The sequence below is a fragment of the Streptomyces sp. NPDC055966 genome (genome assembly GCF_042269865.1).
Taxonomy (GTDB): domain Bacteria; phylum Actinomycetota; class Actinomycetes; order Streptomycetales; family Streptomycetaceae; genus Streptomyces.
This window is the reverse complement of sequence record NZ_JBHJYK010000029.1, coordinates 56,549-100,288: the sequence shown is the minus strand read 5'-3', so window position 1 is coordinate 100,288 and position 43,740 is coordinate 56,549. Positions and strand designations below refer to the sequence as shown.

Genomic DNA, 43,740 nt, shown 5'->3' with positions numbered 1-43,740 from the left:
CGCAGGGAGTTGCCGAGGGTGTAGCCGAAGCCCGGCTCCAGCGGCTCGATCACGAACCGGGAGCGGAACTCGTCGACGACCTCTTCGGTCAACGAAGGACGCTGAGCAATCAGCACGAGGTATTGCCTCCAGATTTTGGCGCCCGCTATCTGACGCCGTAGACACCACGAAGGGTACGGGTCGTACGGCCTGATAGTGAAGCCGAACCGCCCGACACCGCCCGTCTGCCGACCGACGAGCAGGCCCCACTCCTGCCGGAGTGGAGCCGAACGATGAGCGAGACAGCCACCAGCGCGGGCGGTAGGCGCATACTAGGGGCAATGACAAAGCCTGCTGCACCGAAGCGACACTTGCCCACCAGCCCCTTCAAGGCCCCCGTCACACCAGCCCCCAAGCACTTCACCGAAGGCGACCAGGTCACACACGACGTGTACGGCCTCGGCCGGGTCATCAGCATCGAGGAGGGAATCGCGGTACTTGTGGACTTCGGCTCAGAACAAGTGCGGATCCTGAGCCCGTACGCCAAGATGACCAAACTGTAGGCCCCCTGTCCCCAAGCGCGGCACGCCGCGCTCCTCAGAGACCTGCAAGGCGCGCCACCAGGATCGTCCCACTGCTGGGAGCCCACCCCACGCTCCGTCACTCGGGCCGTCCATGCGTCTCCCCGGTCCCGCTGCCGGCGCCGGACAGTGACAGTGCACGCCCTGACCGATCCGGTGCCGCTGTGCGGCCTGTCCGGGCGCCCGCTCGCACCGCGGACGAGGTGGCAGTGGACCGCGCCTCTCTCCGCCTCGTCGTCACGGGCGGAGGGGCGGGACCGGCGGACATACGAAGTTGGCGTCGCCAGCCGCCGTGACGGACATGGCCCGGGTGCCGTTCGGCCCACTCCGAGCTCGTCGGGCGACCGACCGGCTCCAGCCCGACGTGGTGCTGGCGACCGGCGGGGATGTGGCCGTTCCGGACGCGGACGTCATCCACCGGTGCAGCCCGGGGTGATGTCGAGGAGTGGGGCGGGGACACAGGCGAAACTGACCGAACTGAGCAAACCCACCTTTTTTGTGTCGCTGGCGTCGTCGGCCGGGAACGAGCAGACGCACAACGCTCGGCACCTGAAGCGGCGGTCGCCCCCACCAGCAAGGTGTCGTCGGCCCGACTGCCGGAATCGGTAGGTCCGCTCCTGGCCGACCCCCGCGTTCGGCGGGGCGTGTCGGAGCGGCCCCCGCATACGGCCGTCCGGACATATTGGACAGGCGCGTGGACGAGATTCCGTCCGTCGCGAGTCAGCCGCTCACCGGTGAGGCCGGCGGACACGCAGAGCCCTTCCCGGCTCGACGAGGACGGCACACACATTGAGCATTGCCTGGTCTTTGCCTATCAGGGTCCGGGATGTCTCGGTCACCGAGGTCCTGGGCGAGCTTGGGCCGATTACTCTCGCCGCAGACTTCGCGGAGGACGTCGAGCGCCGCGACGTCCATCGTGAGGATGATGTCGGCCCGATCCATCATCTCCAGAGTGAGCTGCCGCGCACGGTGGACGGTGAGGCCGAGGCCGAGCGGAGATGGCCGGACAGGTAGTGGACGCCGATGCCGATGCAGCGTGGGCCCATGCACCAATGTCGACAACTCCGACCGCCTGGACCCATCGCCCGGGTGGTCGAGCGAACCATGTCCCGAATCCACAGGTTCCGCCACCTTTGCTGTGGAGTGTTCGAGCGGGTCCGGGCAGCGGAACGGCTCCGGAATTGGGATGCGGCCATGGCGTTGGTGAGTGCCCACACCGAGTGCCACTCCAAAGATCTTTACATGCACGACAACCGTTTGTGGCCTGCGCAGGCGTCACCGTCGTCAACGGCCTGCGGAACAGCTCCGCTCGGCCCCGCGACGTGGTCGCGGTTCTCGGCCTCGGCGACCTCGGCCATCTCGGAGTGCAGTTCGCGGCGGCGACAGGCTTAGGGACCGTGATGATCGTGCGGGGCGTGGAGAAGGCCGACTTCGCCCGGCAACTCGGCGCTCACCACTACGTCGACAGCGCCTACGGCACCCCGGTCGCCAGGTCCCTCGTTCGCGCCGGGGCGTCCTCGCCACCGCCGGAAACTCCGAAGCCATCACCGCCACCGTGCCCGGCCCGCCTCCCCTGCGGGGAACTCGTGGTCATCGGAGCCGACACCATCCTCTTGGGCGTCACCCCCGTCCCAACCGCTCGCCGGCACCTCCATCCTGCACCGCCACCCGGCCGGCACCGCATCGGACGTCGAGGAAGGGCAATGTCCTTCAGCGCCCTGCACGGCATCCGGCCTGTGACCGAGACCGTGCCACTGGACGGCGTGGACACCGACTATCGGAAGACGCCGACCGGCAAGGCGCGCTTCCGGATGGTGATTGTCCCCGGCTCATGACCAGCCATCAGAACGTCAGGTGAGCCCATGTCCACAAGCCCTTCAGCAGTCTCCCCGCCTTGGGAATCCGGTACGGCAGGAGGACTTGCGGACAAACATCACCCAGGCGTCGGTCGGCGGATGCGCGGACGACCGACACAACCCGAGGCCGGACATTCCCGAGCAACCGGACACCCCGGTCCGAACTACAGGAGGCGATCGACATGGGCGCAGGACCCATCCTTGTCACCGGCGTCGGTGGCACAGTCGGCGGAGTCGGAAACATGGTCCTCGATCATGTGCGAGCGAACGGTATGCCGGTGAGGGCTCTGGTGCATCACGACGACGAACGGGCCGCGGTGCTGCGGGCCTTGGACGGCGTGGAGGTGGTGGTCGGCGACCTCACGCACGGCGCCGACGTCGTCGACGCACTCTCGGGCTGCCGCCGCGCCTACTTCGGGATGAGCGTGTCCCCCGTATACCTGGAGGCCGCCACGACAGTTGCGGCGGCCATCCAGGAGGGTGACGGCCTCGATCTGCTGGTGAGCATGTCGCAGATGACGGTGTCGCAGATGAGCCTCACCAGCGCCACCGAATCCCGGCAGCAGCGACTGCACTGGCTGTCCGAGCACGTCCTCGACTGGTCCGGGGCACCGGTCGTACATGTGCGGCCCACGGTCTTCATGGAGAACCCGCTGTTCGCCCGGGTCGCAGCCGCCTCGGTCCAGCGTGACAGTACGATTCGCCTCCCGTTCGGCTCCGCCCGGACCTCTCCGGTCGCCGCGGCCGACGTGGCGGAGGTGATCGCACATCTCCTGCTCGCCCCGACCTCGCCATCCCGCCGGGTCTACGAGCTGACCGGCGCACAGTCCCGTGACATGAATGCCATCGCCGCCGAACTCTCCACAGCCCTGGGCCGCCCCGTGACCTATGTCGACGTGCCGTACGAGGAATGGCTGGAAGACGACCTGAAGAAGGCAGACCTGCCGCCCCACGTCTTCGAGCACATCGCCACCATGGCCCGGCTCCACCGCGAAAACCGCTACGACCGCGCCACGAACGACATCACCGAACTCCTCGGACGCCCCCCGCTCGGGTTCGACCACCTCCTGAGGAACACACCGGCCTCGTAGCCCCAGGGTCGATCGTGATCTGGACGCGTGGGTCACGGCCCTGGCCAGTCCGATGCCGTGCAGGACGCAGGCGACGAACAGCAACTCGGAGGTCGGGCCGCTCGAAGGCGGACAGGTGTGCATCGGTGGTCGCGATGTGTCTCTCTCGTCAGGTGCCCGGGCACGGGGTAGATCGGTACGGTCGCCGGATGGCGCCTTGATCGGTGGATGCGGGCGGGGAACAGGGGCGGCTGTAAGGCACATGGAGCGGTGCCCGGTTACCCCGCGGGAGGGTGATGCGCGGCTGAAGTGCCGTGCTCTGTCTACAGCTGAGCGACGAACGCATCAATGTGCGCGGCCACTTGGTCGGGCACCTCAAGGGGCGAGAGGTGGCCGGTGCCCCTCAGGACAGTCAGTGAGGCGGTCGGGATCAGCGGCAGCAGGTGGTCGGCAAGCACGGTCGGGGGCTCGACCTTGTCGTGGCTGCCTGCGAGAACCAGTACCGGCACCTCGATGGCCGAGACACCGGCCGACACGTCCTGGACCAGGCCCTGGCGCGGCCAGGCGAGACGGGCCTGGTCGCCTCCGCGCAGACTGTCCTCGACCACCTGCCGGCGCAGCTCGGGAGTCAGCCCGCCGTGGGTCAGCATCAGGTCGATGCTCTGAAGAACCGCCTCCTCGTTGTCGTAGGCGTGGGCAATCGTCTCCTGCATGTGCGCGGTCACTCCGACCGGTGCGGGCGGCGCGGGCGCCACGAGGACGACTCCCGTCAGGCCCGCGGGCTTGCGTGCGGCCAGCATCTGGGCCACCTTGCCGCCCATGGAGTGCCCGACGAGCACATGGCGGGAGTCTCCGAGCACGTCGATGACCCGCTGCGCGTCGTCCGCGAGCTGCTCCAGGTCGTAAGGTCCCGGCACGCTCGTGGAGTCGCCCCATCCGCGGTGGTCGTAGGCCACGAAGCCCTGCCCGGGGTCCAGACGCTGCAGCACCGGGATCCAGGTGCGCCGCGATCCTCCCCAGTAGTGGAGGAAGATCAGAGCCGGGCCGTCACCCTCGCGGACGTGGGCGTACACCTGTCCACCCCGCACGTCGAAGAAGCGGCCCACCACATTCTGCGAAGTCACAGTCAACTCCTCGTCCACGGCCGGGACTCTCGGGCCGGTCCACTGGTGTGTGGAGCCGGTTGCCCCGCGTTCGCGTTTCGATCCTGCTCCGGAGCCTCCCATCCACGCCACGGCTCATCTGCCAGCATGCGCATTTTTTGGGCCATGAATGGGGCCAATGCATGGTGCAGATGGGCCACTGCTCTTCGGGCGGATGATCCGGGTCTGAACAGGAGATTTACCCACGTGACGCCCCTTGGTCCGGGAAGGGCGACTGGCTCGCCCCCTCTGGGACATGAGACGGCCGTAATATTGCGGCCATGAACAGGCACCAGGTCATGGTCCTGGCGGTGGACGGCGTGCTGCCCATGGATCTGGGGATCCCCACGCAGATCTTCAACACCCGTCCGAACACCCCTTACGAGCTGACCGTGTGCGGGGACACCCAGGAGGCCGTGAGCACCAGCGCCGGTTTCACCCTCGGACTGACCGCGGGACTCGAAGCGCTCGCCGATGCGGACACGATCATCGTCCCGGGCTTCGAGGACTTCCGGCGCCCTCCGCACCCACGGGTGAGGGCCGCTCTCAAGCTCGCGGGCCGCGCCGGGATACGCATCGCCTCCATCTGCACCGGCGCCTTCGCCGTCGCCTCGGCCGGACTGCTGGACGGCCGTACCGTCACCACGCACTGGGCGAGCGCGGATGCCCTCGAAGAGCTCTACCCTCAGCTGCGCGTCGACCGCAACGTCCTCTACATCGACAACGGCACCGTCCTGACCTCCGCGGGCGTCACGGCCGGCATCGACCTGTGTCTGCACATGGTCCGCAAGGACCTCGGCGCAGCCGTCGCGAACGACATCGCCAGGGAGATCGTCGCCGCCCCGCACCGCGACGGCGGACAGGCCCAGTACATCGCGAGGAGCCTCCCCACCCCCCAGGCCACCACGCTCACCGAAACCCGGACATGGGCCCTGCGCCGCCTCGACGAAGACCTCAGCATCCCCCGCCTCGCCGACCACGCCGGCGTCTCCTTGCGCACCCTGACCCGCCTATGGCGCCAGGAAACAGGTGTAAGCCCCCACCAATGGCTCCTTACCGCCCGCATCAACCGCGCGCGAGAACTCCTGGAGACCACCGACCTCCAGGTGGAACAGATCGCCACCCGGTGCGGCCTCGGCAGCGGCGCCAACATGCGCGCCCGATTCCGTGACACTGTCGGCACCACGCCCACGGCCTATCGCCGCGCCTTCCAGCACCAGGGTGGCTGACGGCGCAGGCAAGCGCGACGGGCGGAGCTGAGCGGGTCGGTGCGGGGCGGGGCGCAGGGCGAGCTGACACGCACCGGGGTCCACGTTGGGAGTCAAGATCGATTGTCAGTGGTGCGTGAGACGGTGGAAGCATCGAGTCGGAACGAGGGGGAGCTGTCTTGTCCGGAAGTCAGAACTACATCAATCACGTTGCTCTTGTGCTGGACGCCAGTTCGTCCATGTCGCATCTGAGTCGCAAGGTCGTCGAGGTCGCAGACCAGCAGATTGCCTATCTTGCCCGCCGGTCGAGGGAGCTGGACCAGGAGACTCGCGTCACCGTGTACGTCTTCGCGGACAAGGTGGAGTGCGTCATCTACGACAAGGACGTGCTGAGGATGCCGTCACTGAAGCAGTTGTACCGGGTCGGTGGCATGACTGCGCTGCTGGCGGCCGCACTGAAGTCGCAGCGGGAGCTCGCGCAGACGGCTCAACTGTACGGCGACCACAGCTTCTTGACGTTCGTGCTCACCGACGGGCAGGAGAACGCAAGTCATCGCTGCCCCGATGCCCCTGCCACGGACCCACGTGAACTGGTCGATGCCGTGGCCAAGATGATGGCGACTCAGGCGGACAACTGGACGCTGGCCGTCCTCGTGCCGGACCAGATGGGCAAGCGCGAGGCCATGCAGTGCGGTTTCCCGAAGGACAACATCGCCGTCTGGGACGCCACGAGCACACAGGGTCTGGAGGAGGCCGGGCAGGTCATCCAGGAGGCCACCGAGAAGTTCATGGTGGGGCGCACCCGGGGCATCCGGGGATCGCGGGCGGTGTTCTCCACGGGTGCCGAGGCGGTCAACAAGGACACCATCAAGGCGGCCGGCCTCACCCCGGTGAATCCGTCGCAGTACCAGCTGATAGCTGTGACTCGCGACGCGGCGATCCGGGACTGGGTCATCGCCTGCGGGCACACATACCGCACCGGCGGTGCGTTCTACCAACTGAGCAAGTCGGAAAAGGTCCAGGCACGAAAGCAGATCGCGGTACTGGAGAAGAAGACGGACCGGGTCTACACGGGGCCCGCGGCCCGGGCTCTGCTCGGCCTGCCGGGCGAGGAAGTTCGCGTCAAGCCGGACCACAACGACGACTTCACCATATTCGTGCAGAGCACCAGCGTGAACCGAAAGCTCGTCCCGAACACACGACTCCTGCTCATGGTCTGACATCCCCGGCCCACGGAACGGCCTACGCACCAGTGCCGACGCCGCTGTGCACCGGCCGGTGGGTCAGTGGCTGTCCGGCCGCCGCCGGCCCGGTGCGCTCGACGTCGACTACACCCTGGATGCCTATCCCGACACCCTGACCCACCTGCGCACCACCACCCGCCACACCCCGCACGCCACCCGACGAACCGGAGCACGCTCCGTACGACGGACCGGAACACGGAGGGTCCCCCTCACACCCCACAGCACAGCCCGTTCACTCGCCGAAGCCCGATGTGGTGCACACGCGCGGAGGCCACAGGACGCCGCACGGTGAGCGCGAGCGCCCTGCCCCGCCACTCCCCCACTTCGCCAGTGCCGGTGGCGAGGGCAGTGGTGGCGGCGAGGGCGGGGGCAGGGTCGGACGGGTGCCCGGTCAGGCGGGGCACATAGCCGGCCGTGCAGCGAGGTGTCCGCCCGGTGGTCCACGGCCACGCCCGAGCGTGGCTCGGACAGTGGGACCTCGGCCGCAGTCGGCCGCCGCGCCCTGCCGGATACGGCCGAGGGGGGGGCAGGCGACCTCATCGGTCGAGCGCGTCCTGCCCGAACCCTGCAAGACGACGGACGCACATGGCACCGCTCTTTTGGAGCTCGGTGTGACCTCCTCCATTGCGGACGGTGTGTCGATGCTGTGAGCCTTCGCGGCAGACCACGCACCGAAGAAGTCGAGCAATTCTCCGAGTAACCGTTATCGGCGCCGCACCCAGCGGTCTCCCAGATATCGGACAGCACCGTTCGGCGTCGAGAACAGGGAAGTTTTGATGAGTACACAGCGCACGGAGGAGACGGCGGCACTGGTGAACGCCGCCCGAGCGGGAGATCCGGCGGCCCAGGACGCCCTGGTCAGCGCATATCTCCCGCTGGTCTACAACATCGTGGGCCGGGCGCTGAACGGCTCCATCGACGTCGACGACGTGGTCCAGGAGACCATGCTCCGCGCCCTCGACGCGCTCGGTGACCTGCGCACCCCCGAGAGCTTCCGCTCCTGGCTCGTGGCCATCGCCATGAACCGCGTGCGGGCATACCGGCACAACCGGCATTTCGCCCCCGCCGACGTCGAGGAAGCCGGCGAACTCGCCGACCCGGGCGCCGACTTCGTGGACCTGACCATCATGCGGCTCCAGCTGTCCGGGCAACGGCAGGAAACCGCCCGCGCGACCCGCTGGCTGGAGCCCGACGATCAGGAAGTGCTGGCGCTGTGGTGGCTGGAGTGTGCCGGTGAACTGACCCGCGCCGAGGTCGCCACGGCCCTGGAACTGTCACCCCAGCACACCGCTGTCCGCGTACAGCGGATGAAGGCACGCCTCGAAGCGGCCCGTGTGGTGGTACGGGCACTCGACACGCGCCCGCCGTGCGAGGACCAGCGCGCCCTGCTGGCCACCTGGGACGGACTGCCCTCGGCACTGTGGCGCAAACGAATAGCGCGCCACGCCCGGGACTGCACGCGCTGCGGCGGTCTGTGGCAGGGCCTGCTGCCCGCCGAGGGTCTGCTGGCCGGGCTGGCCCTGGTCGCGGCGTCGTCGGCGCTGCTCGCCGCCACCCGCTCGGCCGTCGCCACGGCCCCGGTCGCGGCAACCACCCCGTTCCCGGCGCAGCCCGGCCCCGCCCCGGCCGACGGCGGCGCCGGGTACGGCGTCCCTTCCTCTGCCGAGCCGTACGCAGGCGGCGGCCACTCGGCTGCCCGGCCGGGCTTCGGCCCGAGCGGCGCCGCACCGGCCTCCGCCTCCCGCGAAGGCCCGGGTGGGGTCGGGCACCGTGCGGAGCCCAGCCGGCAGGAGTCCCGCAGCAAAGCCCGGCGGCGCCGACGCATACGACGGCGGGCCGCCGGCACAGCCGTCGCGGTGGCGGGCTTGGCGGGCGCCTGCATCTGGTATGCAGGCTCGAACCCCGCACCGCACACCACCGCCGCCGAACGCTCCTCCGACGACCCGGCCGTCGACGCCGCGAAACCCAGCGCAGCACCGGCCTCGTCCTCGCCCTCGGCGTCCCCGTCGCCCTCCCCGACCCACACGAAGAAGAAGAGTCCCGCCAAGAAGAGCCCCCGCCCCGTCCGGACAACCGACACACCCGCTCCCCGGCCGACCGTCACCACCAGCGCTCCCACCGCACCGCAGGCACCGCCGACGGCCTCCGGACAGGTCGCCCAGGTCATCACGCTGGTGAACCAGCAGCGAGCGACCGCCGGATGCTCGCCGGTCAGCGAGAACGCGGACCTGGACAGGGCCGCTCAGGGCCACTCCGACGACATGGCCGCCCGCAACTACTTCGACCACGTCAGCCCGGACGGCACCGACCCCGGACAGCGCATCACCGCGGCGGGCTACCAGTGGTCGACATACGGCGAGAACATCGCCAAGGGCCAGTCGAGCCCGCAGGCCGTGATGGACGCGTGGATGAACAGCCCCGGCCATCGGGCCAACATCCTCAACTGCGCCTTCAAGGAAATAGGCGTGGGCGTCAACCAGGCCTCCGGCGGCCCGCTGTGGACCCAGGACTTCGGTACCAAACTCTGACGGGCCTCTGACCGTGGGTCGGCGCGCGGGCTACGGGACTGCCTCCAAGCTGGTGACGAGCGCGTTGGTCCAACGGCTCACGCTCCGACACCCTGCTGCCTCAAGCACGCTCGGCGCTCTCCCGTGTGGCGGCCTACGGCGGCCTGCTGTCCTGCGTCGCCGTCCCCATCGGCCGGCGCTCCGCCCGTACCGTCACACTGCCTACCGTCGGTCGCGGCGCGGACCGGATCTTCGCGTGGGGCCGGTTGGCCGGCCGCTGGCCTTGGACAGGTTCTCGCCGGGCGCCATAGGAATTGCCTATGCCCCCTGCTGGCATTTCGTCTTTGCCTCTCGCTCTTTTCCGTACGTACCGTGAAGCAGCTCGACGCGGCGACAGGCGCGATTCTTTCGAAGATTCACGCGCTGCACACGTCGACTCTTTTCTGTCGGGCGGACAATTACGCGATCGAGAGGACCAATGGCATGACCACGATCGATAACGGATCGGGAACGCGAGAGCTCAAGGGAAAGCGAGCCCTCGTCACGGGTGGTTCTCGCGGAATCGGAGCGGCCGTCGTGCGCCAACTCCTGGACGCGGGTGCCGAGGTGCTCACGACCGCCAGGTCGGCGACGAGCGCAGTGCCGGAAGGGGCCACCCTGGTGCCGGCCGACGTCCGGACACGTGCTGGATTGGAGACGCTCGCCGCGGCCGCGCAGGAAGTGCTCGGCGGGGTGGACGTCCTGGTCCACAACGCCGGTGGGGCGCGACCGTACAAGGATGCTTCGGCCATTCCCGACGAGGAATGGCAGGACGCGCTGGACTTCAATTACCTGGCATCGGTTCGGCTGGACTCGCTGCTGGTACCGGGGATGCGGGAACGGCGTTCGGGGACGATCGTGCACGTCTCCTCGGCCGTGGTCCCCACCCCGGTAGGCCCGTTCCTGCACTACACGGCGGCGAAGGCGGCGCTGGAGAACTACAGCCGGGGGCTGGCCTCGGAACTGGCCCCGTTCGGGATCCGGGTCAACACAGTGACTCCTGGCAAGGTCGTAACCCCAGGCGGCGAAGCAACGCGGGAGCAGTGGGCGCGCCTGGACCCGACACTGGTCCAGAACACCACCACCGTGCCGCTGGGGCGTGACGGCCAACCGGACGACATCGCCCACGCGGTGCTGTTCCTCGTGTCCGACCGGGCGAGCTGGCTGACCGGGAGCAATCTCGTCGTGGACGGCGGAGAATTCCCCAGGGGTTGACGCCGACGTAATTCCGGGGCACGTTGTGCGGCAAAAGGAATTCAGCGGCACCCGCTTCCCTCCACCAGGCCGTCAGGGCACCGGTGAGAAGAAATCGGAATCGGACCACATCTCCTGACGCAGGAATTCGAGCAGGGCCGTCTCCGCCGGGCCCGCGCCGGCCCGGAGCACGGCGATGACGGGCTGGGACACGACGGGGAACACCGGGCGCACGAGGTGCTCGTGACCATGGGGGACCGCGGAGGCCGGGACGAGCGTCACCCCCAGCCCGTGGGCGGCCCAGCGCACGGCCGTCGCGGTCTGGGACACGCGGGCGACCGTGGTCGGGGTCAGATCGTTCTCCCGCAGCACGTTCAGCAGCACGCCGTCGAGCGCGCTGTCACGGTCGAACCTCACCCACGGCTCCCCCTCCAGCTCGCGTAGATCCACCCGGTCCGCGGCGAGCTGCCGGTGCCCGGCGCCCAGCACCACGACGAACTCCTCGTCGCCGAGGTGGTGGGCGTCGGCGGGGCTCCGCTCGCACGCCGCCATCAGGGCGAGGTCCAGCACACCCCGGCGGCACAGCCGTTCCAGCTCGGCGGAGCTCGGCTCCTCGAAGACGGTGACCTCCAGCCGTGGGAAGCGGCGGCGCAGCGCGCCCAGCGCGCCCGGCAGCTGCCGCGTGCCGAAGCCCAACTGCGCCGCGACCACCAGCTCGCCCACCAGTTCATCGGCACCGGCCCGCGCCGTCGCCCTCGCCCGCCGTGCCGCGCTGACCGCGACCTCCGCCTCCCGCAGAAAGGCGCGGCCGACCACGGTGGGCACCAGTCCGGTCGGGGTGCGGGCGAACAGTTCCACGCCGAGTTCCCGCTCCAGGTTACGGATCTGCTGGGACATCGACGGTTGGGCGACGTGCAGCAGCTCCGCCGCCGCCGTCACCGAGCCCTCCGCGGCGACGGCCAGGGCGTACTCGAACTGACGAAGGCTCATCGGCTCCCGTTCCCTCCCTGCGGTGGACCGCGGTCCCCCCATGTCAACGTCGTCATGGTATGTCCGACCAGCAGGCAGTACCGGGGATCTTGGCTGCGAGGACATCGGTGTACTCGATCGTCGGCGGGTGCGCGAACAACTCCTGGAGCCGGGCCAGGCGGGCACGGCCTGCCTCCAGGTGCTGCGGTGCCCGGTTCCTCCTCGACGTCCGTGAGCGCCGCGGTGATGGCGGCCTGAACCTCTTCCTCGTGTCCCGGCCGGGCCTCGATCCGGACGGACAACCCCAAGTTGACCATGGGCGACGCGGGCACCTGGCTGTTGGACGGTGTCAGGCGGATCTGGTTGTTGTCGTTGCGGGCGGGGCCGATCCCGTCGAGTTGTCCTGGTTCAGCCGCAAAGTGCACCTCTGCATGGCCGTTGAGGTACGTCGGCCGGCCGGTGCGCAGCAGGTTCTCGTCGGCGCGCAGGAGGTCGAGGAGTCCGGGGCGACCCTCTCACCCGACCACGGCTTCGCCACGGGCTTCGACCCGGTTGGCCTGTGTGTCGTGACGGTCGCCGGATTCGTCCGGCCGCCGTCCCAGGTGTCATGGGTCGGAGCCGGTGATCGATCGAGCTCACGCGGCTCAGGGCCCCATCGGTATCCGGCCCCTCTTCAGCAGGCTTCGCTGCCCAAGGACACTTGCGGTCCCGTGATGCTTGGTCCGCCGTTGAGACGGCGGTCGCGCACCACCGATGACTCTTCTGCGCCGCGTCGCCTCCGTCGGCGCGGTCGAGGTGCCCCATCGGGGCTGGGGCACCTCTCCGTCGTACCGATCCGCTCCATGGATGCGTTGCGGACCGCGCTACGGCTGCGCTGGGCCGCCGTTCACGCAGTCGGAGAAATGAGTGCCCCTGCCCACTCCGGTGATCGAAGTGAGTGCGCACAGAAGCGTACGGTCCATATCCCCGGTCGGCGCAGTGGCGACGCTGCCGTTGCCACCGTCGCCGCTGTCGGCATGAGCTGGAGCAGCCACGGCGATGGCGGCCAAGGCGAGCGCTGCGGTCGTGATGATCTTTCGCATACCCCGGCAACGATCACGACAGCCAAGGGACACGCAGCGGTGCCGATCAGCCTGGCGGGGCGGGACCCGTCCGGCACAGCCCGGCACCGTCCGCCCGGGACACTCACGGTGGAGCTCGGCTCGCATCCCGTAGCGCACCCTGGTCAGCGGGACGGCCAGCGGAGCGCCGCATCGATCGTCAATTACAAGTTGACGGCGACCGATCGTCAACTTAAAATTGACGCATGAGCCCACTCGACATCAGCCTCGCCGACCTGATCGCCCGGCTCGACGAGGAACTCCCCGACGCCAACGAACTGGCCCGCATCAGCGAGGCGCGACTTCGCGCCCAGACGCTGTCCGACCTCGGTGACCAGCTCATCGACCACTACGTCAGCAAGGCAAAGCAGACCGGCGCGTCATGGACCGAGATCGGCGACGCCATCGGCGTGTCCAAACAGGCCGCCCAGCAACGCCACACGCCCGCCGCGTTCGAGCGGTTCACCAACCTGAACCGGCACGGCATCGTGCTGGCACAGGAGGCCGCCCGAACGCACAAGCACGACTTCATCGGCACCGAACACATGCTCCTCGGCCTGCTCGGCGAACCGCGGGGCCTGGCGTATGAGGTGCTGGTGGCGAAGACCGGGTCGGAGCAACGCATCCGCGACGCGATCGAGGAAGCGATGCCGCCGGCCGGGGAGAAGGCACTGCGGGGTCACATCGCCTTCCGGCCGGAGAGCAAGGAGGCCATCGTCCAGGCACGCCGCGCGTCGGCCGACCTCGGCCACGACTGGGTCGGCACGGAACACACGCTGCTGGGCCTGATCCGCGTCGAGGAGAGCCCGGCCGCGCGGATCCTGCGCGGCCTCGGCTTCACGGCACAGGAACTGCACGAGACGGTCAAGAACGAGATCGCCGAACGGCTCGCCGCGCGCGGCGAGTAGGAAGGAGACGATCGGCCGCCGCGAAGGACCGGACCGGCACGGCTTTCCCATCCGACGCGGGGCGGTGCGCTGGTGCCACCGCCCCGCCCGACGTCGGCAACCTCGAACGTGGTCGCGGCGCGGCCACGAAGCACTCGGGTGAGGCGGGGCGGGACCCGATGTGCCGGGGCACACGGCTCGGTCAGCCGAGTGAGCTGTCTACCGAGGTCAACGGCACGGAGTACAGGACCCGTTGCGGAATCGCGGTATCGGTTCCCGTCCAGTGCCCCGCGCTGTCGGCCGCCCATTCGGTGAGCGTCCACACCCGGCCCGTACTCCACCAGTAGGACATGCTCTCGGTGTGCTGGCCCCAGCAGGCGTACGTGATGTCCTGCCCGCAGTTGGCGGCCCCCTTGGCCCCGCTGGTGTTCTGCCGCCACAGGATGCCGTGCTGGCCGACGCCGCCGCGCGCATCGTCGACATAGAAGTTCGGTGTGCCGCCGCTGGTGGCGCTGTGCGACAGCACTCCCTGCAGCCCGACGGCCTTCGTCTCGTACGCCGCCGAGGCGTTCACGTGGCCGCTGCTGTCCGTGGCGAGGTAGCCGGGCTCGGAGCTGAAGTCGTACCGCCAGATGCGGGCGGGCTGGGTGCCTCCGGAGGAGAACCACTCGGTGGCGACCAGGCTGTCCGGCACACTGCTGCGGTCCAGCGAGATGGAGCCGAAGCACGGCCGGGAGTCGTCGTTGTCCGCGTTGCAGGCCCCGCCGGCGAGGCTGTAGGAGCCGATGGCCGGCATCACGTACTGATAGCCGTCCGCCGACCAGCCGCCGCTCACCTTGCCGATCGCGGAGCTGTTGACGGTGGCCTGGAGGATCCGCTTCATGTCGAAGACGTACATCACGTTGTTGTCGGCGTCCCCCTCCCACGACGTGACGATCAGCTTGTCCTGGTACCAGACCATGCCGCCGAGGTGGGACTTGAGCGCGCGGTAGTCGGTACCGCCGTTGAGCGGGATGACCGGCAGCACCCAGCGGTACTTGAAGTTGCCCGGATCGTTGGCGTCGATGAAGGCGATACGGCCCATGTGGTCGCTGGTCGTGGCGCCGTTCTGCCCCCACCCGGCCAGGATGACCTTGTTGGTGCCCCACATACCGTCGTTGTCCGCGTCCCCGGAAGAGGTCACGGACTGCGGCAGCCAGTCCTGCGTCACCGCGTCACCGGTGTCCCAGCAGTAGGCGGACTCAGCGGTCGGTTTCACCGGCAGGGCGGCGGTCTCGGTGCTGTGACAGTCCGCCGCGTTCCGCATCGGATGGTTGGCACTGGCGAGCACCTGGTCGACCCCGCGGGACGTGCCCATCTCGCTCGCCAGGTTGTCGAGAGAAGCCGTAGGGACGCGGTGCTCGACCAGTTGGAGCTTGGACAGCTCCGAGGAGGAGGTGATCGTCGTCAGTGCCCCGGGGTTGTCGCCGGGTGCGGCCTGAGCGGTGCCCGCCAGAACAAGCAGCAGGGCCGCCGCCGCATGCACGGCGGCGGCCACAGCGGGCCTCAGGCGATTCTTGAATATTCCATGAGCCTTCATCTGACGGATGTTAAGACGATATTGACCGTGACCCCAGGGAAAACGAACACGGGAACCGGACGAGGCGGGGCTGGGCCCGCTCTCTTCCCGCATCCCGTTCCGAGACGACCACGCGGGGCGGACCGGCCAGGCCCTATGCCTCGGGCAGTGGCTGGACGGTCAGGTGGTAGTCCTGAAGGATCCTGCCGTCGTCGTCGAGGGCGAGGAAGACCCGGGCGGCCCAGGCCACTTGGCCCACCTGGGGGCCCGAGGCGTACGTCAGCTGGACGGTGAGCATGACGATGTCGTCGTGAACAGTGACGTGGTCGTCGTGCGTGACGTGATAGGTGCCGGACGCGACGAACAGCCCGTACGCCTCCGCGACCCGGTCGACCAGTGCGTCGTGGCCGCGGAACTGGGTGCCCTCGACGAACTCGACGCCGTCCGCGGCCCACAGCTCGGCGACAGCGCGCCGGCGTGCGGCGGCGTCCGCCTCGCTCCAGACGGCGACGTAGCGACCGACGACCTGGTCGACATCGACGGCGGTGGTGATGTGTGACATGGAGGTCCGCTCCCTTGCTCGGTGTGATCGGCGGCCCGGTTCCGGCCGTGGGCAGCAGGCTTCCGGCGGCCGTCGCGGGAGAGTCAAGGCAAGGGCTCCGCCGGACTCTCCCCCTACGGGAGGCCGCACAATCGACGGGTGACGAGCCACCTGTCGATCGGGGACTTCTCCCGAGCCACCCACATGACCGTCAAAACCCTGCGCCACTACCACGAGCTCGGGCTGCTCGAACCAGCCGATGTGGATCCGAGGAGCGGATACCGGCGCTACTCGGCCGAGCAGATCCCCACGGCCCAGATCGTGCGCCGTTTCCGCGACCTCGGGATGCCTCTGGAGGAGATCAGAACGGTCCTGGCCGCCTCAGACGTTCCCACCCGCAATCGGCACATCAGCGCGCACCTTCACCGGCTGGAGGAGGAACTGGGCCGCACCCAGCGCGCCGTGGCGGCACTGCGCGACCTCCTGTCGGCGCCCGCCTCCGCCGACTTCCCCGGTATCGAGCTGCGCAGCGTCGGCGCCGTCCAGGCCGCGGCTATCACTGCGACGGTCGAGGGCCAGGACATGGCAGCCTGGTTCCAGGGCGCCCTCGGCGAACTGTTCGCGACGGTAGCGAGCCAGGGGCTGCGGGAGACCGGGCACGCCGGCGGCGTGTACGGGGACGAACTGTTCACCCTGCACCGGGGAGAGGCGACCGTCTTCGTGCCCTGCGACGGCCCCCTCCGCCCGGTCGGAAGGGTCCAACCTCTGCTCGTGCCACCGGCCGAACTCGCCGTGATCGAGCACTGCGGGCCGCCCTCGGAAGTCGACCGCGCCTACGGCACCCTGGCCGCGTACGTCGCACGTCACGCACTCGCCGTCCAGGGCCCGATGCGCGAGTACTACCTGCACAGCCGGCGCCACACCCCCGACAGCACTCAGTGGCGGACCGAAGTCTGCTGGCCCGTCTTCCGCACCAGCATCCCCGACCACACGTAGCCCCGCGGACGCCGATGAAGGCCGGCGTGCGTCTGTAGCGGTGCCGTAGGCGCCCTGCGCCTCGGCGGGGCAGAAGTGGTGATCGCCCACAACTGGCGGGTGGCCAGCGGGGGTTGAGCAACGTACTCAGCCGTCCGCCCGCCCGGATTCCGGATGCCGCGGATCGAAGACGGGTGACAGCGACAGTGACGGCGACAACGTCCGTCGCCCTCGGTGTGCCGCCATGCGGGACCGTACAAGCTCCCGGTCAACGACGCGGCTCCCCGCGCAGGCCCCGGCCCCGGTGTGCGAAGCTCAGCCCAGCCACCGGACACCATGCCCGAGATGTACCTGTTGGTGTCGGGCCGGCGCAGCAGTTCGGTCGTGAAGGTGCGGACCGGCGCGAGTTCCTCGTCCTGGGCCGGTCGACGGTGAGCAGGACCGCGCCGGGCCGCGACGGCGAGTCGGGCCCGGCTCTCCGCGTTGGCGAGCAGCGCCGGACGGCGGCGCACCCCGCGCGGTCCGCCGTCGGCCGCGCGGGTCTTCAGCGGCGCCGGAACCACCGGCAGACCGTTGATGCCCCGGATCAGGGCCCCCGATTCGCCGGAATCGAAGCGCTCGGGCAGGCATACGGTCCGGTTCGGGCACGGAAGTTCACGCTCGACGAGGGTGGCCGGGACCGCTCTCTCGCCGGGGCTGCCCGCGGCGACTCCGATCACGATCTCCTCGACACGGAACGCAGGCGCGGCCAGGCAGGCGCCGTCCGGTACCAGGTGCGGAGCGCCGCCGAGCGGCGTCTTGTCCGTGGCGCCGGCCGGTTCGCCCTCGGCGCCGTTCACCACGATGACCGGCGGCGCGCCGGTGCGGTCGGCGGTGGCGAGCACGGCCTGGGCCGTGCGGGCGGACGGGAAGCCGGCGCCGCCGCGGCCGGACGGGGCGAGGGCTTCGGCCAGGGTGAGCAGAGCGTCCCGGTCCGGTTCGGCCAGTGGCGGGTGCACACGGCTGTGGGCGGCGAGGTCAAGGTGTGCGCTCAGCCGCGCAGAGTTCAGCCAGCGCGCCTCGGGCGGCCTCAACAGGGCGTGTTTCACTCGCTGCTCCCTGGCTGGGCCAGGCGTGGCGACCAGGACCCCGGTCTCGCGGCGTGCTGGGGCTGTCCGGGCGCGCCGGCACTCGGTGCGGAGCTGTGGGTGGCCAGAAAGCCGAGCGCCGCGACGGCGCACGCGAAGTAGTCCAGAAAGGCCATCAACCGCCGGAGAGGCCGGCGCCGGCGGCACGGCACGACAGCGCACATCGTCAGCCCGTGTCCCGGCCGGTGGCAACGGCCCCGGGTGCGGCCCACGGCCGTATCGACAGCCGCCATCGGCGGCGAACCCTCCGGCATCGGTGGGAGTTGCGGTCTGCGACCGCGCGTCGTGGCCACCGAGCGGCGTATGACCAAGCTGTGCACAGCCGTTCGAAGCGACCTGCGATCATGAGGCGTATGCGAAGCAGAGGTCACGTGCGGGCAGCCGCCGGCGCAAGCTGTGGTGTCTTGTTGGTGCTGTCCCTCGCTGCGTGCGGCGCCGGGGGTCATCGGAGCGCCGCCGTGCGTGTCCAGGCGGACGCCGCCCGCCCTCGAAAGGCGACCCTGAAGCGCGTACCCGGCATCGGGGATCGGTGGTGGAAACAGGTGCCGGCCGACTCGCGTCAGGTCGTGGCCGTGTTCGGGGCGGGCGAGAACTCCCCCGACTCCACCGTGGCGGTCTTCACCGAACACGGCTCCGGGTGGCGGCAGGAGCGGTCCTGGCCGGCGCACAACGGGCGGAAGGGCTGGACGACGCATCACCACGAGGGTGATCTGCGCAGCCCCGTGGGAGTGTTCACGCTGAGTGACGCGGGCGGTGTGCTCGCCGCGCCCTGGGCCAAGCTGCCGTACACCCGCTCCGCGGGCTTCCAGGCGCCCCGGTCCTGGAAGAGGTCGTATTGGCACGACTTCGACTACGTCATCGCCATCGACTACAACCGCGTCAAGGGCACCCCGCCCAACGACCCGGCCCGGCCGGAGGGGCAGTCGGAAGGCGGCGGCATCTGGCTGCACATGGACCACGGCAGCGGCACATCGGCGTGCATAAGCCAGTCCAAGTCGTCGATGGAGTACCTGCTGCACACCCTCGACCCCACGCTCCACCCTGTCGTGGTGATGGGAGAACGCACGGTGCTGAACGGCTGACGGAGCAACACCTGCGGTCGAGAATCGCATAGTCGACGGAATGAGAGGTTCCGCACGGTCGTGATCACGCATGTGCATTTTCGGTCAGGAATGAACTGACCACTCCATGTGAGGGGTGCCACTTGAGGCGCCCCTCGCATCCGCGTCGTCGCCCGCCCCCACCGAACCCGTGCGGCTTGGCCGGTGACGGTAATTCATGCGGGAGGAACCTCGTTTATGTGAAACTTTTCCTACCTTGGCGCCAAACAGACGCAAGAATCGACCGAAACTGACCGCGATCCTTTGACTCCGGATCGCAGTTTCGGTGAATGTCGCTCACATGTCCGTCACATCCCGAGCCGCCACCGGTGGCCCGATGCGCATACGCGACTTCCGGCTGCTGCTCGCGGGAGCTGCCACCGGACAGCTCGGCGCCCAGGTCACGCTGGTGGCCCTCCCCCTCGTGGCCGTCCTCGAACTGCACGCGTCCGCCTTCCAGGTGGGCCTGCTGACCGCCGCGGAGACCGCTGCCTTCCTGCTCGTCGGGCTCCCCGCCGGAGCACTGACGGACCGCATGCGCAAGCGCCCCCTGATGATCCGCGCGGACCTGGTGCGCGCCGCGGCGATGGCGACCGTCCCCGCCGCCGCGCTCGCCCACGTCCTGACGATGGCCCAGCTCTACGCCGTCGCGCTCGTCACCGGCGTGGCGACCGTGTTCTTCGACGTCGCCCACCAGAGCTACCTGCCGCAGATCCTCCCCCGCGAGCAGCTCGTGGCCGGCAACGGCGCTCTGGAGACGGTCCGGTCCACCGCCCAGGTGACGGGCCCCGGTGTCGGCGGCGGACTGGTGCAGCTCGCCGGAGCACACCTCGCCGTCATCGCCGACGCCATCGGCTACCTGCTCTCCGCCCTGTTCCTGCTGCGCGTCGAGCAGCCCGAGGAAACGCCCGCGGCGGCGGCCGGCGGGTCGCTGCGCAAGGAGATCGGCGAAGGCGTCCGGTTCGTCGTCGGCCACCCGCTCCTCCGCGTCATCGCCCTCACCACCGCCCTCGCCAACCTCTGCACGGCCGTCCTCATGGCGACACAGACCGTGCATCTCGTCCGCGTCGTCGGGCTGAAGCCGGGCGCGCTCGGGCTGGTGCTCTCCGGATCGGCCGTCGGCGGACTCCTGGGCGCCCTGTGCGCCGGGCGCCTCGCCGCCCGGCTGGGCCAGGCCCGGGTCATCCTCCTGTCCGTCATCGTGACCGGCCCGTTCGCCGTGCTCTGGCCGCTGTCCGGCCACGGAGTCCTCGGCGCGGTCCTCTTCGCCACCGGATCGACGGTCGTCTCCTTCGGCGCCGTCGTCTACAACGTCGCCCAGGTGAGCTTCCGTCAAGGGCTGTGCCCGCCGCGGCTGCTCGGCCGGATGAACGCCACGCTGCGCTTCCTCATGTGGGGCACCCTGCCGCTCGGCGCGCTCCTCGGCGGCGCTCTCGCCGGGTCCTTCGGGTCGCGTACGGCGCTCGCCTGGTGCGCCGCCGGCTTCCTCGCCGTACCGCTGCCGCTGCTGCTCTCCCCGCTGCGCCGGATGCGGGACCTGCCCGGACCCGGCGACCCCCAGGCGGGCGCGGCCCCCGGGAGCCCGCAGGAGACCACCACCGCGGACGGTGCCGAACAGTCCGCTCCCGCGCCCACCCACTGACCGCCCGACCCGAGCGGCACCGCCGGAACAGCTCCGCGCGAGCACCGCCCACCGCCGTACCCGTGCGGCAGGCCGCACGTCGTCCGTACCCGCCACCGCCCCGTGCCGCGCCACCGCGGCCACGACTGAGAGGACCAAGTGCTCAGCATCACCGGCCAGTACCTGGCCCGCTTCCGGCGTCTCACCGCCGACGACCGGTCCGACGCCCTGCTGCCGGTCACCGGGGCACAGCGCCGCTTCGTACTGGTGCGTTCGCTGGACCCGTCGGGACGCCCCGACGTGGTGCCGATGTTCTTCGCCTTCCCGTACGGAGCCGTCGACCCCGAGCGTCTGCGGACAGCGGCCCGCCGGCTCGCCGCGCGGCACACCGTGCTGCGCTCGCGGCCGGCCGTCGTCCGCGGGACCCCCGTGCTGCGCGTCGGGGACCCGGACGTCCACGTGACCCGGCCGACTCCCGCTCCGGGCGAACGGCCCGCGGACACACTGCGCCGTGTGCTGGCCGACTGGGATCCGGACGGCCCACCACTGAGGCTCTTCCTGGTACGCGACACGGATCGCGAGGAGGACATCGTCGCCGTCGTCCTGGACCACGCGGTCTGCGACGGCCGCTCGCTGGCGCGGATCGTCGAGGAACTCGGCGCCGCGTACGCCGAGGACGCCACCGGGCCCCGTCCGCCAGCCGGGGAACGCGAGCGGACAGAAGCCGAACGCGCCGCCTACCGGGAAGCCGTCCTTCTCCAACTCGCCGCCGAGGAACGGTCGGAGACACCCGAGGCGACCGCGTACTGGGCGGACCGGCTGCACGCCCTGCGCGCCCAGGCCCCTGCGGCCCGCACCGCGCGCGTACCCGACGGCGCGCTCCCGAGCGGTGCAGCCCAGGCCCGGCTGCCCGCGCCCGACCACGGCGTACCCTTCCCCGCGCTGCTCGACGCCTGCCGCTCGGCGGCCCGCGCGCTGTACGGGCCGGGCCACGTCGTCCCGCTCGGCTACCCGTGGGGCGGCCGCCCCGCCGGTGCGGACCCGGTCGTCGGCTGCTTCCTCAACACCGTCGTCTTCCCCGCCGACACCCGGGACGAGCCCGCAGCGGGGGCGACGGCCGACGCCTGGTGGGACGACCTCGACCGGGCCGACGTCCCGTTCGACGTGGTCGTGGCCGCGGTGCGGGCGGCCGGCTCGGGCTGGACCGGTGCTCTCGACGGACTGCTGACCGTGGACGACGACAGCCGCCGGCCGCCGCTCAGACTGGCCGGTGTCGAGGGACGGGAGATCCACGTCGACGGCAGACCGGTCCGCGCTCCCTTCGCCGCCTCCGTCACCCAGGGAGCGGAGATCCGGCTGCGGATGGTGTGGGACCGCGCCGTCCTCGACGACGACACCGCACACCGGGCGCTCGACGCGCTCACCGAGGCGCTGCGCCCCGCGGAGCGGATCGTGCGCTGACCGCCTGCACCCGAACGCGGCCGAACCGCTGGGCAGTTCGGCAGGCAGGTCGGTGGGCAGTTCGGTGGGGCAGGCGCCGTTCGTGCACCCCTCCCTGCGCCACCAGCGCACCCGGCACACCGGAACGCACTCGCCGCGCGGAACGCATCGCACGCACCGGATGCGCGCAACCCGAAGCACTCTCACGCACCACCCCCTCTGACACGGCACCGCGCGATCCGCGGAGCCGCCCGCACGACCACCGCCGGCCACGACCGTGACCGGCGCCGGACACCGACCCGACGACCTCAGGGATCGCCCATGCTTCCGCTCTCCTCGTCGCAGGAGATCGTCTGGCTGCACGAACAGCTGCAGCCCGGCAGTCGCGCCTACAACTTCACCGCATCACTCGACCTGTGGGGCACCCTCGACACCGAGGCGCTGCGCCGGGGTCTCGCCGCCACCCTGGCCCGCCACGACGGCCTGCGGCTCGAACTCGTCGCCGCCACGGGATCCGTACCGGGCCAGCGGGTCGCGCCGCGGTGCCTGCCGCGGCTGCGCACCGTCGACCTCGGCGAGGAGGCCGACCCCGAGGCCGAGTTCGCGCGGCTGCTGCGCACCGAGGCCGAGTCGCCGCTCGACACCTTCGAGGCACCGCTGATCCGCTGGACGCTCGTGCGGCTCGCCGCGCGTCATCACCGGCTGGTCCACGTGGAGCACCATCTGATCCACGACGGGCACTCCTTCGCGACCCTGCTCGGCGACGTCTTCCGCGTCTACCGCGCCCATGTCCTCGGCGAGACGCTGGAGCTTCCGCCCGCCCCGTCGTACGCGGACCACGTCCGCTCCCGGGCCGAGGCCGCCCTCGCGCCCGAGTCCCTCGCCTTCTGGCGCGACGAGCTGCGCGACCAGCCCCACGACCTGCCACTGCCCGGCCTCGCCCGCCCCGGCGCCCGCCGCCGGCACCACGGCGGGCAACTGCGGCAGACGATCGGCGCCGATCTCGCCGAGCGGCTGCGCGGGCACGCCCGTTCCCGCGGTCTCACCCCGTTCGCCACGCTGCTCGGTCTGTTCGCGGAGCTTCTGCGCCGGCACAGCGGCCGCTCCCGGATGGTCATCGGCACCGCCGTCGGCAACCGCCCCCTCGGCTACGAGGACGCCGTCGGCATGTTCGTGAACACCATCCCGCTGCCGCTCGTCCTGGACGGCGCCGCTCCCGCCCAGGACACCATGGACGACGTCACGGACACCCTCATCGGTGCCCTGCCGCACCAGGACGTGCCGGTCCAGGAGCTGACCCGGGCGCTCGGCATGCACACCTCGGGCGCGGACAATCCGCTGTTCTCCGTCATGTTCAGCGCCCACGACGCACCGCTGCCCGAGATCGACGTACCCGGCCTCGACATCACCCTCTTCGAGGGGTTCAACACCGGCACCACCCGCTTCGACCTCGACGTGGTGCTGCTGCCGGACGACCGGCGCGGTGTGACCCCGCGTCATGGCGCGCCCGGGATGACCCTGGTCTGGGACTACGACGCCGACCTCTTCGGCGAGGACGTCGCCCGGCTGCTCTCCGGTCGGTTCCTGGACCTGCTGCGCGCCTACATCGACACCCCCGAGGCGCCGCTGGCCGCGCTCGCTCCCGCCGTCGTGGAGCCCGCCGCCCGGCCCGTGCCGGTCGCCGCCGACCGCGATCTGCTCGATCCCGTGGCCGCTCAACACCCTTCCCTGCCCGCCCTGTTGTGCGGCGCGCGCCGTCTCACCTACGGCGAGCTGGACGAGCGCGTCGGCTCCCTCGCGGAGCGTCTGCGCGCCGCGGGTGTGACGCCCGGCCGGCCGGTGGCCGTGGTCCTGCCCCGCGGGGCCGACTCGGTCGTCGCCCTGCTGGCATGCCTGCGGACCGGCGCCGTGTACTGCCCGCTGTCCCCGTCCGACCCGCCCGGCCGGCTCGGACTGCTGCTGGAGCGGCTCGCCCCGGCGCTGGTCCTCACCGGCGAGACCACCCCGGCCCTGCCGGACACGCTGCCGACCGCCCGGATCGACGCACCGGTGCTGCCCCGCGCCCACGAGGCCGGTGTGCTGCCCGGCACCACCTACGTCATCCACACCTCCGGCTCCACCGGAACACCGAAGCCGGTCGCCGTCGGCCGCGCGGCGCTGGAGCACCATCTGACCGCGACCGCGGACCGGTTCGGCCTCACGGCCTCCGACCGGGTCCTGATGTTCGCCCAGCCGTCCTTCGACGTGGCGCTGGAGGAGGTGCTGCCGGCCCTGCACGCCGGTGCGTGTCTGGTCCTGCCCGAGCACGAGGTGCCCACCGGTGCGGAACTCGCCGACCTGCTGGCATCCGCCCGGGTCACCGTCGCCAACCTGCCCACCAGCTACTTCCTCGCCACCCGCGAGGACCTGCGCCCCGCACTGCGCGACGAGAGCTGGGCACCGAGGCTCCTGGTCCTCGGCGGCGAACGCCTTCCCGCGCCGGCACTGCGCGGCATCCTCGCCGACACCGACGCCACCGTCCTCAACGTGTACGGCGTCACGGAGGCGGCCATCAGCTCCACCGTGCACGAGGTCTCCCGTGCGGCGCTCGCCGAGGGCGCCGAGGTTCCGCTCGGCACCGAACTGCCGGGCGAGCGCGTCCATGTACTGGACGACCACCACCGCCCGCTGCCGTCCGGTGCCGTCGGTGAACTCGCCATCGCCGGGCCCGGTCTCGCCGAAGGGTACGCGGGCAACGCGGAGGCGACGGCTGCCCGGTTCGTCGCGGTCGACGCTCTCGGCGGGGAGCGCGTCTACCTCACCGGGGACCTCGGCTACCGCGGTTCGGACGGCCTGCTGTACTTCCTGGGACGGCGTGACAACCAGGTCAAGCTGCGCGGTCACCGCATCGAGCTGGAGGAGATCGAGGCGGCGGCGTCCGCTGCGCTCGGCGGCCGGTCGTGCGCCGTCGTGCTGGACCGTGAGAGCCCCGGCGGGCCCCGCCTCGTCGGCTTCCTCGAAGACGGCGCCGAGCGCGCGGACTTCGACGAGAAGGCGCTCCACGCCGAGCTGAGCCGCCGGCTGCCCGGCCCTCTCGTGCCCGCCCGGTGGGCCGTGCTGGACTCCATGCCGACGCTCTCCGGCGGCAAGCCCGACCGTACGGCCCTGGCCCGTCGTGCGGCCGCGCTCGACCCCGTGACCGCCGCCGAGTCCGGAGTCCAGGCCGGGTCCGGGACCCACTCCGGGTCCGAGGCCGACGCCGGGTCCGCGCACGGGCCGGCGGCCGCCGTGTCCGACGATCCGATGACGGCCCTGCTCACGGAGGGCTGGCGCGAGGTCCTCGGCCACGGCCGCTTCGACGCCGGTTCCCACTTCTTCCGCAGCGGGGGACATTCCCTGCTCGCCGCCGAGCTCGCGGCCTGGCTGGAGCCCCGGCTGGGCACCCGCCCGCCGCTGAAGCTGCTCTTCGGCAACCCCGTACTCGCCGACCAGGCCGACGCCCTCGCGGCCGTCGCCGAACGTTCCTCGGAGTCATGATGAACCACACCCCGCCCGACCCCGGTGCCAGGTCCACGGCACCCGGCACCGGCACCGGCACCGGCACCGGCACCACGCTCAGCATCGCCCACGGCCCCGCCGGCGAACCGACCCGCGTGCTCGCCCGCTTCGAGGAGTGGACCCTGCGCGCGCCGCACACGGCGGCCGTGATCGACGGCGCCCGGACCTGGACGTACCAGGAACTCGACACCGCCGCCACGGACGTGGCCGCCGCCCTGCGCGACCGCGTTCGCCCCGGGGACCTGGTGGGCGTCTGCCTCGACCGCTCCACCGCCCTCGTGGTGACCGCGGTCGCGCTCGCCCGGCTCGGCGCCGTGTACCTGCCGCTCGGCCCTCGCCCCGGCGAGCGGCGCACCCAGGCGGTCACCGAGGACCTCGACGTCGTCTGCCTCGTCGGCGACCCCGGCGTCCTGCCCGAAGGCCACCGGACCGGGGAGAGGTGCCCGCTCCCCCTGCCCACCGACGGCGTGAACGCCCCCGCCACCGTGGTGGCGGCCTTCGCCGCGAGCGGCAGCCGTGGTGCGCGGCGCGCGCCGGAGGGCGCGTTGTACGCCGTCCTCACCTCCGGATCCACCGGCCGGCCCAAGGCGGTCGCCGTGGCCGAGGCCTCGCTGTCCGTCGCCCTCGACTGGTACCGGGCCGAGACCGGACTGGCACCGGGCGACCGTCAGTCGCTGCTCATCGGTGTCGCGTTCGACCCGCACCTGCTGGAGCTGTGGGCCGCGCTGACCTCCGGTGCCGCCCTCGTCCCGGCCCCCGACGACACCCGCTGGGACGCGCAGGTGCTGACCGACTGGTGGCGGGACGCCCAGGTCACGGTCTCGGTGGCGGCCACCCCCACCGTGGAACCGCTCCTGGACCGGCCATGGCCCACGGGCCTGAAGCTGCGCCACCTCGTCGTGGGCGGCGACCGCATGCGCCGCCACCCCGGCCCCGACGTCACCGCGACCGTCCACAACGCCTACGGCCCCGCGGAAGCCACCGTGGTCACCACCGCCCACGCCATGCGGGGCACCGACGCGACGGCGGGCGAGCAGGCCCCGCCGCCCATCGGCACCCCGCTGCCCGGTGTCACCGTCGTCGTCACGGACCACGACGGCAGGCCGGTCGCCCGCGGGCGGGACGGCGAGCTGCGGATCGGCGGCCACTGCCTGGCGCTCGGCTACCTCGACCCCGAGCTCACCGCGCACCGGTTCACGGCCCCGCCGGAGGAACTGGCGCGGCCCGCGGTCGACCGTCTCTACCGCACCGGCGACCGGGTACGGATGAACGCCGACGGCTGCCTGGAGTTCCTGGGGCGGCTCGACGACCAGGTCAAGATCAGTGGGGTTCGGATCGAACCGGCCGAGGTGGAGGCCGCGTTCGAGCAGGATCCCCGAGTGCGCGGTGCCGTCGTCACCGTGCTGCGCGACAGCTCCGGGCACGCCCGCCTAGTCGCCCACGTCCGGCCCGCGGACGGCACCGAACCCGCCGCCGGCGACCTGCTCGCCGCGGTGCGCGCCTGGCTTCCCGAGCAGGCCGTTCCCGCCGCCGTCCGGATCGTCGACCGCTACCCCCTCGACGCCAACGGCAAGGTCGACCGGATCGCCCTGGCGGCCCAGAGCTCCGCTCCCGTGGCGGCCGCCGCCCCGGACGACCTCGCCGACGCCTCACCGACCGAACGGCTCGTCCTGACGGCCGTACGCGACCTCCTCGGCCGCCCCGGGACCGGCCTCGACGACAACTTCACCGACGCCGGCGGCACCTCCGTCGTCGCCGCGCGGCTGCTCGTGGCCGTCGAGCACGCCACCGGAGTACGCCCGCGCGCTCGCGACCTGCTGCGCAGCACCGACCTGCGCGCCTTCGCCGCCCTCCTGGACCAGCGCCGGACCCCGCAACCGGCAGGAGCCTGACATGACACTTCTCAGCCCGAAGCCCGTCCGCACCCCGTCTCACCCGCCCGCGGCGACGGCCCTCCCGGCGCTCGTCGTCCGGCACGCCGAACTCGCCCCGCACGCCCTGGCCGTCGTGGACGGCGACACCACGCTCACCTACGGGGCTCTCCTCCGGTCCGGCCGCGCCCTGGCCGCACGCCTGCGGGAGAACAAGGTGGTCCGCGGCGACCGGGTGGCGCTGCTGACGAACCGGTCGGCCCGCACGGTCGTGGCGCAGCTCGCGCTGTGGCTGGCCGGCGCCGTGTGCGTGCCGCTGGATCCGGCCCAGCCCCGGCCGCGCACCGAGGCGATGATCTCCGACGCGGGGGTGACGCTCACCGTCGGCGACGCGAAGCTGCTGGAGGCGGCCGCGCTCACCGGGCCCGTCCTGGCCCTGCCCGAGGAGCCGCTGCCGGACGGCGGGCCGCTGGACGAGTCCGATCCGGACGGCGCGGCGTTCATCATGTTCACATCCGGTTCCACCGGTCGTCCCAAGGGCGTCGCCGTCCCGCACGGTGCCGTCGCCGAGCTGGTGACCGCGCCGGACTACGTGACCCTCACCGCCCGCGACCGCGTCCTGTTCCACTCGCCCATGACCTTCGACGCCTCGACCTTCGAGGTCTGGGGCGCGCTCGCCAACGGCGCCGCGGTCGTCGTCTGCACGGTGCAGCGGCCCTCTCTGGAGGACCTGGCCCGGCACGTCGAGCGCCACGGCGTGACGGTGGCGTTCTTCACCACGGCCCTGTTCCACCAGCTCGCCGCCCGTCGCTCCCGCGTCTTCGCCCAGCTCCGCTCGGTCGTCGTGGGCGGCGAGGCCCTGGCCGCCGCGCCGGCCCGTGAGGTGCTCACCACGTTCCCCTGGCTGGAGCTCGTCAACGGCTACGGGCCGACGGAGACGACCACCTTCGCCACCGCCCACCGGGTCACCGAGCGCGACTGCGACGCTCCGCCGCCGATCGGCAGGCCGATCGCCGGGGCCACCGCGCACGTCCTGGACGCCGACGGCCGCCCGGTCCCGGTCGGCGAGAGGGGCGAGCTGTGGATCGGCGGCAGCAGGCTCGCCCACGGCTACACGGGTCTGCCGGAGCTCACCGCAGAGCGGTTCGTGGACGACCCCGTCGCCGGCCGGCTCTACCGTACGGGCGACATCGCGTCCTTCCGCCCGGACGGCATCCTGGAGTTCCACGGTCGCAACGACGACCAGGTCAAGGTCCGCGGCTTCCGCATCGAACCCGCGGAGATCGAACACGCCCTGCGCCGGCAGCCGGAGGTCGACGACGCCGCCGTGGCCGTCGACCGCGCCGGGACGTTCGAGGCGCGCCTCGTCGGGTTCGTCGTCGCGGCGCCGGGGCCCGTGCCCCGTGCCGAAGCCCTGCGCGAGCGGCTCGCCGGTCTCCTGCCCGCGCACCTGGTGCCCGACGCGGTCACCGTGGTGGAGCGGCTTCCCCTCACGCCGGCCGGCAAGGTCGACCGGCGTGCGCTGACCGAACGCGCCCTGCCGTCCGGCGACGACCCCACCGACAGCCCGGCGGCCGCCCTGACCCCGCTGGAACAGGCCGTCGCCGAGGTCTGGAGCCGGGCACTGGGCAGCGAAGTCACCCGCGCCGACGCCGAGTTCATCGCCCTCGGCGGCCACTCGCTGCTCGCCCTCGCCGTCACCGACGACCTGCGCGAGGAACTCGGCGTCGAGCTCTCCCTCGCCGACTTCTTCGCCGCCCCGACCGTCGCCGCACAGGCCGACCTGGTCGAACGCGCCCTGCTGGCCGCCCACAGCGACCTCCACCCCGAGAGCCCGGAGCACAGCGATGCCCACTGACGCCGACTCCACGTCACGGATGCAACAGCAGCAGCTCCAGCGGGAGTTGCTGCGCCGGGCCCGCGCCGGAGCCGCACAGCGCATCCCGGCCACCGACACCGGCGCGGCCCCGGGCGACGCCGCCCGCACGCCGAAGGACACTCGCGGCACCGCCTCGGCGGGCGACCCCGTCCCCCTCTCCCGCGCCCAGCGTCGCATGTGGCTGACGGAACGGCTCGGCGGCGCGGGTGCCTCGTACCACGTGCCGTTCGCCACCCGGGTGCGCGGCCCGTTCGACCCGGCCGTGTTCGAGACCGCGCTCAGCGCGCTGGTGGCCCGGCACGGGATCCTGCGCACCCGCTACGCGGAGCATGCGGGCGAGCCCTGCCAAGTGGTGCTCGGGGCACCGCGCACGGTCCCCGTGCCCGTGGTCGACACCGACGCGGCGCACGCCCCGGCGCTGCTGCGGCGGGAGGCCGCCCGGCCGTTCGACCTCGCGGCCGGGCAGGCCGTACGCGCACTGGTTCTGCGCCACGGACCGCTGGACCACACCGTCCTGTTGACGTTCCATCACATCGCGATCGACGGCGGGTCGTTGGAGACCGTGGCCGCCGAACTCGGCACGCTCTACGCGGCGGCCACCGACGCACTCGGCGGGCACACCCTGACGACGCCACCGCAGTACGCCGACCACGCGCGCCGCGAGCACGACGGGATCCCCGGCCTCGCCGCGGAACTGGACCGCTGGAGCGGCCTGTTGGCCCACGCCACCCCGCCCCGGCTGCCCCGGCCGACGACCGCCGCGGCGTGCACCGGCAGCCGGCCGGCGGCCGTGCACAGCGTGCCGCTCGGGTCCGCGCTGCCCGACGCCCTGCGCAGGCTGGGTGCCGAGCGGGGCGCCACGCTGTTCACGGTGTCGCTCACCGCGGCCTTCGCCGCCCTGCACCGGCTCACCGGCGACGACGACCTGGTCATCGGCGTGGCGGGCACCCATCGCAGCGGAACCGCGATGCGCGGCCTGGTCGGTCTGTGCGTCAACACCCTGCCCGTACGGGTCGACGCCTCCGGCGACCCGTCCTTCGCCCAGTTGCTGCGACGGGTGTGCGACGCGCTTCTGGAGGCCCAGCGCCACCGGCACATCCCCTTCGACCTCGTGCTCGAACGCCTCGGCGCCACGGCGCGCGGCGGCGACGGCACCGCGCTGGTCGGCGTCACCGCCGATGTGCTCGGCGAGCCGACGGTGCTCCGGCTGCCCGGCACGTCGGCCGAGTACGTCGATGTCAGCACCGACGGCGCGAAGTTCACCCTGTCCTACGCACTGGGGCTGGGCGATGCCGCACGTCCCGTGGCGCTCGTCCAGTACGACGGCGACGCGCTGGACGACACCGTCGCGGAGGCGACCGCGCGGCACTACGCGGCGCTCCTCGACGCCGCGACGACCGCCCCGGAACGTGCGCTGAGCAAGCTGCTGGGCCCCGTTGCCGAGGCCCGGTCGACGCCGGCCGGTGACGGCGCCGACGCGGACGGCGCGGACGGCGCCGGCCACCCGGCGGCACGGGCCCTGCGCGCTCAGCCGCAGGTCGCCGACGCGACGGTGATCCAGCCCGCCCAGGGGCCGCCGGTGGCCTATGCCGTCCTGCGCGACAGCGTCGGTCCGTCCGGCCAGGAACTGCTCGGTCTGCTGCGGCGGACGCTGGCGCCGGAGTCCGTACCGGCCACGGTCACGCTGCTCGACGCGCTGCCGCGCACGGTCTCCGGAGAGCTCGACGGCGCCCGGCTGCCCGGGACACCCGCGCCGAACCCGCCGTCCGGTGCCCGGGCCGAAGCCGTCACCGGGGCCTTCACCGAACTGCTCGGTCCCGTCCCCACGCCCGACGACGACTTCTTCGCCCTCGGCGGTCACTCCTTGGTCGCCGTGCAGCTCGCCGAACGACTGCGCACCGAGCTCGGACTGCCCCTGACCGGTCTCGATGTGCTCCAGGCCCGTACCCCCCGGGCACTGACCGCGCTCCTCGACGAACGCGCGGCACAGCAGGCCGCCGCCAAGGCCGTGGGCAGGCCGGACCGGTCCCGGAAGGTGCGCGCCGGGACCGTTCTGGTCACCGGCGCGACGGGTGGCGTGGGCGCGTTCGTCCTGCGCGAACTGGCCGCCCGGGGCCGCCCCGTGCTGGCCCTCGCCCGGCCCGAGTCCGCCCATCTGATCGCCGCCGAGGGAGTCGACGTCGTCGAGGGCGACCTCTCCGACCTGGCCGGACTGCGCGACGCCGTCGCGAACGCGGACGCGATCGTCCACGCGGCGAGCACCTTCACCCGACCCGAGGTCGACCTGGCGGCCATGGAGACGATGGTCGGCGCCTGGCGACGGGGCCCCTTCGTCTTCGTCAGCAGCGTGGACGCCTACGGTCATCCCCGTACCGACCGGGTCGCCGAGGAGTCCCCCGTGTGCGAGCCCGTCAGCCCGTACGGCAAGGGCAAACTCGACTGCGAGGCCATGCTGTTGCGCGCCGCGGGCACCGAGGGGCGCGGGGGCGCGAGCGCCGTGCGCTCACCGATCGTCTGGGGCGCGCACGACCGGCTGCGCGAACAGTTGCGCTGGGGCGCCATCGGCGGGCTCTACCAGGCAGCCCACCGCGGCGGCGCGATCGAACTGCCGCGTCCGGGCACCGGCGGCCACCCCTGGTACGGGGTGGCCTGGGTGCACGCGGCAGCCCTGGCCCGCGCGGTGGCCGAGTGCCTGGACCGCCCCGTCCACGGCGTCGCCAACGCCTGCAGCGGTCACGTGTCCTGGCACGACCTGGCGCACGACCTCGGTGAACTGCTCGGCTCACGGCCCGACGTCCGTGAGTCCGGCGAAGTCGCGCAGGACCTCGACCACCACTGGCACTACGACAGCGCGCGCCTGGCCCGTGTCCTCCGGGCACGGCCGGGAGAGGACCGGCGGACCGTCCTGGCCGAGATGATCGACGGCATGACGGGCGACGACGGCTGACGCCCCGACGGCGCCCGGAGCCTGCGCGAAGGCACCGGGCGCCGCTCGCCGCACACCGCACGCTCCGCCGGAAAGGCCTCGTGCCGGTGCCGTCCTGGGGTGGCGTGGCATGGGCACCGGGGCCGTTGGTGATCAGACGGCTGCGTGTGTCCGCTCCTGGAAGACCCCCGGCCATCCCCATGACGGGGATGTCGTACTTCTGGAGCGCCATCGTGTCGGCCCGGCCGGTGGCAAGCGTCCGGTGCAGGGAAGCACCGAGATGTCGGCCCCCTCGGCCTGCGGCCCAGGTCCGGACCGAGCACCGGACAGGGGCTCGGTGTGGCGGCGAACAGGGCCGCGTGATCAACCTGCCATGCCACCAGTGGCGCTCCCTTCCCGCCTCACCGGCTCCTCCTCGATCTACGGGCCGCCCCGCGGCTGCGCCTGCCGTGCGGAGGCGTGAACCGGCGGTTCGGCGCGGGTCGTGCAAAGCTGGGATTCCGGGCCGGCGGGCCGCACGGCGGTGTCCCGCCGGCGCAGCGATGCCCCGTCGCCGGGGCCGTGTCGACGCCGGGGACGGTGAGTGCGGATGAGCCCGAACTCCGCCGACGACCCGGATCCGGGGCCCGCCGGTGCCGGTGACCGGCCCGCGGTCTCCCGCCGGGAGTTCGACGCGCTCTTCGAGGCGGTGCGCACATGGGGCCGTTGGGCCCCGGCCGACCGTGGCGCCTGGAACCGGGTGACGGCGGAGCACGTGCGGCGGGCCACGGCCGGCGTGCGGTCCGGGCAGGTCGTCCCGCTGGCGCTGCCCTGGAACACCGTGCCCGGCCCGGACAACCCCAGGCCCGCGCTGCACCACATGACCGATCTCGGTGACGTGGAGCGCCCGGAACCCTCCACCCACAAGGACTTCATCGCCGCCGACTACCACGGCAAGGCCGTCACCCATCTCGACGCCCTGTGCCATGTCGCCTATCGAGGGCGGCTGTACGGCGGCCGGGCGGCCGAGGACGTGGTGGGCGCGGCAGGTGCCCGATTCGGCGCGGTGTCGGCGCTCGGCCCCCTCGTCACGAGGGGAGTCCTCCTCGATCTCCCCACCGTCCTGGGGATCCGCTGGCTGGAGCCGGGGCGGGCGGTGCACGCGAAGGACGTCGCCGCCGCGGAGGAGGCGCTCGGTGTGCGGATCGGCGAGGGCGACGCGGTGCTGCTGCGCTCCGGGCACGTCCGCCGCCGTGGGGACCTCGGTGCCTGGGATTCCGCCTCGGCGAGCGCGGGCTTCCACGTGGACGCGGTACCGCTGCTGGCCGAGCGCGGCATCGCGCTGCTCGGCGGTGACGGCGACAGTGACGTACGGCCCTCACCCGTCGACGGCGTGCACTCGCCCGTCCACGCCCTGGTCGTGGCCGCGATGGGGGTGCCGCTGCTGGACAACCTCGATCTGGAGGCCCTGTCGGCCGCGACGGCGGAGGCGGGGCGGTATGAGTTCCTGCTCGTCGTGGCGCCGCTGAACGTCCCGGGCGGGACGGGCTCGCCCGTCAATCCGGTCGCCGTCCTGTGACCACCCGCCTCCGATGTCCGGTTTCTCGCCTATGCCCTATTGGCTCTATTGTTTGGAAAAGGAACTCTTGCAGGCTCGAGTGAGGCGACACGTGGTTCTGCCAGGTGGGAAACCGACACTGATGGGGCGTGCGACAGACGGCACGGGGCCCGCCCGTTCCCGTGAGCGTTTTCTTGAGGGTGAGCCGGTCGAAGACTGCGTGCGCACCCCGATCTCGAACTCGTGGCAGCGCTGCCGGGCCCTGGGGCTCTCGCCCGACCAGTCCGGTCCTCCCTTCCGGGCCGACTTCGATCGTGAAGCCCGTATCGTCCGCGCGGCCGTGCCGGTACTCGACCGGCTGCAGTCCTGGTTCGCCGACAGCGCGATGAACATCTCCGTCGCGGATGCGAGCGGGACGGTCCTCCTGCGCCGCTTCGGATCCGCGTCCCTGGCCAGAAGCCTCCCGGCGTTCCAGCGTGAGCCCGGATTCGTGTTCGCCGAGCAGTACGCCGGCACCAACGGAATCGGTCTCGCGCTGGCGGAGCGCCGCCTCATCCAGGTCTACGGCGCCGAGCACTTCGCCGAGCGCTCTCAAGGCAACGCCTGCCGTGCGCTTCCCGTCCGCGACCCGCTCAGCGGCCGCATCGAGGGTGTGCTGTGCCTCGGCTATCCCCGGAGTGCCGAGGACCCGGCGCTGGCCACCGTGATACGCAGGGCGGCCCACGCCATCGAGAGGCGGCTGCTGGGGCAGAGTTCCGACCGTGAGCGGGCCCTGCTGCGGGCGTACCTGGACACCGGCGCCGCAACCGCCACCGGCCCTCACCACAACGTCGGGGTCGGAGACTTGGCCCTCGCACTGCGTCCCCGTGACCGCGAGATCCTCATGGCACGGGCCGCCGAGCTGATCTCCTGCGGGCAGCGGGCCGCGGTCCGTGTCCGCCTGTCCGACGGCCGGCGGGTCACCCTGGTGAGCCGTCCGATGACGAGCGCCACCGGGGTGGAAGGCTTCGTCGCCGAGGCCGTCCTGCCCGGACCCGCACCGCAGGAACCGCTCCTCGTCCCGCCGCCGGCCGGGCAGCCGTGGCGCTTGCCTGTCGAAGCCGCCGCCTCCGGTGCCCCCGCCGTCCCCTCGTCCCGGGCCGCCCGCCTCACCACGGTGCCCGGCCTCGCGCCCGGCCGCACCCGTGCGCGCGCCAAGGGCGCCTCGGTGGGCGAGCCCGGCGTGACGGCAGGCGGCCGCCCCGGCTCCCCGTCCCCGGCGCGAGGACTCGTGCTGGTCGGAGAGCCGCACGTGGGGCGCTACGCCCTCGCCGCCCGGCGCCGCCTGGAGCTGCTGAGCGACGCGAGCACGCGCGTAGGCACCACGCTGGACGTCCTCCGCACCGCCCAGGAACTCGCCGAGACAGCGGTGCCGCGACTGGCCGACTACGTCACGATCGACCTGCCCGAGGCCGTACCGCGCGGCGAGGAGGCCGCCGACCCCCTCACCAGCCTGTACCGGACGGTGGTCCACGGCATCCGCGACGACCGGCCGTTCCACCCGGTCGGCAAGCGCATCGACTACGGTCCGACCACTCCGCAGCTGCGCTGTCTGACCAGCGGGAAGGCGGTGCTGGAGCCGGACCTGCACGCCGCCGCGGGCTGGCTCGCCCAGGACCCCGAGCGCACCGAGGAGCTGCTGACCCACGTTCACTCCCTCATCGCGGTCCCCCTGATCGCCCGCGGTGTCGTCCTGGGCGTGGCCGCCTTCTACCGCGGGCGGGACCCCGCTCCCTTCGGCGACGACGACCGTTCGCTGGCCCAGGAACTCGCCACCCGCGCCGCCCTGTCCATCGACAACGCCCGGCGCTACACGCGCGAGCGCACCATGGTCCTGGCCCTCCAGCGCAGCCTGCTCCCGCACAGCCTGCCCGACCAGGACGCCGTCGAGGTCGCGCACCGCTACCTGCCCGCGGAGTCCGACGTGGGCGGGGACTGGTACGACGTCATCCCGCTGTCCGGCACCCGGGTCGGCCTCCTGGTCGGCGACGTCGTCGGCCACGGCATGCTGTCGGCCGCCACCATGGGCCGGCTGCGCACCGCCGCCCGCAGCTTCGCCGAGCTCGACTTCCCCCCGGACGAGGTCCTCACCCAACTCGACAACCTGGTGGGACGTCTCGACCGGGAGGAGCCCGCCGCGGGCGAATCGGGCATCATCGGCGCGACCTGTCTGTACGCCGTCTACGACCCGACCACACAGCGGTGCACGATCGCCCGCGCCGGGCATCCTCCCCCCGCGCTGATCCGCCCCGACGGCACGGTGTCCTTCCCCGACCTGCCCGCCGGGCCCCCGCTCGGGCTGGGCGGCCTGCCCTTCGAGGCCGTCGAGATCGACCTCCCCGAGGGCAGCGGCCTGGTCCTCTACACCGACGGACTCATCGAGGACCGGGAGCGCGACGTCGACGTGGTCCTCGACCAGCTGCGCGCCACCCTCGCCCACGCGGAACGCACACCCGAGGAGATCTGCGAGGCGGTCCTCGACACCGTGGCGCCGGCCCACCCCCATGACGACGTCGCCCTGCTCGTCGCCCGTACCCACGCCCTGGACCCGCAGCGGATCGCCACCTGGGAGCTGCCCGCCGACCCCGCTCTCGTCAGCGAGGTCCGCGCCTCGGCCCTGCGGCAGCTGGCCGACTGGGGACTGGAAGAGGCCTCCTTCGCCGCGGAGCTCGTGCTGAGCGAGCTGGTCACGAACGCCATCCGCCACGGCTCCGGGCCCGTCCGGGTCCGCCTGTTGCGCCACCGCACCCTGATCTGCGAGGTCTCCGACACCAGCAACACCGCCCCGCATCTGCGCCGCGCGGCCACGACCGACGAGGGCGGCCGTGGTCTGTTCCTGGTGGCCCAGCTGTCCCAGAGCTGGGGTACGCGCTACATCGGGCAGGGCAAGGTCATCTGGGCCGAATGCGGGCTCGACGCCGCCTGAGGTCGTCGGCGCGGCTGGCCCGTTGGGGGCGCAACGAGCGACAAATCCGTAATGCCATGATTTTCTCCACTAGTATCACCGGCGAAAGTCGGGAAGAAATCGCCCTGCCGACCCCCGGAGATGTCCGTGCCCGACCCTCCCGACACCTCCGCGTACGCGGTCAGGGACGTCGAGGACGGCGCCCTGGTCCGTATCCGCGGGCTCGTCAAACGGTTCGGCGGGACCCTCGCACTGGACGGGGTCGACCTCGACGTCCGGGCCGGCAGCGTCCTCGCCCTGCTCGGCCCCAACGGTGCCGGAAAGTCCACGCTCATCAAGGTGCTGGCAGGCGTCCACCAGGCCGACGCGGGCCGGATCACGGTGGCCGGGCATCCCCTCGGAAGTCACGCCGCCTCCAGCGGCATGTCCTTCATCCACCAGGACCTCGGGCTCGTGGAATGGATGACGATCGCCGAGAACTTCGCCCTGACCACCGGATATCCGCGCCGCGCAGGACTGATCTCCTGGCAGCGGACCCGGGAGCGCTGCGCCAACGCCCTGGAAACCGTCGCCGGACACCTCGATCCCGACACGCCGATCGCCCGGCTCGGCCCCGCGGAACGCTCACTGGTCGCCATCGGCCGGGCCCTGGCCGCCCGCGCGCGACTCGTCGTCCTCGACGAGCCGACCGCCCGTCTCCCCGCCGCGGACTGCGCCCGGCTCTTCCAGGTCCTGCACGCCTTGCGCGACCGGGGCCACGGCGTCCTCTACGTCACCCACCGCCTGGACGAGGTGTACAAGGTCGCCGACACCTTCGCCGTCCTGCGCGACGGCCGGCTCGTCGGCCACGGCCCGCTGGCGGGCCACAGCCCCGCCCGTCTGGTGCACGACATCGTCGGCGCGGAACCGCCCCGTCCGCGCCCCGCCACCGGCGCCGCCGGCGGCCCCGTCGTCCTGACCCTCGACGGCGCACGGACCGCCGGCACGGGAGCGGTCGCCCTGCGGCTGAGGGCCGGGGAGGTCCTGGGCCTGGTCGGCCTCTCGGGCGCCGGACACAGCGACCTGGGCCGGGCGCTCGCCGGGGCCCGGCCCTTCCTCGGCGGCCGGGTGCTCCTCGACGGCAGGCCCTACCGCCCCCGCACGGTCGCGGACGCCGTCGCTCGCGGTGTCGGCCTCGTACCCGGCGACAGACAGCGGGAAGGCTGCGCCGCGGGGCTGACCGTGCGCGAGAACCTCCTGGCCAATCCCCGCGCGGGAGGCCTGCCCGCGCTGCGCTGGATCGGTCCCCGCCGTGAACGCGCCCGGGCGGCGGAGCTGATCGTGCGGTTCGCGGTGCGTCCGCGCGACAGCGAGGCCCCGCTCGCCACCCTGTCCGGCGGAAACCAGCAGAAGGTACTGATCGGCCGGTGGCTCCGGCCGGGCCTGCGCCTGCTGATCCTGGAGGAGCCGACCGCGAGCGTGGACGTCGGGGCCAAGGCCGCGCTCTACCGGCTGCTCGACGAGGCGCTGGCCGCCGGGCTCGCGGTCCTGCTCGTCTCGTCCGACTTCGAGGAGGTGGCGGGCGTGTGCCGGCGCGCCCTGGTGTTCGTCCGCGGGTGCGTGACGACCGAGTTGAGCGGTGCGGGCCTCACGGTCTCGGGACTCACCCGGGCGGCCTCGGCCCTTCCGGACCACGGAACCACCACGGGCTCATGACCGCCCCGCCCTCCCCCCTCGCGCCGCGCTCCCGGCCGCACCGGCGGGGCCCGGCCTGGCAGTTCGTGAGCGCCTACGGCCTCCTGGTCCTCACCGCGCTGCTCTTCCTGGTCTTCTCCCTCACGCTGCCGCAGACGTTTCCCACCCGGGACACCGTCGACTCGATCCTGTTCAGCCAGTCGATCCCGGCGGTCCTCGCGCTCGCCGCCATGGTCCCCGTCGTCACGGGTTCGTTCGATCTCTCGCTCGGCTACGGTCTCGGCCTGGCCCATGTCATGGTGCTGCAACTCGTCGTCCACGCCGCGTGGCCCTGGCCCTGGGCCTGCCTCGTGGTGATCGTCGGCGGCGCGGTCGTGGGTGCTGTCAACGGTGTGGTCGTCGAGTTCGGCCGGATCGACTCGTTCATCGCCACCCTCGGAACCGGCAGCATGCTGTACGCCGTGACCGGCTGGGTCACCGGCGGCGGCCGCATCGTCCCGGGCCCGGGCGGTCTGCCGGCGGCCTTCACCGACGTCTACGACTCCCGGCTCCTCGGCCTGCCGCTGCCCGCGTTCTACGTGCTCGGCCTCGCCGTCGCCCTGTGGGTGGTGCTGGAGCGGCTGCCGCTCGGCCGGTGCCTGTACGTCATCGGTGCCAATCCGCGCGCCGCCGAGCTGGTCGGCATCCCGACCCGCAGGTACACCGTCTACGCGTTCACGGCATCGGGGCTGATCGTCGGCTGCGCCGGTGTGCTGCTGGCGGCTCAGCAGGAGATCGGCAATCCCAGCGTCGGCCTCGACTATCTGCTGCCCGCCTTCGCCGGCGCCCTCCTCGGCTCCACCGCGATCAAACCGGGCCGCCCCAACGCCCTGGGCACGGTCGTCGCCGTGGCCGTACTCGCCGTAGGCCTCACCGGCATCGCACAGATGGGCGGCGACTTCTGGACCACTCCCCTGTTCTACGGCGGCACTCTCCTGCTCGCCGTGGGACTGGCCGGCTACTCCGCGCGCCGACTGCGCACCGGCGCCGACGCGCCCCGCGGCGCGCCGGCCGGCACGCCGCAGCCTCCGTCGAAGGCCTCCGGCGGCGGAACCCCGGGCACCGCTCCATGATCCACGCGAGGGCCCCGGCTCCGGAACCCGGACGCACCCTGCCGCTCGTCCCTCCGCGAGGAGCTCTTGTGCACAGCAACCGCAAGGCCCTGCCCCGCGCCGTCACGGCCCGGTCCGTCGCCGTCGCCCTGCTGGCCGCCTTCGCCGGCCTCGCCGGCTGCCAGCGCGGCTCGTCGAACGGCCCCGCCGTCTCCACCACGGGCCCGAGCGGCTGCCCCGCGGTCCAGGCCAGGGCCCAGGCCGCCGTCGCCCGAGCGGAGAAGACCGGCACCGCCCGGAACGGACCGGCCGGCGGCCCCGCGGCGGTCTCCGGCAGGACGATCGTCTACGTCGCGCAGACCATGACGAACCCAGGAGTCGCGGGCGTCGCGGACGGCGTGCGGGATGCCGTGCGCGTCATCGGCTGGAACGTCCGGGTCATCGACGGGGGCGGCAGCCCCGCCGGCATCCAGGCGGCCATGAGCGAGGCCGTGACGCTGAGGCCCTCGGGCATCGTCATCGGCGGCTTCGATCCCGGCTCGACCTCGCAGCAGGTCGCTCAGGCCAACGCGGCCGGCATCCCGCTCATCGGCTGGCACGCGCTCGCCTCCCCCGGCCCCAGCCGGCGGCCCGAGCTCTTCACCAACGTCACCACCCGGGTCGAGGACGTCGCCGGCATCAGCGCGCAGTGGATCATCGCGCACTCCGACGGCCGAGCCGGGGTCGTGCTCATCACCGATGCCTCCATCCCGTTCGCGAAGAAGAAGTCCGACCTGATCAGGAAGGAGCTCGCCACCTGTTCCGGCGTGCGGCTGCTGGCCTACGAGAACATCCCGATCCCGGACGCGAGCAGCCGCACGCCGCGCGAGGTCTCCACCCTCCTCTCCCGCTACCAGGACAGGTGGACACACTCCGTCGCCATCAACGACCTGTACTTCGCCGACGCCGCCCCCGCCTTCCGCGCGGCCGGCAGGCAGGGCTCCGGCCCGCCGTTCAACATCGGTGCGGGCGACGGCGACCCGTCCGCCTTCCAGCGCATCAACAGCGGCCAGTACCAGGCCGCCACCGTTCCCGAGCCGCTGTCGCAGCAGGGCTGGCAGATCGTCGACGAGTTCAACCGCGCCTTCGCCCACCGCCCTGCCAGCGGCTACGTCGCCCCCGTCCACGTCGCGACGGCCGCCGACAGCGCCGGAGCCACGACCTGGGACCCGCCGGGCTACCGGGAGACGTACCGGAGGATCTGGGGCAGATGAGGCCCACACGTCGGATCACCCGTCGCGGGGCACTCTGCGCTGTGCCTCCTCGAACTGGGTCAGCGGGTCTCCGCCGGCCTGCCAGGGCCAAGAGGTGACGATGCCGCCGAGCGCTTCGAAGGCCGCGCGGGCTTCGTGGCGCCGGTCGGCGGCCATCAGCGTGTAGGCAAGGACATTGAGGTCGGCACGGGCCCGCGCGTGACGGAGGAATCCCGGCTGCACCCACGTGTGGGCCACGCGGTCGAGGGCCTGGGCGGCCGTCGCCTGGGACCAGTGGTTGCGCGCCACCAGCGCCTCGAAGCCGCCCCGGTCGAGGACGGAGTGGTACTGGAAGACCTGGGCGGTGAGTTCCGTACCCGCGCAGGGAGCGTTCGCGGGCATGCGTGCGCCCAGGGCGTCCACGAACTCCATGACCTGCATGCGCGACCCCGCTTGCTCCGGGGTGAGATAGCGCAGCATGGTGAGGTAGGCCTCGCGGTTCCAACGGTCGCGCGCGAGCACCTCGTTCCACACGCCGAACACCCGCTGCTGCTCCCAGCGTTCCAGGCATGCCGCCGTCAGGAGGACCACCCACGGGGTGGGGTCCTGAGGGGTGAGCTCGGCGGCCCGAAGACAGCTGTCGACCACGCCGGCCGCGTCGTCCAGCCTCCCCTGCGAGCGGGCGTGGACCACCTCGCTCCATGCGTACAGCACGAGTGCGTTCGCGTTGCGCGGCTCGCGCGTGGCCCAGGACCGCGGCAGCCGCGATCCCGCCAGGAACTCGGCCAGGACGCCCATGCGGTGCGCCCGGCGGTCCCAGTCGTCCGGGGCCTGCTCCAGCAGACGGGACATCTGCGCCACGCACATGTCGGTCATCGCGATCGCGCTCGTCCTCGCGGTCGCCAGCAGGTTCTTCATCAGCCTGCCCAGGTCCTCGTCGTCGAGTTCCGGAGCAAGGCGGGATCGTCTGCGACGACTTGAAAGAAAAGCCATGCACGGAGGCTAGAGGGCGCCACGCCTCACACAAGGCCTGGGCCGAGATCGTTATGGATTACTTGTCTCGAATGGGACTGGTCGCTCCTGCGCCCGCACGTGTAGTGCGCAGGTGTGCCGGCACGGCCCACCACTGGTCCGGGCGGTCGACGACCGGGGCGTCGGGGCCGGTCTCGCCGTACCGGGCGAGGCGCAGAAGGTAGGCCGCGATGCCTGCCGCGCCCTGCATCCACGTCGTGCCGGGCGGCAGCAGCGGCGGGTCCTCGCGGTGTTCCAGAAAGCGCCAACGGGCGCCCGCGTCATCCCTGATGACCCGGCCGACCAACGCGTCGCCCATCCTGTGCGCGGCCCGCAGCAGGGTCTGCCTCCTCTCCGGCGCCCGGCAGCCCTGGGCCGCGTCCAGCAGGACGTCTCCGACGCCCGCCGTTCCGCAGCAGCGGCCGTCGTTGTCCCAGAAGCCGGGACGGAGGCGTTCCGGCAGGCCCGAGGTGAGGATCGAGGTCATACAGCGGTGCCGCAGTTCGTCGACGTCATGGCCCGCCACCTCCGTGACCCCTGCGTGCGCCAGCGCGGTGAACAGGTGCGAGGTGCCCGCCGGGCCGTGACACCACGTGTACGTCACCGGTTCCACCTCCCGGCGCGACGGCGGGATCGTGTGCGGGACGACGAAGCCCGCGTCCTTCAACGACCCCACCGAGAGGACGTGCCGGGCGCCCGCCACCGCTGCCTCGACGAAGTCCTCGCGGCCCAGGGCGGCGCCCGCGACCGCCAGAGCGGCCGCGACCCCGGCGGTTCCGTGCGAGTAGTTCGGCGCCCTCGACGCCGCCCCCGGCGTCATGCCCCAGTCGAGGCCCGCCTCCGTGCGGTCCGCCGCCCGCAGCAGGGCCTCGCCTCCCGTCGTCGCGATCTCGTCCGTGAACTCGCTCTTCGCCCAGACCGCCGTCATCACCACGCCCGCGGTGCCCATGACGACGTCGGTGAGGGGCGCGTCGGAGCCCGGCTCGAAGTCGAGCGTGGTCTTCCATCCGTCGCCGGTCGCCAGGGCGGCCAGCCGCCGCAGTGCCACCGCTTCCTCGCCCGGGGCGAGCAGTCTGAGCGCCGTCGCGTCGCCCGCGAGGCCGTCGTACAGAGAGGGTTCCGTTCGCTGCCCGGCCTGGGCCGACAGCCTGGTCACGATGCCGGTCGCCAGTGCCGTTTCCCGCGCACTCAGCTCCCGGTACTGCGCGATCTCGGCCAGCACCGGGGCCAGGCCGGCGATCCCCGCGTACAGCGAGTCGCGGTCCTGGGCAGGTGACGTGGCCTCAGGACCGCCCTCCACCACCGCCTGCACCAGCCACGGGCCCTCGTCCTCGCGCACGTGGTCCAGCACCCACGACCACGCGGCCTCGCCCACATCCCGATATGCGCCGCTTCTCACCAGGCCACGCTACAACCGCCGGATGCACCGGCCCGTCCGGTGCGGTGTGGCCGGTCCGGCGGTCGCGGAGGGCCGGCCAGGACGTTCCGTGATAACTTCTAACGGAACCTTCAATGTGTAGCCGATGGTGCGGGAACGGGGTGGCAGGGCATGGGCGACACCGGTGCGCAGACGCCCCGGGAGCGCTATCGCGCCCAAGTGCAGGCGGAGATCAAGGAACGCGCCTGGGAGCAGATCGCCACGGCGGGCGTGCCCGCGCTCTCCCTCAACGCGGTCGCCAAGCAGATGGGCATGAGCGGGCCCGCGCTCTACCGCTATTTCGCCGGCCGCGACGAGCTGATCACCGAACTCGTCCGGGACGCGTACCGCAGCCTCGCCGAAACCTTCCGCGCGGCCTCCGACACCGGCGCCGACCTGGCCGGGCTGGCGCACGCCCTGCGCGACTGGGCCCTGGCCGACCCGCAGCGGTACTTCCTCATCTACGGCACCCCCGTACCCGGC

General features: G+C 72.1%; 31 protein-coding genes and 1 pseudogene (1 of these 32 running past the window's edge). 23 read left to right on the top strand and 9 right to left on the bottom strand.

Annotation, left to right across the window (positions count from 1 at the left end; genetic code table 11):
• Nucleotides 1-116 (bottom strand): annotated as a pseudogene (locus tag ACFC8N_RS42010) (DNA-directed RNA polymerase subunit alpha); the annotation flags it as partial.
• A 204-nt stretch (nt 117-320) separates the two neighbouring features.
• Between ACFC8N_RS42010 and ACFC8N_RS42005 the strand changes: the two are divergent.
• A complete protein-coding gene (locus ACFC8N_RS42005; protein WP_356031115.1) occupies nt 321-542 on the top strand; it encodes a hypothetical protein in 222 nt (73 codons plus the stop codon).
• A gap of 453 nt (nt 543-995) precedes the next feature.
• Complete coding sequence (locus ACFC8N_RS42000; protein ID WP_376294847.1) at nt 996-1,169, top strand: glycosyltransferase; 174 nt, start codon at nt 996-998, stop codon at nt 1,167-1,169.
• A gap of 111 nt (nt 1,170-1,280) precedes the next feature.
• On the opposite strand, the gene ACFC8N_RS41995 is transcribed toward ACFC8N_RS42000, so the two are convergent.
• Nucleotides 1,281-1,502 (bottom strand): hypothetical protein, encoded by a 222-nt coding sequence (locus tag ACFC8N_RS41995; RefSeq protein ID WP_376294844.1) that lies wholly within the window; start codon nt 1,500-1,502, stop codon nt 1,281-1,283.
• Nucleotides 1,503-2,263: 761 nt separating this feature from the next.
• On the opposite strand from ACFC8N_RS41995, the gene ACFC8N_RS41990 reads away from it, so the two are divergent.
• Both ACFC8N_RS41990 and ACFC8N_RS41985 read left to right on the top strand, forming a co-directional pair.
• A complete protein-coding gene (locus ACFC8N_RS41990) occupies nt 2,264-2,395 on the top strand; it encodes a hypothetical protein (protein WP_356031117.1) in 132 nt (43 codons plus the stop codon).
• Nucleotides 2,396-2,598: 203 nt separating this feature from the next.
• The gene (locus ACFC8N_RS41985; protein ID WP_376294837.1) at nt 2,599-3,507 is read left to right on the top strand and encodes an NAD(P)H-binding protein; all 909 of its coding nucleotides are present in this window, start codon (nt 2,599-2,601) and stop codon (nt 3,505-3,507) included.
• Nucleotides 3,508-3,809: 302 nt separating this feature from the next.
• Here ACFC8N_RS41985 and ACFC8N_RS41980 read toward each other — a convergent pair whose 3' ends face one another.
• A complete protein-coding gene (locus tag ACFC8N_RS41980; RefSeq protein ID WP_376294836.1) occupies nt 3,810-4,610 on the bottom strand; it encodes an alpha/beta fold hydrolase in 801 nt (266 codons plus the stop codon).
• Nucleotides 4,611-4,909: 299 nt separating this feature from the next.
• Between ACFC8N_RS41980 and ACFC8N_RS41975 the strand changes: the two genes are divergently transcribed.
• From ACFC8N_RS41975 to ACFC8N_RS41960, 4 genes are all read left to right on the top strand, one after another.
• Complete coding sequence (locus ACFC8N_RS41975) at nt 4,910-5,857, top strand: GlxA family transcriptional regulator (protein ID WP_376294833.1); 948 nt, start codon at nt 4,910-4,912, stop codon at nt 5,855-5,857.
• Nucleotides 5,858-6,015: 158 nt separating this feature from the next.
• Nucleotides 6,016-7,056 carry a vWA domain-containing protein gene (locus tag ACFC8N_RS41970; RefSeq protein WP_376294831.1) on the top strand — a complete coding sequence of 347 codons (1,041 nt, stop codon included), beginning with the start codon at nt 6,016-6,018 and terminating at the stop codon, nt 7,054-7,056.
• An 800-nt stretch (nt 7,057-7,856) separates the two neighbouring features.
• The gene (locus tag ACFC8N_RS41965; RefSeq protein WP_376294829.1) at nt 7,857-9,608 is read left to right on the top strand and encodes a sigma-70 family RNA polymerase sigma factor; all 1,752 of its coding nucleotides are present in this window, start codon (nt 7,857-7,859) and stop codon (nt 9,606-9,608) included.
• 462 nt (nt 9,609-10,070) lie between these two features.
• Nucleotides 10,071-10,841, top strand: coding sequence for an SDR family oxidoreductase (locus ACFC8N_RS41960; protein ID WP_356031238.1), 771 nt, complete (start codon nt 10,071-10,073; stop codon nt 10,839-10,841).
• 72 nt (nt 10,842-10,913) lie between these two features.
• Here the strand turns inward: ACFC8N_RS41960 and ACFC8N_RS41955 are convergent, their stop codons facing one another.
• Entirely contained in the window at nt 10,914-11,810 is an 897-nt protein-coding gene (locus ACFC8N_RS41955) for a LysR family transcriptional regulator (protein ID WP_376294827.1), read from the bottom strand.
• A 1,285-nt stretch (nt 11,811-13,095) separates the two neighbouring features.
• Between ACFC8N_RS41955 and ACFC8N_RS41950 the strand changes: the two genes are divergently transcribed.
• On the top strand, nt 13,096-13,797 hold the full coding sequence (locus ACFC8N_RS41950; RefSeq protein ID WP_376294824.1) for a Clp protease N-terminal domain-containing protein: 702 nt from the start codon (nt 13,096-13,098) through the stop codon (nt 13,795-13,797).
• Nucleotides 13,798-13,978: 181 nt separating this feature from the next.
• Here ACFC8N_RS41950 and ACFC8N_RS41945 read toward each other — a convergent pair whose 3' ends face one another.
• Together ACFC8N_RS41945 and ACFC8N_RS41940 are read right to left on the bottom strand one after the other, a co-directional pair.
• Nucleotides 13,979-15,355 carry a hypothetical protein gene (locus tag ACFC8N_RS41945; protein ID WP_362822342.1) on the bottom strand — a complete coding sequence of 459 codons (1,377 nt, stop codon included), beginning with the start codon at nt 15,353-15,355 and terminating at the stop codon, nt 13,979-13,981.
• Nucleotides 15,356-15,488: 133 nt separating this feature from the next.
• Entirely contained in the window at nt 15,489-15,896 is a 408-nt protein-coding gene (locus ACFC8N_RS41940) for a nuclear transport factor 2 family protein (protein ID WP_356031130.1), read from the bottom strand.
• Nucleotides 15,897-16,034: 138 nt separating this feature from the next.
• Between ACFC8N_RS41940 and ACFC8N_RS41935 the strand changes: the two genes are divergently transcribed.
• A complete protein-coding gene (locus ACFC8N_RS41935) occupies nt 16,035-16,871 on the top strand; it encodes a MerR family transcriptional regulator (RefSeq protein ID WP_376294820.1) in 837 nt (278 codons plus the stop codon).
• On the opposite strand, the gene ACFC8N_RS41930 is transcribed toward ACFC8N_RS41935, so the two are convergent.
• Nucleotides 16,811-17,938: a hypothetical protein gene (locus ACFC8N_RS41930; RefSeq protein ID WP_376294817.1), complete on the bottom strand. Its 1,128-nt coding sequence runs from the start codon at nt 17,936-17,938 to the stop codon at nt 16,811-16,813. The genes ACFC8N_RS41935 and ACFC8N_RS41930 overlap by 61 nt on opposite strands.
• 392 nt (nt 17,939-18,330) lie before the next feature.
• On the opposite strand from ACFC8N_RS41930, the gene ACFC8N_RS41925 reads away from it, so the two are divergent.
• From ACFC8N_RS41925 to ACFC8N_RS41870, 12 genes are all read left to right on the top strand, one after another.
• Complete coding sequence (locus ACFC8N_RS41925) at nt 18,331-19,059, top strand: hypothetical protein (RefSeq protein WP_376294814.1); 729 nt, start codon at nt 18,331-18,333, stop codon at nt 19,057-19,059.
• Between the two features lie 319 nt (nt 19,060-19,378).
• Complete coding sequence (locus ACFC8N_RS41920) at nt 19,379-20,719, top strand: MFS transporter (protein ID WP_356031136.1); 1,341 nt, start codon at nt 19,379-19,381, stop codon at nt 20,717-20,719.
• Nucleotides 20,720-20,857: 138 nt separating this feature from the next.
• Nucleotides 20,858-22,159, top strand: a complete 1,302-nt coding sequence (locus ACFC8N_RS41915; RefSeq protein ID WP_376294812.1) for a non-ribosomal peptide synthetase — start codon at nt 20,858-20,860, stop codon at nt 22,157-22,159.
• Nucleotides 22,160-22,459: 300 nt separating this feature from the next.
• Complete coding sequence (locus ACFC8N_RS41910) at nt 22,460-25,654, top strand: amino acid adenylation domain-containing protein (protein WP_376294810.1); 3,195 nt, start codon at nt 22,460-22,462, stop codon at nt 25,652-25,654.
• Complete coding sequence (locus ACFC8N_RS41905) at nt 25,651-27,567, top strand: non-ribosomal peptide synthetase (RefSeq protein WP_376294808.1); 1,917 nt, start codon at nt 25,651-25,653, stop codon at nt 27,565-27,567. The genes ACFC8N_RS41910 and ACFC8N_RS41905 overlap by 4 nt, the downstream gene beginning before the upstream one ends.
• A 1-nt stretch (nt 27,568) precedes the next feature.
• Nucleotides 27,569-29,404 (top strand): amino acid adenylation domain-containing protein, encoded by a 1,836-nt coding sequence (locus ACFC8N_RS41900; protein ID WP_376294805.1) that lies wholly within the window; start codon nt 27,569-27,571, stop codon nt 29,402-29,404.
• Nucleotides 29,394-32,372: a condensation domain-containing protein gene (locus ACFC8N_RS41895; protein WP_376294802.1), complete on the top strand. Its 2,979-nt coding sequence runs from the start codon at nt 29,394-29,396 to the stop codon at nt 32,370-32,372. Before ACFC8N_RS41900 ends, ACFC8N_RS41895 begins: the two co-directional genes overlap by 11 nt.
• Before the next feature lie 568 nt (nt 32,373-32,940).
• Nucleotides 32,941-33,909, top strand: a complete 969-nt coding sequence (locus ACFC8N_RS41890; protein ID WP_356031145.1) for a cyclase family protein — start codon at nt 32,941-32,943, stop codon at nt 33,907-33,909.
• 121 nt (nt 33,910-34,030) lie between these two features.
• Nucleotides 34,031-36,853, top strand: a complete 2,823-nt coding sequence (locus ACFC8N_RS41885) for a SpoIIE family protein phosphatase (RefSeq protein ID WP_362822333.1) — start codon at nt 34,031-34,033, stop codon at nt 36,851-36,853.
• A gap of 120 nt (nt 36,854-36,973) precedes the next feature.
• Complete coding sequence (locus tag ACFC8N_RS41880; RefSeq protein ID WP_376294799.1) at nt 36,974-38,527, top strand: sugar ABC transporter ATP-binding protein; 1,554 nt, start codon at nt 36,974-36,976, stop codon at nt 38,525-38,527.
• Nucleotides 38,524-39,618, top strand: a complete 1,095-nt coding sequence (locus ACFC8N_RS41875) for an ABC transporter permease (RefSeq protein ID WP_376294797.1) — start codon at nt 38,524-38,526, stop codon at nt 39,616-39,618. The genes ACFC8N_RS41880 and ACFC8N_RS41875 overlap by 4 nt, the downstream gene beginning before the upstream one ends.
• Before the next feature lie 68 nt (nt 39,619-39,686).
• Complete coding sequence (locus tag ACFC8N_RS41870) at nt 39,687-40,850, top strand: substrate-binding domain-containing protein (RefSeq protein ID WP_356031152.1); 1,164 nt, start codon at nt 39,687-39,689, stop codon at nt 40,848-40,850.
• A 15-nt stretch (nt 40,851-40,865) separates the two neighbouring features.
• Here the strand turns inward: ACFC8N_RS41870 and ACFC8N_RS41865 are convergent, their stop codons facing one another.
• Nucleotides 40,866-41,822 carry a hypothetical protein gene (locus tag ACFC8N_RS41865; RefSeq protein WP_356031153.1) on the bottom strand — a complete coding sequence of 319 codons (957 nt, stop codon included), beginning with the start codon at nt 41,820-41,822 and terminating at the stop codon, nt 40,866-40,868.
• 58 nt (nt 41,823-41,880) lie between these two features.
• Nucleotides 41,881-43,239, bottom strand: a complete 1,359-nt coding sequence (locus ACFC8N_RS41860) for a lanthionine synthetase LanC family protein (protein ID WP_376294794.1) — start codon at nt 43,237-43,239, stop codon at nt 41,881-41,883.
• Nucleotides 43,240-43,389: 150 nt separating this feature from the next.
• Here ACFC8N_RS41860 and ACFC8N_RS41855 point away from each other — a divergent pair, with 150 nt between their 5' ends.
• A protein-coding gene (locus ACFC8N_RS41855) for a TetR/AcrR family transcriptional regulator (protein ID WP_362822327.1) crosses the window boundary here: on the top strand, nt 43,390-43,740 show its 5' portion. Its footprint extends 303 nt past the window's final position; only the first 351 of its 654 coding nucleotides appear in the window; the start codon lies at nt 43,390-43,392; its stop codon lies off the right edge, out of view.

What these genes read in the sequence shown, in the direction of transcription:
- ACFC8N_RS42005 (WP_356031115.1), top strand. Translation starts at nt 321, where the DNA reads ATGACAAAGCCTGCTGCACCGAAGCGACACTTGCCCACCAGCCCCTTC.
- ACFC8N_RS42000 (WP_376294847.1), top strand. Translation starts at nt 996, where the DNA reads ATGTCGAGGAGTGGGGCGGGGACACAGGCGAAACTGACCGAACTGAGC.
- ACFC8N_RS41995 (WP_376294844.1), bottom strand. Translation starts at nt 1,502, where the DNA reads ATGGATCGGGCCGACATCATCCTCACGATGGACGTCGCGGCGCTCGAC.
- ACFC8N_RS41990 (WP_356031117.1), top strand. Translation starts at nt 2,264, where the DNA reads ATGTCCTTCAGCGCCCTGCACGGCATCCGGCCTGTGACCGAGACCGTG.
- ACFC8N_RS41985 (WP_376294837.1), top strand. Translation starts at nt 2,599, where the DNA reads ATGGGCGCAGGACCCATCCTTGTCACCGGCGTCGGTGGCACAGTCGGC.
- ACFC8N_RS41975 (WP_376294833.1), top strand. Translation starts at nt 4,910, where the DNA reads ATGAACAGGCACCAGGTCATGGTCCTGGCGGTGGACGGCGTGCTGCCC.
- ACFC8N_RS41965 (WP_376294829.1), top strand. Translation starts at nt 7,857, where the DNA reads ATGAGTACACAGCGCACGGAGGAGACGGCGGCACTGGTGAACGCCGCC.
- ACFC8N_RS41960 (WP_356031238.1), top strand. Translation starts at nt 10,071, where the DNA reads ATGACCACGATCGATAACGGATCGGGAACGCGAGAGCTCAAGGGAAAG.
- ACFC8N_RS41955 (WP_376294827.1), bottom strand. Translation starts at nt 11,810, where the DNA reads ATGAGCCTTCGTCAGTTCGAGTACGCCCTGGCCGTCGCCGCGGAGGGC.
- ACFC8N_RS41950 (WP_376294824.1), top strand. Translation starts at nt 13,096, where the DNA reads ATGAGCCCACTCGACATCAGCCTCGCCGACCTGATCGCCCGGCTCGAC.
- ACFC8N_RS41945 (WP_362822342.1), bottom strand. Translation starts at nt 15,355, where the DNA reads ATGAAGGCTCATGGAATATTCAAGAATCGCCTGAGGCCCGCTGTGGCC.
- ACFC8N_RS41940 (WP_356031130.1), bottom strand. Translation starts at nt 15,896, where the DNA reads ATGTCACACATCACCACCGCCGTCGATGTCGACCAGGTCGTCGGTCGC.
- ACFC8N_RS41925 (WP_376294814.1), top strand. Translation starts at nt 18,331, where the DNA reads ATGCGAAGCAGAGGTCACGTGCGGGCAGCCGCCGGCGCAAGCTGTGGT.
- ACFC8N_RS41920 (WP_356031136.1), top strand. Translation starts at nt 19,379, where the DNA reads ATGTCCGTCACATCCCGAGCCGCCACCGGTGGCCCGATGCGCATACGC.
- ACFC8N_RS41910 (WP_376294810.1), top strand. Translation starts at nt 22,460, where the DNA reads ATGCTTCCGCTCTCCTCGTCGCAGGAGATCGTCTGGCTGCACGAACAG.
- ACFC8N_RS41905 (WP_376294808.1), top strand. Translation starts at nt 25,651, where the DNA reads ATGATGAACCACACCCCGCCCGACCCCGGTGCCAGGTCCACGGCACCC.
- ACFC8N_RS41900 (WP_376294805.1), top strand. Translation starts at nt 27,569, where the DNA reads ATGACACTTCTCAGCCCGAAGCCCGTCCGCACCCCGTCTCACCCGCCC.
- ACFC8N_RS41895 (WP_376294802.1), top strand. Translation starts at nt 29,394, where the DNA reads ATGCCCACTGACGCCGACTCCACGTCACGGATGCAACAGCAGCAGCTC.
- ACFC8N_RS41890 (WP_356031145.1), top strand. Translation starts at nt 32,941, where the DNA reads ATGAGCCCGAACTCCGCCGACGACCCGGATCCGGGGCCCGCCGGTGCC.
- ACFC8N_RS41885 (WP_362822333.1), top strand. Translation starts at nt 34,031, where the DNA reads ATGGGGCGTGCGACAGACGGCACGGGGCCCGCCCGTTCCCGTGAGCGT.
- ACFC8N_RS41880 (WP_376294799.1), top strand. Translation starts at nt 36,974, where the DNA reads ATGTCCGTGCCCGACCCTCCCGACACCTCCGCGTACGCGGTCAGGGAC.
- ACFC8N_RS41875 (WP_376294797.1), top strand. Translation starts at nt 38,524, where the DNA reads ATGACCGCCCCGCCCTCCCCCCTCGCGCCGCGCTCCCGGCCGCACCGG.
- ACFC8N_RS41865 (WP_356031153.1), bottom strand. Translation starts at nt 41,822, where the DNA reads ATGGCTTTTCTTTCAAGTCGTCGCAGACGATCCCGCCTTGCTCCGGAA.